The following is a 57,374-nucleotide window of genomic DNA, read 5'->3' on the forward strand; positions in this document are numbered from 1 at the left end:
CCTCGATGAACGAGGCGAACAGCGGGTGCGGCTCGAAGGGCCGCGACTTCAGTTCGGGATGGAACTGGACGCCGATGAACCAGGGGTGATCCTCGTATTCGACGATCTCGGGCAGCACGCCGTCGGGCGAAAGGCCGGAGAATTTCAGGCCGTGCTGCTCGAGGCGGTCCTTGTAGGCGGTGTTGACCTCGTAGCGATGGCGGTGGCGCTCGGAAATCTCGGTTGCGCCGCCATAGACCTGCGAGACGCGGCTGCCGCGGCTGAGCGCGGCGGGATAGGCGCCAAGGCGCATCGTGCCGCCGAGATCGCCGGCCTGCGAGCGCTTCTCGAGTTCGTTGCCGCGCAGCCATTCCGTCATCAGGCCGACCAGGGGCTCCTTGGTCGGGCCGAATTCAGTGGAGTTGGCCTCCTCGATGCCGACGAGATTTCGCGCGGCCTCGATGACGGCCATCTGCATGCCGAAGCAGATGCCGAAATACGGCACGTCGCGCTCACGCGCGAACTGCGCCGCCTTGATCTTGCCTTCGGCGCCGCGCTGGCCGAAGCCGCCCGGCACCAGGATGCCGTTGACGTGCTCGAGGAACGGCGCCGGATCTTCCTTCTCGAAGATCTCGCTCTCGATCCAGTCGAGATTGACCTTCACCTTGTTGGCGATGCCACCATGCGAGAGCGCCTCGATCAGCGACTTGTACGCATCCTTCATGCCGGTGTACTTGCCGACGATGGCGATGGTGACGTTGCCCTCAGGGTTGCGGACGCGCTCGTTGATCTTCTGCCAGCTCTGCAGCGCCGGCGGAATCCGCGAGCCGATGCCGAAGGCGGCGAGCACTTCATCGTCGAGGCCGGCGTTGTGATAGGCCTCGGGGACGGCGTAGATGTTGTCGACGTCGCGCGCCTCGATCACAGCGCTTTCGCGCACGTTGCAGAACAGGCCGAGCTTGCGCCGCTCTTCCTTCGGGATCTCACGGTCGGTTCGGCACAGCAGGATATCCGGCTGGATGCCGATCGAGCGCAGCTCCTTCACCGAATGCTGCGTCGGCTTGGTCTTGAGTTCGCCGGCGCTCGGGATGTAAGGCAGCAGCGTCAGGTGGATGTAGACGGCGTGGTCGCGCGGCAGCTCGTTCTTGAGCTGGCGGATCGCCTCGAAGAACGGCAGGCCTTCGATGTCGCCGACGGTGCCGCCGATCTCGACCAGCACGAAATCGTACTCGTCATTGCCTGACAGCACGAATTCCTTGATGGCGTTCGTGACGTGCGGGACCACCTGGATGGTCGCGCCGAGATAATCGCCGCGGCGCTCCTTCGAGATGATGTCCTGGTAGATGCGCCCGGTCGTGATGTTGTCCTGCTTGGTCGCAGGACGTCCGGTGAAGCGCTCGTAGTGACCGAGATCGAGATCGGTCTCCGCGCCGTCATCGGTCACGAACACTTCGCCGTGCTGATACGGCGACATCGTTCCGGGATCGAGGTTGAGATAGGGGTCGAGCTTGCGGAGGCGGACCTTGTAGCCCCGGGCCTGCAGCAGGGCACCGAGTGCCGCTGAAGCGAGACCCTTGCCGAGCGAAGAAACCACGCCGCCGGTGATGAATATGTACCGCGCCATGGGACTTAACCTCTAATCCCTCAAACCCGATTCGCCAAAGCGATTCGTATTCAGCCCCAAAGAATCTGCGGGCCTGTGGGTGAGCCAAAACGAAGAATGGTGACAGTGCCTTGATGGGGATTGTTGATGCAGGACGCTAGCCACCGTCCTGCATGGCCCCTCTGCTTTATTGCGAGCGCGGCACCTGCGGGCCGCTCGGCGCCGCCGGAGCCTGCTGCTGCTCGTCCGCCTTCTTCAGCGTGTCCAGAATACCGCCCGACGTCGGCGCGGTGATCGGGTTGGCGCCGCCCGGCTGGGTCTGTGACGCGGGCTGGCCGATGATCGAGGACGGCGCGCGGTTGTAACCGGCGTACCAGGACAGGAACAGGCTGGTCAGGAAAAAGCCAGCCGCGAGGATTGCGGTGGTTCGCGACAAGAGATTCGCAGTTCCACGGCTCGACATGAAGCCCGCACCGCCGCCCATGCCGAGGCCGCCGCCTTCCGACTTCTGGAGCAGCACGGCGCCGATCATGACGGCGACGATCATGAGGTGGATGACGATGACAACGGTCTGCATGCTATCCTTCCGTCACAAGCGGGCGGCGCCTGACGGCGGCCGATCGCGCTTCGCGGGTTTTCCTGAAGTTGCGCGGTGTTACACGATCGGAGGGGGTATTGCCACCCCCGATCGCCCCCGGATCAAAGCTTTGACTTAGCTAGGGGCAACCCTTCGCGATCGCAAGGAAATCGGCCGCCTTCAGGCTGGCGCCGCCAACCAGCGCGCCGTTGACGTTTTTGACCGCCATCAGCTCGGCTGCATTCGACGGCTTGACCGAGCCGCCATAGAGGATCCGCATTTTCGCCCCGTCAGCCTTGAACCTGGAGCTCAGGAACTCCCGGATAAACCCATGAATCTGCTCGACATCCTTGGCCGTGGGGGTGAGGCCCGTGCCGATCGCCCAGACCGGCTCATAGGCCACGACCAGATTGGCGGCCGTGGAGCCGTCCGGCAGCGAGCCGTCGAGCTGGCCGCGGACGATGTCCAGGGTCTGGCCGGCATCGCGCTGGGCCTGCGTCTCGCCAACGCAAACGATCGCGACCAGCCCGGCTCGCCAGGCGGCTTCCGCCTTCTGCCTGACAAGCGCATCGCCCTCGCCGTGGTCGGCGCGACGCTCGGAATGGCCGACGATGATGGCGCTCGCGCCAGCGTCGGCGAGCATTTCGGCCGCGATATCGCCGGTATGGGCGCCGGAGGCCTTGGGATGGCAGTCCTGGGCTCCCACCGCGACCTTGTTGCCCCGCGCCTTCTCGGCAAAGGCCGCGATCAGGGTCGCCGGCGGGCAGACCAGCAGATCGGCCTTGCCTGATACCTCTGCCGCACCATTGAGCATGGCGTCGAATTCGGCGGCCTGGGCTTTCAGGCCGTTCATTTTCCAATTGCCGGCGATCAAGGGGCGGATGGCTTCGGTCATGTCAATGTCCAGCAGAATGAGGTTTGTGCATGCGCTAGCAGAGGCGCCGTGGCAGTTCCAGAGACCAGACGCATCTGACCGCAACTTCGAGGGCCGGCCTGGGGCGAGGTTGCGGGGCGAAAGCCGCCACTTTATGATGGCATATCAATTTGGTGACGCGCTTTTGCGGAATCTGCATTAAGACGCGCTCCCGTTCCCCTCCTTATCAAGACAAGTTGGACCAAATGCTTCGAGGAATGCGCAAGGCCTCATCAAACTGGGTCGGCAAGACCATCATGGCCGTCGTGATGGGCGTGTTGATCATCAGCTTCGGCATTTGGGGCATCGCCGACATTTTCCGGGGCTTCGGGCAGTCCACGTTGGCCAAGGTCGGCCACACAGAGATTTCGCTGAACGAGTTCCGCCAGATCTACACCGACCGCCTGCAGCAGATCGGCCGCCAGTTCGGCCGTCCCCTCACGCCGGACCAGGCGCGCGCGTTCGGCCTTGACCGCCAGGTGCTGCAGCAGACGATTGCCGAAGCCGCCCTCGACGAGAACGCGCGACAGATGGGGCTGGGCCAATCCGATGAGCAGGTCCGCCAGCTCATCATGAACGACCCGAACTTCAAGGGCGTCGACGGCAAGTTCGATGCGAACCGCTTCCAGGGGCTGATCCGTAATTTCGGCTACACCGAGCAGCGCTACGTGGCCGAGCAGCGCAAGGTAGCGCTGCGCCGGCAGATCACGGGCACGATCGGTGCCGGCATCGAGCCGCCGAAAACCATGCTCGAGGTGGCGACGCGCTTCCAGAACGAGCAGCGCTCGATCGAGTTCGTCAGGCTCGATACGGCGCAGGCCGGCACCATCGATCCCCCCTCGCCCGAGGCACTCGCCGCCTATTTCGAGGATCACAAGGTCCAGTTCCGCGCGCCCGAATACCGCAAGATCGTCTTCGCCATGATCTCGCCTGAGGAGATCGCCAAGTGGAGCGACGTCTCCGACGATGACGCGAAGAAACTGTTCGATCAGCGCAAGAACCAACTCTCCACACCGGAGAAGCGCCAGATCAAGCAGATCGTGTTTCCTGATGCCGCCCAGGCACAGGCCGCGCGCGAGCGTCTGGTCGGCGGGATGTCTTTTGAAGATCTCGGCAAAGAGCGCGGTTTGACGGCCTCCGACGTCGATCTCGGCCTGGTGACGAAATCCTCGCTCGAACCCACCGTCGGCAATGCCGCCTTCGCGCTTCCGGTTGGCGAGATCAGCCAGCCGATCCAGGGCCCGATTGGCGTCTCGATCGTCAAGGTCGAGAAGATCGAGCCCGGCGCCGAGGCCGACTACGCCAAGTTTGCCGCCGACGTGAAGCGATCCATCGCGACCGAGCGCGCGCGCACCAAGGTCGGCGAGCTCCGTGACAAGATGGAGGACGAACGCGGTGCCGGCACCAGCGTCGCCGATGCCGCGCAGAAGCTCGGGCTCACGGCCGTGACCATCGACGCCGTCGACCGCTCCGGCCGCGCGCCGAACGGCCAGCCGGTCGCCAACATTCCCCCGGGCCTCGACGTGGTGTCGCAGGCCTTCAACAGCGATGTCGGCGTCGACAACGACCCGATCTCGTTCAAGGGCGGCTACGTCTGGTACGACGTGCTCGCCATCACGCCGTCGCGCGACCGCAATCTCGACGAGGTCCGCGACCAGGTCGAGGCGCGCTGGCGCCAGGACCAGATCGCCACCAAGCTGAAGGCGAAGGCGACCGAAATGGTGCAGAAGCTCGAACAGGGCGGCAAGCTCGCCGACGAGGCCGCAGCGGTCAACGCCAAGGTCGAGAGCGCCAGCGGCTTCAAGCGCGACGACACTCCGGCCGGCGTGCCCGCCAACATCGTTGCGGCCGCCTTCCGCACCGCCAAGGACGGCGTCGGGCAGGCGCCCGTGACCGGCGGCACCGAAGTCATCGTCTTCCGCGTCACCGACATCGTCGATCCCGCGGTCGACACCGCCTCCGATGCCGTCAAGAAGCTGAAGGAGAGCGTCGGCAAGTCGCTGACCGATGAACTGGTCGCCTCCTACGTCAACAAGCTTGAAACCGACATCGGAACCACCATTAATCAGGCCGCCTTCGCGCAAGTGACCGGCGCGAACCAGTGAGTTGAAAGCACGCGATGGACGACCTGAAATCGATCATTGGAAAAGTGGCGACCGGCGCCAGCCTGTCGCGTGAGGAAGCCGCATCCGCCTTTGACGCCCTAATGTCCGGCGAGGCCACACCCTCGCAGATGGGCGGCCTCTTGATGGCGCTGCGCGTGCGCGGCGAGACCGTGGAGGAGATCACCGGCGCGGTGACGGCGATGCGCTCGAAGATGCTCACCGTCGACGCCCCCGCCGACGCGGTCGACATCGTGGGCACCGGCGGCGACGGCTCCGGCTCGGTCAACGTCTCGACCTGCGCCGCCTTCATCGTCTCGGGCACCGGTCTTCCCGTCGCCAAGCACGGCAACCGCGCACTGTCGTCGCGTTCGGGCACCGCCGACGTGCTGGCCTCGCTTGGCGTCAAGCTCGACCTCAAGCCCGAGCAGGTCGGGCGCTGCGTGCGCGAATGCGGCATCGGCTTCATGTTCGCGCCGGCCCATCACCCCGCCATGAAGAACGTCGGCCCGACCCGGGTGGAGCTCGCCACCCGTACGATTTTCAACCTGCTCGGGCCGCTGACCAACCCGGCCGGCGTGAAACGGCAGATGGTCGGCGTGTTCTCCAGGCAATGGGTGCAGCCGCTGGCGCAGGTGCTGAAGAATCTCGGCTCCGAATCCGCCTGGGTGGTGCACGGCTCCGACGGCCTCGACGAGATCACCCTCACCGGCCCGACCTTCGTTTCGGCGCTCCACAATGGCGAGATCAGGAATTTCGAGGTGACGCCCGAGGACGTCGGCCTGCCGCGCTGCGAGCCCGGCGCCCTCAAGGGCGGCGACGCCGACGCCAATGCGATGGCTCTGCAAAACGTGCTCGAGGGCAAACCGAGCCCCTATCGCGACGTCGCGCTGATGAACGCCGCCGCGGCGCTGGTCGTCGCCGGCCGCGCCAGGGACCTGAAGGAAGGCGTCGCGATCGGTGCGAAATCGCTCGACAGCGGCGCTGCGAATGCGCGACTGAAACATCTGATCGCGGTCTCGAACAGCTGAACCCGTCATGTCCGATATCCTGACCAAGATCGAGGCCTACAAGCGCGAGGAGATCGCGGCGGCCAAGCGCGCGCAGCCGCTCTCGGCGCTCGAGGCACAGGCCAGGGCGCAAGGCGCGACGCGCGGCTTCGTGCGCGCAATCAAGGCCAAGCATGCCGATGGCGATTACGCGCTGATCGCCGAGGTGAAGAAGGCCTCGCCCTCCAAGGGGCTGATCCGCGAAGATTTCGATCCGCCCCTGCTGGCCAAGGCCTATGAAGCGGGCGGTGCGGCCTGCCTGTCCGTGCTGACCGATGCGCCCTCGTTCCAGGGCCATCTCGACTTCATGGTGGCGGCACGCGCGGCGACCTCGCTGCCTGTGCTGCGCAAGGATTTTCTGTTCGACACCTATCAGGTCGTCGAGGCGCGGGCGCACGGCGCCGACTGCATCCTCATCATCATGGCCGCGCTGGATGACGCGACGGCGAGGGATCTCGAAGACGCCGCGATCGCCTACGGCATGGACGTGCTGATCGAGATCCACGATCGGGCCGAGCTCGATCGGGCGCTGAAGCTGCGTTCGCCGATGATCGGCGTCAACAACCGGAACCTGCGCACCTTCGAGACGTCGCTGGCGACCAGCGAGATGCTGGCGCCTCTGATCCCCGAGGGGCGGCTGATGGTCGGCGAAAGCGGCATCTTCACGCCCGCAGACCTCGCCCGGCTCGAGCGCGTGGGCATGTCGACCTTTCTGGTCGGCGAGAGCCTGATGCGGCAGGCCGACGTCACTGCCGCCACGCGCACGCTGCTCGCGCGCGAAACCAAGGCCCGCGCCACGGGCGCGCGCTGACATGGTGCGCAAGATTCTGGCGCGCAAGCCTGCGAAGACCAGGCCTTCGAAGAAGGCGGGCCCTGCCCTCACCCATATCGGCGCCACTGGCGAGGCGCGGATGGTCGACGTCTCGGACAAGGCCGCGACCGAGCGGCTCGCCGTTGCCGAAGGCCGTGTCGTCATGGAAAAGGCAACGCTCGACCTGATCGTGTCTGGCAACGCCAAGAAAGGCGATGTGCTCGGCACCGCACGCATCGCCGGAATCATGGCCGCGAAACGGACCTCGGAGCTGATTCCGCTCTGTCATCCGCTGGCGCTGTCGAAGGTCACGGTCGACATCGAGCCCGATGCGAAGCTGCCGGGCTGCGTGGTCCGCGCCAGCGTCAAGGTGACTGGCCCGACCGGCGTCGAGATGGAAGCCCTGACGGCGGTGACGGTCGCCTGCCTCACCATCTACGACATGATCAAGGCGGTCGAGCGCGGCGTGCGCATCGAGGGCATCCATCTGATCGAAAAGCTGGGCGGCAAGTCGGGCCATTACCGCGCCTGATCCGGTGCCATGTCAGCGTTGAGCTTGCTGCCCAGGCCGCCCACGACCGTGATGACAGCAAGTCCGATACCGGCGCCGTGGGTATCGATTGCATTTGTGCGCATCCGTTTATGTCGCGTTAACCGCGATTCCTAACGTCGCCTCCACATCGATCCCGTAAACCGACGGATGTCATGGGGATCAAGTAGCCACCCTGACGTGTGTGGACGGCAGCGATCGACACGATGACAAGATACGGCAGCCGCCTCTTCGACCAGGCCTTCGTGCGCAGCGGACCGATCCGCTGGCTCGTGGTGGGCGGCACATTGCTGATCGCGGCGATCGCCGTCGGCGCGGTACTGATGGCGCAGAATTTCCGCGAGCGTGCGCTGCGCAACTCCAGTCGCGAACTGGAAAACACCGCGCTGCTGCTCGCCCATCATGTCGATCAGCAATTGCAGGATTTCGTGGTCATTCAAAAGGATTTCGTCGACCACGTGCGCCTCAGCGGAATCCTGACCGCGGACGACTTCCGCAAGCGCCTCTCCGGCGAGGACGTGCACCGGATGCTGCGCTCGAAGATCGAGGCGCTGCCGTACATGGGCGGCGTCAACATCATCGACGCCGACGGCAATGTGATCAATTCCTCGACGGCATGGCCGGCTCCGAAGGTCAACGTTGCCGACCGCGCCTATTACCGCACGTTCCGGTACGATCCGCAGGCGCCCGACGTGCTGATCGAACCGGTTCACAGTCGCATCTCCGGCGCCTGGACCATCCTGATCTTGCGCAGGATCATGGGGCCACACGGCGAGTTCATGGGTGCCGTCGGACGCGGCATCGAGCCGGCTAATTTCGAGAAGTTCTTCGAAACCCTCATGCTCGGCGATAGCGCCACGATCTCGATGCTGCATCGGGACGGCACACTGCTCGCCCGCTTTCCCCAATCAAGCGACATGATGGGACGCAATTTCAGGAACGGCTCGTTCGAGCAGCAAAGGATCTTCACGCAAGACCATTTCGCCGGGCGGATGGTGAGCCCGATCGACGGCGAGGACCGGCTGGCCTCGGCGCGCACCCTCCCCCACTTCCCGATCCTGATGATGGCGACGACAACGCGCGCGGCAGCGCTGGCCGACTGGCGGGAACAGATCGGAATCCTGATTTCGGTCGCCGGCGCCTCCGCGCTTGCGATCGCGGACGTGCTCACCGCGATCGTGCGCAAGCTGGTGGCGCAGCACCGCATGTCCCGGGAACGGTTGACCCTGGAGAAACAGCGTCTCGATCACGCCGTCAACAACATGACCCAGGGCCTTTTGCTGTTCGACGCCGAGCGGCGGCTCGTGGTCTGCAATCAGCGCTACATCGAGATGTACGGCTTGTCGCCCGACATCGTCAGACCCGGCTACAGCTTCCGCGACATCATCGCGCACCGCAAGGAGACGGGCTCGTTCACGGGCGATGTCGACCAGTATACCGCGCGCGTGCTGCGCGACATGCACGTGCGCAATTCCATGGTGGTCGACACCAGCGATGGCCGCTCGATCCAGATCGTCAACGAGCCTCTCGCCGACGGCGGCTGGGTCGCGACCCATGAGGACATCACCGAGCGGCGCCGCACCGAGGAGCGCATCACCCACCTCGCCCACTACGACGCACTGACCGACCTGCCCAACCGCGCCAAATTCCACGAACATCTGCGCAAAGCGCTGGCCGCCATCGGCCGCGACGAAGAGCTCGCCGTGCATTGCATCGACATCGACGAGTTCAAGGGCGTCAACGACGCGCTCGGCCATCTCGTCGGCGACGAGCTGTTGAAGTCCGTGGCGGAGAGCCTGCTTCGCTGCGCCGGCCCAAACGATTTCGTTGCCCGGCTCGGTGGCGACGAGTTTGCGATCGTGCAGGGCGCAGTGACCTCGCAGGACCAGGTCAACGAGCTCATTGCCCGGATCTTCGCCGCGATCCGCACACCGTTCGATTGCATGGGCCATCACCTCACCACCGACGCCAGCATCGGCATCGCGCTGGCGCCGCGACACGGCAACGCGCTCGACCAGATCCTGAAGAACGCTGATATGGCGATGTACGCCGCCAAATCTGCCGGGCGTCACACCTATCGCTTCTTCGAGCCGGAGATGGACGCCAGGGTGCGCGAGCGGCGCCAGCTGGAGATCGACCTGCGCCACGCCATCGCCCAAGGCGGGTGCGAAGGCGGCCTCGAGGTCCATCACCAACCCTGCGTCAGCCTGAAGGACGATCGCATCACCGGCTGCGAAGCGCTGGTGCGCTGGCGCCACCCCGAGCGCGGCATGGTTTCGCCGGCCGAGTTCATCCCGATCGCCGAGGATACCGGGCTGATCAACGAGATCGGCGAATGGGTGCTGTCGACCGCCTGCCGTGAGGCGGCCACCTGGCCCGACGACATTCGCCTTGCGGTCAACGTCTCGCCGGTTCAGTTCAAGAGCGGCACGCTGGCGATGAAGATCATGGCAGCGCTGGCCGCCTCCAGCCTGCCGGCGAGCCGGCTCGAACTCGAGATCACCGAGGCCGTGCTGATCCGCGACGACGACACCGCGCTGGCCATCCTGCACCAGCTCCGCGCCATTGGCGTGCGCATTGCGCTCGACGATTTCGGCACCGGCTACTCCTCGCTGAGCTATTTGCACCGCTTCCCGTTCGACAAGATCAAGATCGATCGTTGCTTCGTCAACGACATCGCCGGTCCCGACGGTTCCGCCAGCATCGTGCAGGCGGTGGTCAATCTCGCCAGCGCTCGTCGCATGGCAACCACGGCCGAAGGCGTCGAGACCGAGGAGCAGCAGCGGCTGCTGCGCACGCTCGGCTGTACCGAGATGCAGGGCTATCTGTTCAGCGCCGCAAAGCCGGCCGACAAGGTCGTGGAATTGTTCGCGCTCCATCGCAGCAGCCTCGCCCAGCGCGAGGCCGAACAAGGCCGTCGGCGCGAGGTTGGCTAGTCCCTCCACAGCAGACGCCGCGATCGCACACAAAGCCGCGACAATTCGGCCTTTGCCGCGATGAATCCGAGCTAAAAACGACATCGCCCGGCAGTGGCGATCCACTCCCGGGCGACGTGCTGAGCTCGCAAGGATCGATAGGGCTTAGTTCGGCACCGTCGTTTTCGGCGCCGGTTTCGCGGCAGCCGCATTCACCGTGACGCCGTGCAGGAAGTCATAGGCCGCGTGCAGCGCCTTGTCGTCCTTCTCTTCCGGCGGGACATAGGACTGCGAGCCCGTCTGCTCGGTGCCGTCGGCGGCCTGCAGATGGCCGCGCATCTGCGATTCGGCGATGGTGTCGACGCGGCCCTTCAGCTCGGCCGGGACGTCCTGGAGGATCTCGATATCGGGCGCGATGCCCTGAGCCTGGATCGAGCGGCCCGACGGCGTGTAGTAGCGCGCCGTGGTCAATGCCAGCGCGCCATTGCCGGTGCCGAGCGGAATGATGGTCTGCACCGAGCCCTTGCCGAACGAGCGCGTGCCGATGATCGTAGCACGCTTGTGATCATGCAGCGCGCCCGCCACGATTTCCGACGCCGAAGCCGAGCCGCCATTGACCAGAATCACGAGCGGCTTGCCCTTGGTGAGGTCGCCGCCATGCGCAGTGAAGCGCTGGGTTTCTTCCGGATTGCGTCCGCGGGTCGAGACGACCTCGCCGCGCTGCAGGAACGCGCTCGATACCGACACGGCCTGGTCGAGCAGGCCGCCCGGGTTGTTGCGCAGATCCATCACATAGCCAACGAGCTTGTCTTGCGGGACGTCCTTGGAGATCGAGGCGATCGCCTTCTTCAGGCCGTCGGTGGTCTGCTCGTTGAACGAGGTGACGCGGATGTAGCCGATGTCCCCGTTCTCCACGTGGAAGCGGACCGGGCGGACATGGATGATCTCGCGTGTGATCGCGACATCGAGCGGAGCATCGGCGCCCTTGCGCACGATGGTCAGCTTGGTCTTGGTGTCGACCGGCCCCTTCATCTTGTTGACGGCCTGCTCGAGCGTCATGCCCTGCACGTTTTCGCCGTCGATCTTGCTGATGAGGTCGCCGGACATGATGCCGGCCTTGGACGCCGGCGTGTCGTCGATCGGGGAAACGACCTTGACCAGGCCCTCTTCCATCGTGACCTCGATGCCGAGGCCGCCGAACTCGCCGGAGGTGGTCTCCTGCATCTCGGTCCAGGCCTTGTCGTTCATGTAGCGGGAATGCGGATCGAGCGAGGTCACCATGCCCGTGATGGCGCCTTCGATCAGCTTGGCATTGTCGGGTTTCTCGACGTAGCTCGCCTTCACCCGCTCGAAAACTTCCCCGAACAGGTTGAGCTGGGAATATGCATCATCCGCGCCTGCCGCCGCCCGAGCCGCCCATAGTCCGCCCTGCGGACCTGATACGAGGAGGGTCAGGCACGCTCCGGTGAGCGCGCCCAGGGGGAAGAGCAGGGTTTTCCGCATGGAATGGGTGGCCTTTTCGCTGAGCGGTTCTATTGAGGCTGGGCAGCCGCCATGCAAGTGGCGATCCAGCCCGGTTCTCACAATATCATTCTGGTTTCTTCAAGGCCGGCCTGCCACGCCGGCGGGTACGCGGCAAAAATCCCTTCGCCTAAGCCTAAACATTTGGCAACGTTCGCAAGCCGGCCCCGTTTCCAGCGGGAATCAGTCGACCGGACGGCGCCTCGCAGCTATGCGATTTTAGGATGGTTTTGGAGCGCCGGACGGGATAGGCGATGGCACAATTGCTTCAAATTCTCGGGAGGATAACAATGAACGAAGCACTCCGGCCGGAACGGAACGTCGAACTCGGCGCCAGCAACGAGCCGTTCCAGAACCTGCACGAATTCATCCGGAAGGCGCGTTCCAATCTCAACCAGAACGCCTGGGACTACATCGTCGGCGCGGCCGAGACAGAGACCACGATGCGCCGCAACCGCATGGCGCTGGACGAGATCGCGTTCCGCCCCCGCGTGCTGCGCGACGTGCGCAAGGTCAGCGGCTCGGTCGAGCAGTTCGGCCGCAAGATGCGACTGCCTGTGGTGCTCGCCCCCGTCGGCGCGCTGGAGATCTTCGATCCCCTTGGCGCAGCCAGCGTCGCGCGCGCCGCCGGTACTTTCGGCGCATCCCACATGCTCAGCTCCGTGTCCGAGCCCGGTCTGGAAAAGACCGCCGAGGCCGCGCCCGATGCGCTGCGCCTGTACCAGCTCTACGTCCGCGGCGATGACGCGTTCGTCGCGGACGTCGTCAGCCGGGCGCAGAAGGCCAATTATGCCGCCTTCTGCCTGACCGTCGACACCGCCCATTACAGCCGTCGCGAACGCGACATCGCCAAGCGCTATGTTCGCGAGAGCCGTCTGCGCGCCACCGGCGGCGACTACCAGAAGGGGCTGGAGTGGCGGACCGTGAAGATGATCAAGGACAAATTCAAGATCCCCCTGATCCTCAAGGGCATCGCCACCGCCGAGGATGCCCTGATCGCGCTCGATCACGGCGTCGAATGGATCTACGTCTCCAACCATGGCGGCCGCCAGCTCGATCACGGCCGCGGCGCCATGCATGTGCTGCCCGAGATCGTCGACGCCGTGAAAGGCCGCGCCAAGATCATGGTCGATGGCGGCTTCTGCCGCGGCACTGACATCGTCAAGGCGATCGCGGCGGGCGCCGACCTCGTCGGCATCGGCCGGCTGCAATGCTGGGCGCTGGCCGCAGCCGGCGAGACCGGCGTAACGCGGATGCTGGAACTGCTGGAGGACGAGGTGCTGCGCTGCCTCGGCCTGCTCGGTGCCACCTCCTTCGCCGAGGTGGACAAGTCCTGCCTGCACCCGGCCACCGCAACCAATGCGCCGAGCGTGTTCAGCGCGTTCCCGCTATTCGACCACGAGCCCTACCGATACTGACCCGAAAGGATGCAATGACCTCGCTCTCTCCCGGCAGCGCAGATGCGCTTCTGTTCGATCTCGGGCGCGTCGTGCTCGACATCGATTTCTCCAAGGCGATCGCCTGCTGGGCGGGACATGCCGGCTGCGAGCCCGAAGCCATCGTCGCCCGCTATGTGCGCGACGAGGCCTACCGCCTGCACGAGGTCGGCAAGATCAGCGATGAAGACTATTTTTCCTCGCTGCGCTCCTCGCTCGGAATCTCCATTTCGGATGTCCAGTTCCTCGAGGGATGGAACGCGATTTTCGCGGGCGAGATGCCTGGCATTGCCGAGCTGCTGCCGCGCGCGGCAAGGCAGATGCCGGTCTACGCCTTCTCCAACACCAACCGCCCGCATGTGGACTATTTTTCCAGGGAATATGCCGACGTGCTCGGCCATTTCCGCGAGTTGTACCTGTCCTCCAGCATCGGCCTGCGTAAACCGGATGCGGAAGCGTTCGACCACGTCGTGGCCGCGATGGGCGTGCCGGCGAGCCGGATCGTGTTCTTCGATGACCTCGCCGAGAACATCGAAGGCGCGCGCGCCCGCGGCCTCACCACGGTCCATGTGACCTCGCACCACGACGTCGGCGTCGCGCTGAAGGCGCTGGGGATCTGATCGGGGGGCAATTCCGGAACAATTTCGCCCGAAAACGAGGAACCAAAGCTCTCTGTGCATTTTTGTACGGAGTTCCGGGAACGGAATGCCCCCTTCCGGACTCTTGAGTCCGCTGGGATTTCCATGGACGGACATATCGCGTGTTGGGCAAAGCATACCTCACCAGGCAGGCCTCCCTGCTGGTCAAATTCGCCAAGACCACTTCGGACGCCGAGCTTTCTGCCAAGCTGATGAGCAAGGCGGCCGATCTGAAATCTCAGGCAGATCCGATGCCCGACCGGGATCAGGGCCCCAAGGCGCCCGACGTCGCTGAAGTGGAAAACGCGGCAAGCGGAAATCCCATAACGCGGTCGTGATGCTGGCCACAGTTCTGCCCCGTCGGGCCGGCCTGCGGGATCATGCTGGACATGAGCCCTAGTGCCCGAAGCGTAAGCTTCGCAGCAGTATAGCCGTTTTTGCGTCGGCCCTCCCGCTCGGCTAGAACCTTGCCCGACTGAGTCCTTGATCTCGTTGCGGGAGTTCGCCGTGGCCCTGATGCCGGTTTCCGATGCGCTTGCCGCCGTGCTCGCCGGTGCGGAGCCTTTGGCTGAGGAAATGATCGCTCTGGATCAGGCCTTCCATCGCGTGCTCGCGCGGGACGTCGCGGCGCGGCGGACGCAGCCGCCCGAGGCGATGTCAGCGATGGATGGTTATGCCGTTCGCGCGGCTGATGCTGCGAAGGTTGATGCGCAGCTCACGGTGGTCGGCGAGGTTGCAGCCGGCCGCCCATTCGCAGGAACCGTCGGTGCCGGCGAAGCTGTCCGGATCTTCACCGGCGGCGTCGTTCCGGCGGGCGCCGATGCGGTCGTGATCCAGGAGGACACCATCTCGGACGGCAAGCGCATCACGATCAAGGAAGCCGCCGTCACCGGGCGGCACATTCGCCCCGCCGGGATCGACTTCCGCGAGGGCGACGTGCTCCTGCGCAAGGGCGTACGGCTCACCGATCGGGACCTTGCGCTCGCCGCGGGCATGAACCATCCGCAGCTGAGCGTTCATCGCCGTCCCAAGGTCGCGATTCTCGCAACCGGCGACGAGCTGGTGATGCCGGGCTCGACACCCGGCCCCGGCCAGATCGTCTATTCCAATGGCTACGCCCTGCACGCCCTCGCCCGCAGCGAGGGTGCCGACACCATCGATCTCGGCGTCGCCGCCGACACGCTTGCCGCCACCACCTCAGGGATCCGCCGCGCCCGCGAATCCGGCGCCGACATCCTGATCACGACCGGCGGAGCGTCTGTCGGTGACCACGATCTGGTGCAGCAGGCGCTTCGGCACGAAGGTATCTCGATGGCGTTCTGGAAGATCGCGATGCGGCCGGGCAAGCCGATGATGAACGGGCAGCTCGGGCCGATGCGCGTCATCGGCCTGCCCGGCAATCCCGTGTCATCCTACGTCTGCGGCTTCCTGTTTCTGGTGCCGCTGATTCGCGCGCTGTCGGGCCGTTCAATGATTCATCATCGCCGCGAACGCGCCGTGCTCGGTCGCGACCTCGGGGCCAATGACCAGCGCGAGGATTATCTGCGTGCGCGTCTGGAGACGCGGGACGACGGCACGCTCGTCGCTCTTCCCGTCAACCACCAGGATTCCTCACTGTTGGCGAATCTCGCTGCCGCACAGGCACTTCTCGTGCGCGCGCCGTTCGCACCGAAGGCCGCTTCCGGGACGCCTTGCGAGGTCTTGCGACTGCCGGAGTGAGCGCGCCGACGCAACCGTTCCGCGAACTTTGTCGCGTTCACGGTAAATTAAGCAGTTGCGGAACATGTATCGAACATATAGTGTCCGTTCATGATTTGTTTCGAGCATGCAGCGGCTTACTGCTGAATTCAGCGTCTGTGAATCGAGCGACATCGTCAGGGGGATTTTGGTCGAGATGTTAACGCGCAAACAATACGAGCTCCTGCGGTTCATCAGCGAGCGATTGAAGGAAAGCGGCGTGCCGCCCTCCTTCGACGAGATGAAGGATGCGCTCGACCTGCGCTCCAAGTCGGGCATCCATCGCCTGATCACCGCGCTTGAGGAGCGCGGCTTCATCCGCCGCCTGCCCAACCGGGCCCGTGCCATCGAAGTGATCAAGCTGCCTGAACTCCAGGCGGCTGCCGGCAGCCGTCGCGGCTTCACGCCGAGCGTCATCGAGGGCAATCTCGGCAAGGTGCGCACGATGTCGAGCCCGCCCGTCGATGAGGGCGAACGCCCTGTCGCAGTTCCCGTGATGGGCCGGATCGCGGCCGGTACGCCGATCGAGGCCTTGCAGACGCGCAGCCACACCATCAGCGTCCCGCCCGACATGCTCGGCGCGGGCGAGCACTACGCGCTCGAAGTTCGCGGTGATTCCATGGTCGATGCCGGCATTCTCGATGGCGACATGGCGCTGATCCAGCGCAACGAGAGCTGCGACACCGGCGATATCGTGGTGGCCCTGATCGACGACGAGGAAGCCACGCTCAAGCGTTTCCGCCGCCGCGGCGCCTCGATCGCGCTCGAGCCGGCAAACGCCGCCTACGAGGTCCGGATCCTGCCGCCCAACCGGGTCAAGATCCAGGGCAAGCTGATCGGGCTGTACCGCAAATACTGAACGCGGCGCACGTCGCCACCTGGCAAGCACGCCCTCAAGATTGGAGCGGACGATTGTCCGCTCCGGCTGGATGGTTTTTCTGGCTTTGCACAGATTATCCGGCCACCTCTCCCGCGCTACATCCCCGGCACGCCATGACGAAGCACGCATCGCTTCGCAGGCCTTGCGAGACCGAGGAGACCGCCATGCGCAAGATCATTCTGAGCACCGTCGCGATCGCGCTGATCGCAATATCAGCGTCGCAAACCTTCGCTGCGCAGCCGCAGCATCACGTTCGCAGGGCGCCACAGGCAATGAGCGAACAATTCCGCAATGCCCGCAACGCCGTCGAGCAACGGGCGCAGCCGGCCTGGCCTTATTCGGGTTGGTCGGCACCGGCTGGGCGCTAACGAAGAAGCTCTCGGAATGCACGGAAGCAGTCTTTGTTCCTCGGACATCTGAAAAAGAAATTGTGATGGCAGCCTGCAGACTCAAGCCGCAGATTTGCCCCCAACATGGCATATGATCACAGGCTTCCACTCTGATAGAGGCCTGCGCCTCAGAAGAGGCGCGGGTGCTCTATCGCTGATGAGGAGCACCCGATGTGTGACTATAGCTTGCATGCCGTCGCGACGCGTCCCGCAGAAGTCGGCGAGACGATCGTCACGACAACCTTCCGCGGCACCTCGACGCGCGGCTTCGCCTCCGAAGCCGACATGTCGGTCGCGGTCTGCCTGCTGCCGGGAACGGAGCTCGCCTTCGCCGACAACGTCCGCTACGACAACAGGTGGATCTGGACGCGCACCATCAATTCGCGCGTCGGCAAGTTCGGCAAGGTCGATCCGCACATTCCCGATCGTCATCACGACGCGATCGAATTCCCCGATGGCAAATACGTGCTGGTGACCCAGCTCGTCGAAGGCCAGCGCGCAACCGTGCTGCAACTGCCGGTGACCCAGCCGCTCGGCGAACGCGAGCACAAGCCGCAAGTTGTCGCCGACAGACAGCCGATACCTCCCGGCCTGCCGATCGGTTGAACCGGCCTAATTTGGGCATGATCTCCGCGCAAACGCGTTTTCGCGTTTGTCGCGCCGGAGAACCGCTCCGCGCTTTTCCCGATCATGCCTCAATCCTCGGCCTGAAGATCGGCCTCGGACGGTGTTGCGTCCTTGGCGCGCGGAGCTGCGGGCCGCGGCATGAGGGTCCCTTCGAAATCTCCATCGCCGGCCGCCGCCGGCGACCAGGGGCGGTTTGCGCCTCTCGCCCTCGCCGCCGCAATGGCAAAGCCATCGCCGCGACGTGTCAGCGCCAGCGCGCCCTGGCTCGCCAGACGCGGCCGATCGATCACCATCCCGGTGCAATCCGGCGGCGCAGGCTTTGCCGTCACCACCAGGACCGCGCGACTGCAATCATCAGCCAGCGCGTCGATGCGGAGCGCCAGCGCGACCATGCGGCCGTCGGCAAGCGGCGTCACGCAGCCGGCATCGTCGCACGACACGCCGTCGCCGACCGAGGTGCTCGCCGCATCGCGCGGATCAGCGTCCGCTGCAAGCCACTCCTTCAGCAGGAAATTGTCCTTCTTCGCCCTGATCAGGTGCAGCTGCCCGTCCCTGGCGCGCACCGCGACGTTCTGACCGTCACCGGCAATCAGAATATCGGGTTGCCTGATAGAAAGACCCCAGACGGTCGCCGCCACCAGCACGAATGCTCCCGACCAGCGCAGCGGCGTGCGCAAAAGCCCCATCAGGATCAGGCCGAGGCTGGCAGCGATCAGCGGCGCCGTGCCGAAGGCGCCGACGTGGCCGACCGCGCCGGGCAATGCCGCCACCCAGCGCGTGACCAAGATCATCCAGTCGATGCCGATCCCCATCAGCCACCAGAACACGCCGTCCAGCCCGAACGGAGCCGCGAGCAATCCGAGCAGCCCGGCCGGCATCACCAGCGCCGAGACCACCGGCATCGCGCCGAGATTGGCGAGCACGCCATAAGGCGTCACACGGTGGAAATGGAAGGCGGCGTAAGGCGTGGTCGCAAGTCCCGCGATCATCGAGGCCATGAACAACATCGCGATCTCGCGGCCTCCCCACAGCGCGATGCGCGCGGTCGCCGAATGATCGGGCGAGGCCAGCAGGCTCGGCATGCCGATCTGCACCATCGCGACGAGCCCGAGCGTTGCCGCGAACGACATTTGAAATGTGGAATGTGGAGTCCGGATTCGCTTGTTAGATCAAATGCTTAACCTACCTCTCGTAGCTTGCTCCGGGACTTTTTCCGGGACTCTGCGAGCCGCTCGACTGCTTCGGCAACGTCCTCATCGAGCACGTGCGCGTATCGCAGGGTACTTTTAATGTCACGGTGGTTGAGCGCCTTTTGCACCAGCTTCAGGTTGCCGCTGTCGCGCAAGAGCTTGGTACCGAAGTCATGCCGGAAGTCGTGAAACCGGAAATCGGCCAGCCCAGAACTGGCCCTGAGGCGCTGCCAGGCTGTCTTAGCGCCGGTGTAGGTTAGAGGGTAGCGTTGCCCCCTCACCCTACCCAGGCGCTTGTTACCGTAGATGGCAACGTACGTGAATACGAACTCCGGATGCTGGCCCTGTAGCGGGAAGAGTATCTCGCGAACCGCTGGCGTGATCGGGAATACAACGCGCCTGGCGCCCTTGCCGAAGCGAACAATCTGCCGGGTGCCAAAGTCCACCTCCGACCACCTCAGTGTCACGCACTCCTTCAGCCGCATGCCGCTAGCCCGCACAAAATCGAAGAACGGCCCATAGTCGGCGCGCATCGCCTCGTCGAGCGCGTCAGCCTCCTCGATCTTTAGTTCGCGCACACGCTCCTCGGGCTCTGGCAGGATCAGTTCACCCCACTTCGGCTCATTCTCGAATACAGCGCCCTCGGCCTTGGCGAAGGTAAAGAGCCGTTGCAGCACCTTGGTCGCAGATCGGTTGACGGTGGCGTTGGAGACCAGGGGAAGGGCCCTCTCCTCTTCTTTGGTTCGCTTGCCTCGTCGGGAGACGCGATGCCCTCGCCGCCACGCCACCAGATCCTTGGCGGCCTTGTGGTCGATGTCAGTAACTTGTTTTGACGGCCCGAAATACTCTACCAGGCGCGCAAGATTGGTCTCAGTAGCCTTCGGCTCCGAGTCGTATCGAGCGCTATGGGTCCAGAGCCTGTCGGCGACGTCATCGATGGCCAGCGAAGCCTTTGCGCGCCGCGTCGCCTTCACCAGCGCCTTGGCCTTCTCCCGCTCTAAGGCCTCGAACTTCTCCGCCTCTCTTCGAGTCGTGCATTTCGTGCTGCCATGAAACCGATTGCCGGCGTGCTGAAAATCGAACGAGTAATAGGGCGACCGTGGGTCCTTGTAGACTGACATGGCATATCCCTCCCGCGCCGCCGCTCAATAAAATCGTTCAGGTCCGTCTCGGTGAAGCGCCGCCGTGGCCGCTTCTTGCCGAGTCCCACGTTGATGTATTCGATGGCGCCCTCGCTAACGAGGTCGCGGAGATGGTCTTCGGTGATGCTTAGCCGCAAAGCCGCCTGCTCAGGCGTGAGCAAGCGGATGTTGTCGTTGGCGGGATTGGGCAAGAGCATGCCCCTTGAATAGATTGCTCTGCAAACCTCGCCGGCTAAGGCCGACGCACAAGCCGCCCGGAGGGCGCGCACCCGTAAGTATAAAGCGACAAAGCCCGGATCCAAGTCAAAACCCGTAAATCATGGCGAAAAAGGCCCGCTCCAGCTATGGGGCGGGCCACACTGGCATGGGCTTGATGGTTCTCAGGCCGGTTCAGTAGCCGCCGCCTTCACAGGCATCCGGTGAACCTCGGGCTCGATTTCGTCGTCACAAATGCCGAGCTGGAGCATCACAAGATCGTCGTCCGTTCGGCGGTGCTTATCCAGCAGTCCCACCACGTATGCACCTATTTTGGCCTGATCGGGATCTTGTTCGCGCGCCCAAGCATACCACGGGCTGGCGTTCCTGTTGGCGGCTGGATCGTCGCACCATTGGCCGCTCCAGTCTCTGCCAGCATGTGAGCGAGCGTGAGGTCGCACGCCTGCTTCCCGAAGCCCGTGAAAATACGTCTTTGGGCAGAAGGGTGTGGAGATGTCGATACCCGCGCTGGCGCTAAAATTTATATCGTTCATTTTTAGTCCTCAGTCGTCCGGTGCGTTTTGACCGGCCCCGAAACTGTGGTACCACAGATTCCATGAAGCGCAAAGCCGTGAAAGTACGGAAAAAGCGAGGACCCGCCCCAACCGGCAAGGGCACGCAGATTCAGGTCCGCCTCCAGCCCGATGACCTCACTGCAGTTGATGACTGGATAGTGAAGCAGGAGACAGCCCCCAGCCGGCCTGAGGCCATCCGGACGCTGATGCGTCAGGCGCTGAAGACCAGACCGAAGGGCTGATCCGCCCCAGCAAGCCCACCATGCTCACCAAATGGCCAAGCGATCCACTAAGCATAGCCCGCCATGGAAACGGTGACCCAATCACCGTCGCCACGCTTGAATGGTGCCTCGATCGGTTGGCCTACGCGATGCACCGCGCGCCTCAAGGAGGCGAGGTTTATCTGCCGATATTCGAGCGCTTGGAGTCGGATCTTGCCGCCCTGAGGGCTAAGGAAGCCATGTTGGAGCGAGCGCGTGCTCGAGCTGCACGGTTTATGAGGCAGAACTCGATTAAGCCATGACCACAGATGACGAGACGAAACCCCGCAGAACGCGCCAGCCCGTCCACGAATGGCCCCCTGTACCCCAGCGAAGCACAGATCGCGCGCGCGATGCTTGGTGAACGCGCCAACGGCCAAGCGATCGATGGCGGCCCAGGCGTGAGACTAGCGAAGCGCTGACGCCCCCGCGCTGCATCTAACAACCACGCGCCGCCAGATCTCAGCACCCGCACTGTCAATCACCAGAACGACCGTGCCAGCACACCGGTCGAATTCCGGATCGCTGGCGATATCGCGTGCGACACGGGCGCCGTATTCACGCGCGAGATCGGCAGAGCCGAACATTTCGCCCTCCTCGTCCGGCTGAAATTGTCCATTGTGAATGATCGGAAAATAGTAGCGCTGCACGCGGTGACCCTCGTTTATTTAGGCCATCATGCGTCATTCTGGACACTGGCCGAACCTGTCGAAAAAGACAGGGTCACGCTACCCGCCACCCCGTATTTTTCTCTAAGTCCAAAGTCTTCGATGTGCGCTGCACTCTATCTTGCGCTCTCGCTGCGGTTGCGGTTGGATATAATGTCTTGGGCTTGGGGCCAATATGCGTAATTTTGGAATTGTGGCGCTTTGCGCCGTGCTGGCTGGTTGTGTCACGCAGGACGACCCGCCTCCCTCCGTCGCATATCAGCGAACTATTTCCACCGACGTCGCGACCAAAGCCATCTTGGCGAACAGGTCCACGATGTGGAAAGATCCCTATTCGATCCGAGACGCAAAAGTCGGCGAACCAGCGACGTGTCCCACACGAAACGGCCAATTTCCCCCGTCGACATCGTGCGTCTGCATTGAGGCAAACGCCAAAAACTCATACGGCGGCTATACGGGAATCCGAAGGACCATCGTCGTCTTCTCATCCACCAGCGGCGCCTTCCTCAATACCTCCGATGGCGGGACTGTGGGTTTCGAGGAGATTTGCCAGGGCACTCAGCCATTTCCGCAGCTTAATGGCGACTACGTCGAGCCCAAGCCCTCGTCTAAGCCTGCTAGGAAACCGGTCACTTAGATTTCTCCGCGGGAATCTACATCACCGAGCGCATTGCGGATCGCACCTGTTCGAGCAATATGTCGAAAACACGAAATAATCACTACGTCCCTCAATGGCACCAAGAAGAATTTTTTGAAGAGAACCGAAATGTTCTCGCATATCTCGATTTGACGCCGGAACAAAAGGTACTCGCAGACGGTCGAACAATCACCTTCAACGCGTTCGAGCACCGGCCGACATCGCTCTCATTCATGCAGCGCGATCTTTACTCGACGTTCTTTGGAGCGTCAGTAAATGATGAGATCGAACGCAAGATGTTTGGCGACATTGACCGAGCCGGCTCTCAGGCCGTTCGAGCGTTCCACGGCGATGATGTGAGTGAGTGGCATCGTCACTTCCAAACTCTTTTCCAGTACGTAGACATTCAGAAGATTCGCACCCCTAAGGGGCTGGATTGGCTGCGTCGACATTATCCGAACCCTTCACAAAACGAACTCATGTTCGAAATGCAGGGGATTCGCGCGCTTCATTGCACAATCTGGACTGAAGGCGTTCGAGAGATTGTGTCAGCCGAAGACAGCGATGTGAAATTCATTCTCAGCGACCACCCCGTGACAGTATACAACCATGCTTGTCCGCCAGACACACCGCTCTGCGCGTATCCCGACGACCCAAGTATTGCCTTGAAGGCTTCGCAGACCATTTTCCCACTTTCGCGAAATTACTGCTTGATACTCTCAAATCTCGAATACGCGCAGAACCCTTCAACGAAGCCGCTTGAGAAAAGGACGTTTGCCAGGAATTTCAGGCAGTCGATGGTGCGCACTGACGCATTCATCCGCACTCGCAAGTTTCGCCCCTTCGAAGTGTTGCGAGTAAATCGGATCATCAAAGCCAGAGCGAAGCGATACGTCGCGGCTGGCCGAAGGGAGTGGTTATTCCCGGAAGACCAAAGCTCTGAACCTTGGGAGGAGATCGCGCCAACCCTACTGCCTCCCAAGGAGGAGCTTTGGCATTTCGGAGGAGAGATGTATGCAAAGTTTGCTGACGGCCGCGTCTATTATCAAGATCAATTCGGACGGACCGAAAAGGAACGTGACTTCTTGTTTAAGGAAAGGCCAGGTCCTGCTAGCTCCAAGCATCTTTGTGGTTGCGGCTCTGGTCGGGCGTTCGGCGAATGCTGTGAAAAGAAACCCACATCGTTGCGGCCGAGTTGGAATGAGCTAAGCATACGGGAGCGGAACATCCGCCTCTACATCGGCATCACCAAGATTCTAGGGCTGGAGAATGCCAAGGATTGGACCGAAGTACGACGCGGTATCACCGACGACAAGATCCGCGATGTCTATTTTCTGTATCAAGCGCTCTGGCCGTTAGAGACCGACCTTCCCAACCTCCTGCCCAAGCCGGACGGCGAGCCACGAACTGTCTTCACCGGCCTTATACATCCGACGACAATCGCGCAGATAGCTTTTGCTGGAGCGCTATACTTCGGAACTGTCTTGATGCAGCATCCGTTTCTGCATGCAGGAACGGTACAACCTAAGTTTAGCCCGGTCGCAAATCCGAGCGCCTACCGTCAAGAATTTCTCAAAGACATTCTGGTTTTCCTCAAGCTCTTTCCCTTAATCGATCTTGGCTACATCAGCCTATTCCCCGATCCTTGCATCTTCGACGCTCACCTGCAGCGCCAGATGTTCAGAATGGCCGAGCTTCGAAACACGCAGAACCCCCTTTACGATCGCATGGAACATGAGCGGCTTGAAAAACTAGCGGAGGAAGACACTAAACGGATGATCTTGTCATTTCCTGACCGTGTCTTGCGCAACCAACTACTCAAATTCAAGCCTGATATGGATGATGCGTTGCTCGATCAAACCATCGCATACATCCAACGCTCGAAAGAGAGCGATCCGCTAGCGATCTTGCAGGCCGCCGACTCTGTTCCCGGTCAGGGGCCGGAGGCGGGTCTGCTCAACCTGATGAAAATGACGCCGAACTTCGAGATAGCAATTTACCTCGCCCAACTTACTGGATCGAGTGTCTTGACTGATAGCGCGTATCGTTGGCGCGAGATCCAAAACGCTATCTTGACCAAGAGAGCGCGGCTCCCGAACCTTTCATCCAAATTCAACAGCGCCACATTCAAGGTTCCAACGACGATCGCGGAAGTAGTGGATTTATTGGCTGAAGGGACTACGGCAACCTATCCCATTTTGCTCGCCGACATTTGCAAGTATCTACTTAAGACGAACAGCGGCGGCCATCAGAAGCCGAATGTGGAAGACAACCTCGCCGCAAGATTCTCCAGGTTACATTCCGGTGCGCAAACGGCCCTTGAAAGGAAGGTAAATGGGCCGCTATCGACGCAGATCACCGCCGCATTCCCGTCAGGCGGCGTACAGCATAATAACGTGAACCGCCTCCTGCTTATGTCGGGCTCTGAACATCATCTTTCCAGCGTGCCGATGGCTTTCCGGATCACCCACACGCTTTAACTAACTTTGCGTGCGTCAACGAACCTCAGATCCATCGGGGAGGCCGACCTCGACGTTGAAGTTTTCGCCCTCCTCGCGAAGCCGGATTCCGTGCAAGGGGGTAACGAACATCTGTTGATGAGCGGAATTGCCGAACACTGGAAATCCGCTGCTCCTAAGAAAGGCAAATATCTCGTTGGCGAGCACGTGCGCCTCCTGGCTCCCCATGCTCGACCAAACAACCACTCGCTTATTGCGAGGCACGGCTTTGAGGAGACCCGATTTGAGGTTATCGCCCATCACCCGTTGAACTGGAGTGTTAACGTGGACGTTCTGCGCCGTGATGCCGCCTGACTGGTTGTGGGATGTTACGTAAACGTTTCCGGTCGGCTTTGTTGAATCATCGCTCACGGTTGCATCTCTCTTTGGCGGCATGCCTCTAAGCAGCTTTAGCCCAAACAACCCAAGCACGAACGCGACAAGTGCGAACAGAAGAACCGGTATGTAACCCCACTGCGTGAGATAAGCCCAAGCGGCAACGACAGCAGCCATCACCAAGCCCCCAATGTATGGCCACACCTCCTTGAGGAGGTCGAGGGTCGCCGAAAGCGCCTTTGCAACTGAGGTATAACTGTCGATTCTTGAGGGCATGCCCGAGTGTACATGCGGGCGTCAACTCGAATCAATATGGCCACCCCACCACTACAGCACCCTACCCGACCTAGCCCGCTTCACGGTCTCGACAACACGTCCAGGCAGCTCCGCTTTCAGTTGCGCGAGTTGCGCCTGCACTCGTGCCAGGCCAGCCTCGTCGGCGCCCCGAGCGTCAATGCTGATTGTCACGGGCGCCGAAACGCCCCCACCAATTCCGCCCTTAAGAACATCATTAGGAATGATCTGAGCGCCGCGCGGGACATTCATAAGTTCTGGGCCGTTCTCGCCGACCAGGGACAGGCCGCCTGGCGCGGAATCAGTACCGGACGCGAATTTCCCAACGAGCGGAGCACCACCAACCGACGTTGGCCCAATTGCACCTGCAATCGATCCGTCGGCATTAACGCCGCCTCCGCCGAGGCCAAGCAGGCCGAGGAGCCCGCCTCCACCGGAGCCGCCGAACGCCGACGACCAGAGATTATCCGCAGCCATCTGCGCAAGTTTATCCGCGATCTTGCCCAGCGCGTTAAGCCCGGCAGACTTGAGCGCATCCATTGCGGACGCGCCGTTGCGGATCTTGGTTTCGAAATCTACTAAGAAGCCGCTGTTTACCTGCTGGCCGAAGTTCGCCAACTCCTTGATGGTGGCGTTGAATCGCAGGCCGGCAGCCTCGCTACTGCGCATTGCGGCCGGAATGTCATTCCCATAAATGCCTCTCAGTTGTTGGGCAATCGCCAAATCCTGCGGCGTCAGAAATGCAGACTTGGCGCCGAATTGGATATCAGACGCAACTTTGGCCTTTGCCAATGCATCAGCGGCAAGACCTGCGTCCTGCGCGAGGTCTTGAATTTGGTCCCGCACCTTATCGGTGATAGGTATCCCCGCGAGTCTGGCAGCATTTAAGAGTTGCGTCTGCGCCTTGGCTTCCTCCTGAGCAGCTGCACCTAAACCCTCGGTCTCAGCCAATGCCTCGGTGCGCGACGTATACTTTACGATAGACTCAGTGGCGCGATCGTATGCGTCAGCCGCCTCTTCGCCATCCTTGCGCTTAGGTAGTTTCGCTGCGTTCGGGTCAGCGTTATTAGCAGCTGCAGGGCGCGATCTGGGCGTGGGCACGCCGTCGGGGAATTCTACCTTGGACTGCTGCTCAGCGGCCGCCTTCAGCATGTCCCTAGCGAGCTGTGCCTTAGCGCGGATAAGTTCCAGGCCAGCTGCGATTTGCATATTCTCTGGCTTGCCTGAGGCCTGCAAATTCTCAATCGCCCGCGTAACCTGGTTGACGTCCTGAGGCAGACCGCGCAAGTCTTTCTGCAGGATGTCCGCTGCGTCAGCCCATCGATTAAACGTCTCCTGTCCGCTACCAGCCTTAATATTCTGCGACTCAAGCGCGGTCTTAACCAGTTCGTTGGCTTTTTCGATCAGGCCGTCCAGCCAGCCAGCAATGTCCGCTGCTGTCGATTTAAACTGTGCAGCGAGTTGGGCCGATGACTGCTTCCACGCGCGATCAAACTCGGCGGCCTTGGCAACAGTGGCGCCGTCAATCACGGCGCCCGCAGCGTTCGCGCCCTGTGCGATATCCTCAAAGGACTTGCTGCCATTGCGGAGCGCTTCAACCCAGCTCTCAGACAGGCCAAGCATCTGCGCGGCTTTTGTCTTTTCTGGAATTGAGTCGAACTTATTGATCAGACCGCCAGCTATCGTAAGAAGCTGATTGAGACTGATAACCTGGCCGTTGCGGTCCTTGTACTTGATGTTGTTTGCATCAAGCAGGCGTGTAAGGGAGTTTTCATTCTCCTTAGCATCAGCCAACAGGCTGGCGACCTTGCGTAGGTCTGTTACTGCCTCCTCGGATGAGACACCACCCTGCCCCGCAGCAAACTGAATCTGCTGGAAGCGCTCTGTGGTTAGTCCCGTATATTCCGCATTCTTCTGCAGAGCCGCGAGTTGGCCGTTAACTTCTGTCAGCGCGGCAAGAAGTCCGCCTACCAATCCGGTCACGCCAGCTGCAGCAGTGCCAATCGACGCGAACCCACCCATCGTGGGGTTTAGGTTCGCGAATGATTGCTCAATGCGTGCGATCGCACTATCTGCGATGTCGCCAGCCTGGTTCATGTCGCTTTGGAATTGGTCCAGCTTTGCGCCGAGCTGAACCACAAGGTCGTTAGCCATTGGAATCCTATAGTTGAATGCGGGCTACGTAACGTCGTGAGGGTTTTCGTGTCGCGCCTGGTATGTTAAAGGGGCGCCCCTCAACATCGAAGGAGCGCCGAGTGGCCAAGAAGACTAAGAAATCTATTCGCCGTGAGTGGACTGCTGCCGACATCAAGGATCTGAAAGCGCACTCAAAGGCACGGACGCCAGTCGCTAAAATTGCCAAGATGACCAAGCGCACCGAAGGCGCCCTCCGTCAAAAGGCCATCGTTCTCGGTATTGGTCTGGGGCATCAGCGCTGATTGACGACTGGCTAGATCACCCTTCGTCAGAAGCGCCCCGCCAGATTCGATTGACATCAAACCGACGCGATCGTCCGCAGACTATCGCCTCTCGGTGCCGGGAGGAATTTCACACCTCCCGCCCGGAGGTTGAGGGCTCGTCATAGCCAGCCCCGGCGGGCCCTCCCTCTCTTCCGTCAATAAGACTGACGTACGGAAACACTTTCCAGAGTGTGACATTATCGACATTGCACCCCGGCAGAGTCGCGTTAGGCTAGATCTGCCGGGGCTGGAACCCATATTTCACTTACAAATTTTAACCCGGCAGGCCGCAGTGGTTCGCCGCTGCGGCCATTTCGTTGCGCGCGCATCAGATCGTCGGTCGCGTCCGACCTCTCCTCTGCAACTGCGCCCGAAGCTCCAGCACCGCTTCCACCGGCTCGCGGTCACATCGGATCAGCGAACGCGAAACTTCGATCGACCAAGTGCTTTTGCAAGGGCATTCTTAATATCGCGCGACTCATACGGATCATGCGAGCCGTCCTGCAATTCGAGGCCCCGCCGAAACAGCGCGACTGCTTCATGTGTTACATGCGCGGAACGGCGCCGCTTATTGCGCTTCAGGCGCGCTGGCATCAGCCCGGATCCCCGAATTCAGCAAGCGCCCAAGGCACGAAGTGAGCGCCGTTGGGGTAGCGCGCAGCGAAGTCATCGAGGAACGCCCGTCCGTGGAGTCGCCAAGCTTTGCGCGCCTCCTCGCTGGCGGGTCGGCCGTGCTGGTCCAATTCAACCAGGCCGACGAGATCTCCGAACAGATCGAACTCGGACTCGAAAGCGCAGAACCATTCGTCTGCACCCGCAGCCTGGACGCGTTTATTCCGTCGTTTCCTTACCGGCATCAGCGGCGGTTTCCGTAGTCGGCCGTGCGAGGCGCGCGCGGCGCCTCCGGGCCGTCCACGCCATCAAGCGCCAATTCGCGGAGCAGTCTGGCGAAACCGATGCGGCTATCGCGCTCGATGGCGACTTCGGGGCGCGGTTTCGGGCTACCGAATCGGTCGATGAAGGTCATCCCCTCGACCTCGATGACTTCCCGCGCCTGCTGCCCGCGGTCCCAGGCCTCAGCAGCGAGCGTGAGCAGCCGGATGTGGTGCTCATCCAAATCGAAGTCGGAAAGCACGCTGCGGAACCACTTTGCGGTGGTTTGTCGCAGGTGCTGGGGCGGTTTTCGGTTGGTCATACGTAGGTCATCCAAATTTTTGTTTGAACCGGGGCAGCAATCACGCGTGTTGATGGGGGCCGCCGGTATTTCCCGCTGAAGGTGTGAGAGATTTACCACACCCCTCCCCATAGCCGGCGATGTTGGTGGCGGATGCGACGTTCCCAATCACACCCGCCTGTCGCGCACGTCTAGAGGAACACACGACGCGACGTTACTTATCCATTTCCTTGAACACTAAGCGGCGGTCGCGCGGCTCAGAGGCCTTCACCGATGCCTCAGCCTGACGCAAGCGCGCGCTGCGGCTCATAGGCTTGGCTGGCTTGTTCCTTGCGGCGTGCTTGCGCACATCGGCGCGGCACACCTCGTCAAGCTTCGCGACCAGGCGGCGGATCTCTGCGCGCGTGTCATTCTTGGCTTTCTTGGTCATTATCAATTCATCCAGATCACAATATTAATATTCGAGCGGAAGCGACGGCTTCTTCGCAAGTTCGGCTTTCAAGGACGCCAGTCTCGCAAATATCCTGTCAAAGCGGGCGTCAGACTCAGCCCGCAACCGTTCATGCTCTTCATCGATCTCGCGTATTGTCCTAACCTTCATTTTTAGACTCCCGAATAAATCAGAGCCGGACTTGCCGGCATTTTCCAGGTCGGTACTCCGCCGACGACGTGCTTCAGTTCAATTGCGCGGTGAATAATGGACCGAAGCGGCGAATGCGGCTCGCTGATGTCGCCGAGTTCCGTGAACATAAGCGGTTTCAGATAGCGCCGTTCAAGACCATCGAGACGCGCCTGGTCGACGAACTGATGACACCTCAGGATCGCATCGCCAGCGGCCTTGAGCGCGTCGATCGCATCGGTGATCAGCTGGCTGTATTCGGGCAGGCGCTCCTGCGCAGCAGCTTTGCTGAATTCGCCGCGCGCCTTCTCAATCTCAGGCCCGATCAATTTCAGCGCTTCGCTGATATCTTCACTTTCCTTCGAAAGCTGCCGATGCAGTTCTTGGCGCGGCCACTCAGGCGGCAAGGGCGGCGGATTGGTTTCGTGCTCTGGCTGCGGCGGGAGAAGATCGCCAAGCAGCGACATCGCGCCTTCATGCCGCTTGACTGGCGCCGGCTTCGGTCGAGGCGCCTCGCTGGTCCATGTGCGATGTCGCCCAGCCTCGGCTGCAAGGTCCTCCTCGCGCCGCATCGAGACAATGTTGCCGCCCGCGTCAATGGTGGTGACATTGCTGACGCGACCGTGACCAACCTCGGCCTTGATTTCGTCTTGCCGCTTCAGCAGCGCAGCCTGCTTTTCGATCAACGCGTCGTAGCGCGACCGATCGATCTGTGGTTTGGTAGATTTAGCCAAGCAATAACTCCATAGTAAATGTGCGCACGTTGCGCGGTAGTGGTGTGGTTAGTGGTTAGTCAGTCGTCGGTGTCAGCTAGGTCGCGCCAGGTCTTAAGCCGCCTCACGCTCTTCACGCGCGGTTGCCCCTTGTGCATCTCAGTCTCGAATTCGAGATGAGTTCCGACAGTCGGCTCGATGCCGGCCCGACGAAGAATGACACTGTGCACGAAGACATCTTCCTGCACGGGGAAGTCCGACTTCACGAATCCAAATCCGCGATCGGCGTTCCAGCGAACAAGCTCACCCCAAGCCATTCTGAAAATCCTCGGTGATTGAACGAAGCACGTCACCAGTAATCGAGACGGCACGAGCCGCGCTCGCACTAGCTGGTCCGAAGTGTAGCCGCGAACTTTCGGTGATAACTGTCGCGCCCGGCTCCGGCTCGACCTGAAGAACGATGCCACGGATTGCGTCGGTGTCGATGCGGCCGGCAACCAGCGATTCCAGCCAATCACAAAACTGCAATCCGCCTTCCGTCTCCAAACGATCGAACGCGCGCACCGTGGTTGGCACATTGCCAAGTCCATTGTCACACACTGCGGCGAGTAATAGCCGCGCCAGTTCAAGGTTGGTGAGGTCTGGCCTAGCACTGCCCGTAGCCACGGGAAGCAAGCCCGCCTCGGTCGCACGTTGTACGAGAGCGGCGACGCGATTCACATTCAGGCCCAGCCGACGCGCGACGACATGGCAGGCGCGACGCTTGCGCATGGTTTGTAGATCCTAGTTATTGGATGGGAAATTGAGAACGGCGACAAGGGCCGGAAAGAGTTGCGCCGGGATCGAACCGGCGCCAGTTTCTTGCACGTCACGTTGGCCAACTAACTGGCCCTATAGTTCTGGCGGCGGGACCTTTGATTAGCGCAGGTCAGGCGGCCATGAGTTCAGACAATTTCCGCGCGGCGCGAACTACCGCCTGCTTGCCGATTCCTTCGTATGTGCGCTTGCTGCTACCCGGACCGGCAATCAGTTGGCCAATCTCGGCGGCTGTACTGTCATCGAGGACCGCATCCAGCACATCTGCGTGCTTCCCCATTTTGGTCCTAAGCCTGCTTTCGTCGATACTTCGGACCATGACGTCCTCGACAGTCTGGGTCCTCTCTTGGGCTGGCGAGGCTTTGGCTTTGCGAGGACGTCGGAACCGCTCTACGTGCTGGGCCGCAGAATATGGAGGCAACTTCTTTTCAAACGTCGGGTCCCTCTTGGCTTCCTGATCCTCCTCATACATCGCAACCAGTTCTTCGGCGCTTGCCGTCTCCATCAAGGTTTCGACGATGGTGCCGTCAGGTAGTGAAGGCTTATGGACAGGCCGCGCTGGCTCCGCGTGGTTATCGTTGTCGGCAATGAGCTCTTTGCCGGTGAGTTCCGACCATGCGTTAATGCTTTGCAGCGTGACTGTATCGCCGGCCTTGTGCAGAGCCGGAATAAGTTGGGAGCGGTTCACAGTGAAATAAACCTCATGACGTGCTGTGTCAGGCCATTTGCTGGCTCTTGGTGTGGCCGTTCCGGCTGCACACTTTTTGAAAACCTGCGGGATTTAGCGTGCGACTGTGGCGGCGGTAGTTGATGGCCAAGGTCAGAGGGATCTAGAAAGCCCCTACCCGGTCATGCGGCTTCCGCCTGACTTGCCACGAGCAACCTAAACTCCAGCGAGTCGTCTGGCATCAACCTAAACCGCAGGCGGGCTCCGACAGCGCTGTCCTCGCCGCCGCATGCCTCAGCGAGTGCCGCCGCGTCTCTGGCCCTCAGCACCCAGCGCTGTGGCTCTGGGCGGCCCTCGTCGTGGAACACTGCTTGGAGCGCCGCGCCACCATCATCGAGCGATTCACCGGACACGACCGTAAACTCCCTCCATGGCTCAGGTCGCGGCCGACAGAATGTTTTCCGGCCTTCGCGGTTGGTGCTCATTGCGACCTCCCTACCAACTAGCCGCTCTGGTTCACCATCGATACCCATTGCGGATTCAAGGCTGTCGTACTCGTCACTATCGATGTGGCAGCGAAGCGTGAACTTTCCGCCGCGCTGACTACGCAGGTGTGCCAACAACGTGTCATAGTCATCTTCGGATTGCCCCTTCACGCCGACGTAACCAGCATGCGTAATACGCCAGACCGCGTAACTTGGAGGCGGGCCTGCGCAGGCGCTGGTAATTGTAGCAACTTCCCTCCCGCCCACGCGCGGGCCGTCAGGCCCCGCGCTCCCCGTAGGGGGCGGGATATCTATTTCTTTAGAAATAGGTTTGGGTGCCACCGTGGCACTTTGGGAAATTGGAAAATTTGGCACTTTGGGAAGTGCAGTTTTGGCACTTTGGGACTTGCGTCGGAGCGGTCTATCGAATGGCAGCGTCACCGGCGTTGCGAGCCAGTCCAAGGTGTGCCTGCCGCCGTTGAGCAAGCGGAATTCATCAGAGCCGCGATAGCCGAAGGGCAGGTCATAGCGGGTAGACCATGTCTCGGTGCCGCGCCTGCCGCCCTTGCGGACAATCGAGACGCGCGCGGTTTCCAACAATAGTTTGCGCCCGCGCTTCACTGAACGGAGCGAGGTGTCCATCTTGTGAGTAACGAAGTTATCCGAGCACTCGGCGTAACCGTTCTCCCAATTATAACTCGCAATGATTTTCCGGTAGAGCTTGCGCGCTGCATCGGTGAGACGACCGTCCCCGTCTGCGTCATCGCCGAGGCGCCGAAGCGCCAGTTCCGCAGGCTTACGCCGCCCTATGTTCAAGCTTCTGCTCCCGCTTCGGATACGCGGGAGGAACGAACTCAGTATTCGCCCGCAACGCCTTGGCTTGCGCCTCGCACCTGGCCTTGTGCCACGTGCGATACGCCTCAGCGTGTTCCTGGATTTTTGCGATGTAAATCGGCGCGCCGTCTACGGTGTGCCCTGCGCAAGAGATAAAATCGTTTTCAAGCAATTCACGAATTGCTTTTGCAACCGTGCGCGGGCTGCAACCGATTGCTTTGGCGAGACTGTTATGCCCGACTCTGGAGCCGCCAAATTGCAGTGTCGCGTTTGCCAACTTCGACGCGAGCCGAATAGACGTGCCCATTTTGACTGTATGAAGAACTGCGCCATCGAATGCGTTGGCAAGCGCCGCCTGGCGCTCAGTCTCGCAATGTGAATCCCTGAACTGCTCAAGAGTCATGAATTGCCTCTGTAGAGGTTCGGTTGCGGTGTCATCATCAAACAAATACGTAGTTCCACGAAAAATGGGGCGTCCGGTAAACACACCGCCATTGTGAATTAGTGCGACTTCTTAGACCGGCCACTAAATGGCGGCTCGCAAAATCTATGGGAGATCGGACACTAGCGCGGGTCCGGTAAAGGACTGGCTCGAAAAAAAGGCCCCAGCTACTGGCGGTGGCTGGGGCCGTTGGACTACTCCGGGCCACGGGGGGCATGGAGCCGGAGCGCAGCACCAAGCTTGAGGCTTGCCGGTAGTTCCTAGGGAAAAGGCTGCGGCAAGCTTGCGAGAACCGGTCCATCGTCAAACGCGCGTTCGAACGATGGACCGTCCCGGGTGGATGTCGCGAGGCTAGAGGGATCTAGGGCATCGCGCCACAGACCGAGATATCAATCCTCTTTGCCCGAGAGGCGTTCCTTGGGTCGCCGTCAGGGGCCTTCCTTCAGAAGCGCCAGAGCTTTACGGATGCCTGCGCCCTAGCTCGCGCCAATAACCGACCAGCGCGCGCCACTCAAATGCAACTATCGTGAGGGCAATCAGCGCCGTCCCGACGCCGGACATTATCAAAAGCATTTCAAGCATCGAATCACCCCGCAATGGGCGAGGTTCCTAAGTACCAAAGTAATCTGGCGTTCCTATAATTATTTCGGCGCCTGCAGCCCGGGCGACCTAAGCCACTCGCTCATGTGCGAACCAGTCTCGGCTTGACGAGCTCTGCGAAGGGCGGCTTCGCGCACAGGGCCATGAGGGAGCGATTCGGGCCTCCTCGCGGAGGCGCCTCGCCTCTTCGGCAAGGCGATCTTCAAGCGAAAGGGTCTGCTTTACTCTGCGGCGTTCTGCCATGGCGCGCTCCCTGAGCAATTCAAAACCAACAAATCCCTTAACGGCCATTACGTACCGTCAGTTCCAGAATTGAAACCCGTGGGCTGGTAGCCGCGCGCCGAACACCACGTGAACGCCCGCTAGTCACTCCGGGACTTTTTCCGGGACTCTGCGTCGCCAATACGGGGTTTTTGCCCAGTTGTGAGCGGTTTTCGTTCTGCTGCTAGCACCTTGGCCCAACCAGCAGACTCTTGAAATCACAACAGATTTAGGCGGCGCGCGTTGCGATTGCGCCAAGCGCATTCATTCTTTGAAAGCTTGGATGCACCAGCGCCTCCGGCGCGACCGCGAGCACGATCAGCGCCGCCACGGCCAGGGTGCGAAACGTGATCGCGCGGCGGTCGACGATGACAGCGATCAGCACCACCGCGGTCATGAAGAACGATCTCTGCGTCGCGACTTCGGCGCCCGAGAGCAGCAGATAGAACGCTGACGCAACCAAGGCGGCGGCGGCCGACCATTTCTTGATGGGAACGCCCGCTGCCAGTCCCGGGACGAGCGCGAGCAGCGCGCGGACCGCGAAGAAGACGACCCCCGCGACGACGGCCATGTGATAGCCCGAAATCGAGAGGACGTGACCGAGCCCCGAGATGAACATGGCGTCGTTGACCGGCGTCGTAATCGCATCGCGGCGGCCGGTGAGGAGCGCGGTGGCGATGGCGCGGTTATCGCCGTCGAGCGTGGCGCGGATGCGCGCGTCGATCGCATCGCGCAAGCCCTGCATGATCGCGGCATAGCGTAGCTGCAATCCGCCCGACACGGCCGGCGTCACAGTCGTGATCGCCCCCATCGCAAAACCGGAGGCGCCGATGCCCTGGAAGAACATGTCGCGCGAGAAATCGTAAGCGCCCGGACGCAATGGCGACAGCGGCGGCATCAGCCGCGCCTTCAGCTGCACGAAGCTGCCGACATCGGGCGCGGTCCACTTGCGGACGGAGAGGCGGACGCGCTCGAGCGTCACGTCGCTGCGCTGTGCCTCCATCGCCGTGACGCGCAGCACGAAACGGTCGGTGCGTTCGCGGATGTCACGGGTCTCGACGAAGCCTGACAGCGACACGGAATACAGCGGCTTTGCCAGCACGGTATGGGCGATGCGTGCCGTCTTCCACGTCGCCGCGGCAAAGCCGGCCGCAACCGCCGCGATCATGATTGCGGGCGCAAACAGGCGGCTTCGCCGCAACAGGACGGCGCCAGCCATGAGCGCGGTCGCCATCGCCATCGTGACCCACAGCATCGGCTCATGGTCGGCGGCAAAATAGAGCGCGATGCCGCAGCCGAAGGCGACGGGCACCCAGGGAAACAGCCGACCCGCACCAGCCTCGGCCTTGGCCCATTCGCGCAGCTGCCCGACGACCGCCGGCCAGACGCCCGACCCGGCCGGCACGAACCCGCCGGCCGACGCGGTCCGGCCCGTCGGCCAAGTTCCTGCGATCGGCGTCCCGGCAATGCCTTGCGACAGACGCTGCGGCCGGCCCGGTTCCGCCATTCCCTTGGCAACCCCTGCGATATCAGACAGGCGCAGAGGCTACCGGAACGTGCAGGCCGCCGAATAGCGGTACGGATCGAGAACGCAAGGGCCGCGCCCCTACTTTTCCTCTTCCATCGTCACGGCGACGTCCGCCTTTGCCGACAGCCGGACCTTGTTGCCCTCGACACCGGCGACGAGGCCCTTGTCGATGAAATGGTGGTGACCCCGGTGGCTGCCCTCACCGCTGTCCTTCTTGGTCAGCTTGATGCGGTTGCCCTCGACCTTGTCGACCGTGCCGACATGGACGCCGTCGGCGCCGATGACTTCCATATGCTCTGCGATGTTTTGCATGGCGGGATCCTCCGATGGATCCGCCTCAACGCGGCGACAGCACGTTCGTTTCCATCGCCGGAATGACGATGCCGTGCGTCAGATCAACGGCGCCTTTGCCGAGGCGTGGTGATTGACGATCTTCCAGTCGCCGTCCTCGCGGATGATGACCCAGCTCATCTTGACGACGAGATCAGAGCGTTCGCCGGCGAAGTTGAACGTGATGGTTGCGCCCATGTTGATGAGGTCAGGACCGGCCTGCGCCGCCTGCACGTCGGAAAATGCCGCGCTCGGCTCGCGCCAGCGCGGCAGGCCGTTGAAGTATTCGGCAACGCCATCCCTGCCCCGATAGAGTTTCGGATTGGAGCCGAAGAAAAAGGCATTCTTCGAATACAGCGACGACAGCGCGACCGCATCGAGCATTGCGAAGCCGGCGCACCATTTCGCGATGGTGGCGGAAACGATGGCATCGACCTCACCGCTCATTCGTTTGTCAGCCCTTGGCCACTTCCTTCGCGAACGTATCGCGCAGGCCGATGGTGCGTGAAAACACCGGCTTGCCGGGCGTGGAGTCCTTGTCGCGCACGAAATAGCCCTGGCGCTCGAACTGCATCGGTTCGCTCGAATTGCTCGCGGCAACCGAGGCCTCGACCCGGGCATCGCTGAGGATCTCCAGCGAGTTCGGATTGAGATCGGCCGCGAAATTTTGGGCGTCCGGGCTCGGATTGGCGAACAGCTGGTTGTAGATGCGGATTTCCGCCGGCACCGAATTGGCCGCCGGCAGCCAGTGCATGGTCGCCTTGACCTTGCGGCCGTCAGGCGCGTTGCCGCCCTTGGTCGCGGGATCGTAGGTGCAGCGCAGTTCCACCACCTCGCCCTTGTCGTTCTTGATCACGCCGGTGCACTTGACGAAATAGGCGTAGCGCAGCCGCACCTCGTTGCCGGGCGAGAGGCGGAAGAACTTCTTCGGCGGGTTCTCCATGAAGTCGTCCTGCTCGATATAGAGCTCGCGGCCGAACGTGATCTTCCGCGTCCCTGCCGAGGAATCATCCGGATGGTTGATCGCCTCGAGCTCCTCGGTCTGCCCTTCCGGATAGTTCTCGATCACGATCTTGAGCGGCTTCAAGACCGCCATGCGGCGCTGCGCCGTACGGTTCAGCTCCTCGCGGATGCAGAACTCGAGCATGCCGACATCGACCACGCTGTTGGCCTTGGCGACGCCGATCCGCTTGACGAATTCGCGCAAGGCCGCCGGCGGCACGCCGCGGCGGCGCATCCCCGCCATGGTCGGCATGCGTGGATCGTCCCAGCCGGCGACATGGCCGTCGCGGACGAGCTGGGTCAGCACGCGCTTGGACAGCAGCGTGTAGGTCAGATTGAGCCGCGCCATTTCGTACTGGTGCGGCTTGGACGGCACCGGCAGCTTTTCGATGAACCAGTCGTAGAGCGGCCGGTGATCCTCGAACTCCAGCGTGCAGATCGAGTGCGTAATGCCTTCAATCGCATCCGACTGGCCATGGGCATAGTCGTAGCTCGGATAGATACACCATTTGGTCCCGGTGCGCGGATGATGCGCATGCAGGATGCGGTAGAGCACCGGATCGCGCAGATTGATGTTGCCCGAGGACATGTCGATCTTGGCCCGCAGCACGCGCGCGCCGTTGGGGAATTCGCCTGACTTCATGCGGCGGAACAGGTCGAGGTTCTCCTCCACGCTGCGGTCGCGGAACGGCGAGTTCTTGCCGGGGTCGGTCAACGTGCCGCGCGAGAGGCGGATCTCCTCCTGGGACTGGTCGTCGACATAAGCGAGCCCGTCGCGGATCAGCTTCTCCGCCCATTCATACAGGCGGTCGAAATAGTCCGAGGCGTAGAACAGGTTCTTGCCCCAGTCGTAGCCGAGCCAGTGCACGTCGGCCTGGATGGAATCGATATATTCCTGCTCTTCCTTGACCGGGTTGGTGTCGTCGAAGCGCAGATGGCAGCGGCCCGGAAACTCCTGGGCGATGCCGAAATTGAGCGCGATCGACTTGGCGTGGCCGATATGCAGGTAACCGTTCGGCTCCGGCGGGAACCGGGTCACGATCTCCTTGTACTTGGCCTGATCGAGGTCGGCCTGGATGATGTCACGAATGAAATCGCGCCCAACCTCAGTCGCCACCGGTTCTGTCATTACGAAAAATCCTGTAGGGAAATCAGCGGTCCTTCTGCCAAATTCGCTTGGCTGAGCCAAGGCCTTATGACGTCCGCTGGCGGGCTTTAGTTATGCTCCGGTCCTGTTATATACCACCGCCTCCCATGCATAGGCCCTGCCACGAATGACTGATCCCATCGTCACCCGCTTTGCTCCCTCCCCGACCGGCTTCCTCCATATCGGGGGCGCCCGCACGGCGCTGTTCAACTGGCTCTATGCAAAGAAGCACGGCGGCAAGATGCTGCTGCGGATCGAGGACACCGACCGGGAGCGTTCCACCGAGGCCGCGATCGGCGCCATTCTGGACGGGCTGAAATGGCTGGAGCTCGGCTGGGATGGCGACGTCATCTATCAGTTCAGCCGCGCCGCCCGCCATCGCGAAGTCGCCGAGCAGCTGCTCGCCGACGGCAAGGCTTATCGCTGCTACGCCACCGCCGAGGAGCTCGCCGCCATGCGCGAGAAGGCGCGCGCGGAAGGGCGCACCCGCCTCTATGATGGCATGTGGCGCGATCGCGATCCGGCCACCGCGCCTGCTGACGTCAAGCCGACCATCCGTCTGCGCGCGCCGCAGACCGGCGAGACCGTGATCGAGGACCAGGTGCAAGGGCGCGTGGTCTGGCAGAATGAGAACCTTGACGACCTCGTCCTGCTGCGCGGTGATGGCAACCCGACCTACATGCTGGCGGTGGTCGTGGACGACCACGACATGGGCGTCACCCACGTCATCCGCGGTGACGACCACCTCATCAACGCCGCCCGCCAGAAGCAGATCTACGATGCGATGGGCTGGGCGTTGCCGAACATGTCCCACATCCCGCTGATCCACGGTCCGGACGGGTCAAAACTCTCCAAGCGCCACGGCGCGCTCGGCGTCGATGCCTACCGCGCCATGGGATACCTCCCGGCCGCGCTGCGCAATTACCTCGTCCGTCTCGGCTGGAGCCATGGCGACCAGGAGATTTTCTCGACCGAGGAGATGATCGCGGCGTTCGACCTCGCCAATGTCGGCCGCGCCGCCGCCCGCTTCGACTTCGCCAAGCTGGAGAACCTCAACGGCCACTACATCCGCCACGCCGACGATCAATCACTCGTGAAGATGTTCGAGGACGTGCTCGACCACGTCGTGCCCGCGCGCGACGAGATCAAAGCCAAGTTAAACGACACCACGCGCGCCCAGCTGCTCAAGGCCATGCCGTCCCTGAAGGAGCGCGCCAAGACGCTGCTCGAGCTGATCGACGGCGCCTATTTCATCTTCGCCGACCGGCCGCTGCAGCTCGACCCGAAGGCGGCGGCCCTGCTGACGGCCGACAACCGCAAGCTGATCGGCCAGCTTCATTCCGCGCTGGAGAAAGTCGAGACCTGGAGCGGCGCTACCACCGAGGCCGCGCTGCGCGCCTTTGCCGAGGAAAATAGTCTCAAGCTCGGCGCGGTCGCCCAGCCTTTGCGGGCGGCGCTGACCGGCCGCACCACCTCGCCGGGTATTTTTGAGGTTTTGGACGTGCTGGGACGCCAGGAAAGCCTCGCCCGGCTTGCAGACCAGGCCAAGGAATAGGCTACGACGTAAGTCCACCTTGCGTAGCGCCATCTTGCAGCGCACACAGCAATAATATACCCATCTTGGCCGTACCTTCTGGAATATCCGGCCTGCCCCACCACGTCTTCGGGGCCTTCCGGGTCCGGCCCGTTTCACCTTACATCGGGGACCTCTGATGGACGCAAAATCGAGCAATAAGACCGCCACGCTGACGGTCGGAAACAAGAACTACGATCTCCCGATTCACAGCGGCAGCGTCGGACCTGATGTCATCGATATCGGCAAGCTGTACGGCCAGTCCGGCCTGTTCACCTACGACCCCGGCTTCACCTCGACCGCGAGCTGCCAGTCCAAGATCACCTATATCGACGGTGACGCGGGCGTGCTGGAATACCGCGGCTATCCGATCGAGCAGCTCGCCGAGCACGGCGACTTCCTCGAGACCTGCTATTTGCTGCTCTACGGAGAGCTGCCGACCGCCGCGCAGAAGAAGGATTTCGACGACCGCGTGATCCATCACACGATGGTGCACGAGCAGATGGCCCGCTTCTTCCAGGGCTTCCGCCGCGACGCCCATCCGATGGCGGTCATGGTGGCCTCGGTCGGCGCACTGGCCGCGTTCTATCACGACTCGACCGACATCAACGATCCCAAGCAGCGCATGATCGCCTCCATGCGCATGATCGCGAAGATCCCGACGCTGGCGGCGATGGCCTACAAGTACACGATCGGCCAGCCCTTCATGTACCCGAAGAACTCGCTGAAGTTCGCCGAAAACTTCCTGCACATGTGCTTCGCCGTGCCTTGCGAGGAGTACAAGATCAACCCGGTGCTGGCTGACGCGCTGGACAAGATCTTCATCCTGCACGCCGACCACGAGCAGAACGCTTCGACCTCGACGGTGCGCATCGCCGGCTCCTCCGGCGCCAACCCGTTCGCCTGCATCGCCGCCGGCATCGCCTGCCTCTGGGGCCCGGCACATGGCGGCGCCAACGAAGCCGCGCTGGCGATGCTCGCCGAGATCGGCACCGTGGACAAGATCCCCGAGTTCATCGCCAAGGTGAAGGACAAGAACTCCGAAGTCCGCCTGATGGGCTTCGGTCACCGCGTCTACAAGAATTACGATCCGCGCGCCAAGATCATGCAGAAGATGTGTCACGCCGTGCTCAAGGAGACCGGGCATGGCGACGATCCGATGCTGAAGGTGGCGATGGAGCTCGAGAAGATCGCGCTCAGCGACCAGTACTTCATCGACCGCAAGCTCTACCCGAACGTCGACTTCTATTCGGGCATCACGCTGAAGGCGATGGGCTTCCCGGTCTCGATGTTCACCGTGCTGTTCGCGGTCGCCCGCACCGTCGGCTGGATCAGCCAGTGGAGCGAGATGATCGAGGATCCGCAGCAGAAGATCGGCCGCCCGCGCCAGCTCTACACCGGCGTCACCCGCCGCGACTACGTCGCGATCAAGGATCGCAAGTAAGTCTTCGCCGATACGGCTTTCGAAACGGCGCCATCGCAAGATGGCGCCGTTTTCGTTTTGCGCAGGTGCCGTAGTGCCGTAGGGTGGGCAAAGCGAAGCGTGCCCACGGCTTATGTCCGCATCGCGAGAGGCGGTGGGCACGCTTCGCTTTGCTCACCCTACGAAACTACGAACCTTTCCCGGTCCGTGCTGCCCCGCACAACAACAAGTCGGCGCATCACACCGACGAGCGCTTGACAGTCGAAACGCTCCGCGCGCAAATTCTTACACTAAGTAAGAATGACGACAGGGATGAAATGCCGGAGCAGCCGAGAAGTCGGCGGCAGACGCGCGCTGCCATTTTGACTCACTTGCTTCAGTCCGGCGGTTCGTTCCGGCCGCCGCTGGCGAAAGCCGTGCGCTTGTCCGAAGCAAGCCTGTCGCGCATCCTGTTCGACCTGAAGGCCGAAGGCCTGATCGAGGAAGTCAGGCGCCCTGCCCCCTATGTCGGCGGCCCGACGGGTCTCGTCTCGCTCGATCCCACGGTGGCGCTTGGCGCCCTCGAGCTCACCGGAGAATGGCTCAGCGTCGGTGTTGGTGGTTTGTCCGGCGAGCTGCATGACATCGAACGTGTGCCGCTGCCGCGGAAGCCGACCGTCGAAACAGTCAGCCGGGTATTCGGCGACGCTCTGAACTTGCTGCGCGACCGGACGCGCCGCCGCCGGATCAGGCTCGCACAAATCGGCGTGACCGTTCCAGGCCTCGGCCGTCTGAGTGAATTTGGCAATCCGATCATTCCCTGCGATGTCGCAGGTATCGGCGACATGCTCGTCGAGATGTTCGCGGGCGTGCCTGTTGCCTTCACCAATTCGGTGGTGGCGCACGCCACCTTTCACCGCTGCCGCAACGAGAACTATCCGTTCACCGACGCGCATTTGTTCGTCTTTGTCGGCCAGGGTGTCGCGGGCGCCTGGATCGATGATCCGATCGAGGACGACGCACTCGAGCCGGTCGAGCTCGGCCACATGGTGTTCGGAACCGACGGGCCCCGTTGTCGCTGCGGACATCAAGGCTGCGTCGAAGCCTACACGTCGTTGCCAGCGCTGGCCAAGCTGCTGCGCATGACCGAAGCAGAATTGCTGCAGCTCGGCACTGACTGGGCGACAACGTTTCCGCTCACGGCGCGGCTGCGCCAGGAATTGCGCCAGCGGTTGTTTCGTCTTGGCCTCGCCATCGGCAACACGTTGAACGTCAAACCATGTCGCGGCGTTGTCGTCAGCGGCTGGCCATCGCTTCTTGCGGAAGAGGATCGAAAAGCCGTGAGCGACGGCATCGATTCCTGCCTGCTCGGCGGCCGGAAGCTGGCGCAGGTGTCGCTCGCCTTCGTGCCACCCTCGACCGGCAAGGACCCGCAGGCCGCCCTCGCCTTCGCCGCCTTCTGCCTGGCGAGATCCGGCGGCATGCCCNCCGCCGCATCGACGGAGGCCGCCTGACATGACTTAAAGCCGCGTGCGGCTCGCGCACGCCAACATCAGCGCCAGAACGGCGCAACACTTCACACCCGGGAGGAACTAGCCATGCCGATCACAACAACAAGGCGCCGTCTGCTCGCTGGATCTGCTGCTGCGCTGGCGCTGCCGGCCTTTGCCCGCGCGCAAGGCGCGGTCAAGCCGCGCCTCACCGCCATCTCGCAATGGTCCGCAGGCAGCGATGGTGCCGCCATCACCGCGCTCGGCAAGAAATTCGAGGAGAAAGGCGGCGTCTGGCAGCATTCGCCTGTCCCCGGCTTCACCACGGACATGATGAACAAGCTGCGTGCGCAGATCATCGCTGGCGACCCGCCGGCCTGCTCGCAGCTCAAGGGCCCCGAGATTGCCGCCTGGTCGAAGATTGCGCCGACCGTCGATCTCGACGCCGTGGTCGCTTCTGCCGGCTACGAGAAGGTCGTCGCGCCGGATCTTGCAAAGCTGCACAAGCCGGCCGGAAAGTGGATTGCGCTGCCGCTACAGATTTACAGCACGAACATGCTGTTTCTCTCCAAGCGCGGAATGGACAAGGCCAAGGCTGACAAGGTCCCCGTCACCTGGGCTGACTTCAACGACCTTGCCGAGAAAATGAAGTCGGCCGGAATGGCCTACCCCCTCGCCAACGGCGGCACCCGCGCCGACGACGGGCAGAAATTCGAGGCGTCGCTCGCCGGCATCAGCCCGACGGCCTACCGCGCCGCCTGCATGAATCTCGACAAGAAGGCGCTGGAGGGCCCCGAGATGAAGGCAGCCTTCGCGCAGACGCGCAAGATCTCCGAATGGTGTGATCCCAACGTCGGCGTCCAACCCTATGCCACCAATCTGAAGCGCTTCGTCGACGGCGACATGGGCATGCTGATCATGGGCGGCTGGGCGCAGGGCGTATTGAAGAACGCCGGCTTCAAGTTCGACGACTACGTCATCACTCCCGGCCCCAGTGACAACGGCAAGCCTGTCTTCCTGTTGAATGCCGATGCCTTCATCTTCTGGCAGCGCAAGGAGGCTGATCTGCAGGCCGGCCAGATGTTGATGGCACAGCTCGTGATGGACCCGGCGATCCAGACCATGTATTCGCAAATCACGGGATCGATACCGGTGCGCACCGATGTCGACCTGTCCGGCGAGGGCTGGTCGGAGGGTCAACGGACAACCGCGGCCGCACTGAAGAATGCCATGGGCAACAATCAGGCCGTCCTCAGCCTCGCCCATAACATGGCCCAGGAAAACGGCCTGACCGCCGCGATGATCGACGTCATCACCGAATATGTGAAGAACAAGACGATCAAGCCGGAGGAGGCGGTCAGCCGCCTCGCCGACGCCGTCGAGGGCGCACGTTGACCGAACTCGTCTCGACAGCAACACGGCCGGGCCGGTCGGCAACCTCCGAGATGGTGCGCCGGCTGCCCGAATTTCTGATGATCTGGGTGCCGCTGCTGTTATCAGCAGCGCACCTCATCTCGTTTTCGATCTGGACCATCTGGATTTCGTTCACGCCCTCCACCCTCGTTCCCGTGACGGGCTGGGTCGGTTTGCGCAACTACAATTCGGTCCTGGCGTCGCGAAACTGGCAGATTGCCTTCGACAATCTGCTGCTGTTCGGCATCGCTTTCGTGCTGCTCAGTTTGACGACCGGCCTGCTGCTCGCGATCCTGCTCGATCAGCGCATTCGCGGCGAGAACGTGCTGCGGACCATCTTCCTGTATCCCCTGGCCGTGTCCTTCGTGGTGACAGGCACGGTGTGGAGCTGGCTGCTCAATCCGGGCATCGGCATCGAGAAGCTCGCCCATGATCTCGGCTGGACCTCCTTCCACTTCGACTGGCTGGTCAACCGCGACATGGCGATCTGGACCATTGTCATCGCCGCGATCTGGCAATCATCGGGCTTTGCCATGGCCCTCTTCCTGGCCGGCCTTCGCTCCGTCGATTCCGATATCATCAAGGCGGCACAGATCGACGGTGCCGGGCCTGTCAGAACCTATTGGCGCGTCATTCTGCCGACGCTTTGGCCGATCACCGTCACGGTCGTGGTTGTCCAGTTGCAGTTTGCGATCTCGGCCTTCGACCTCGTCCGCGCACTCACCAATGGCGGGCCGGGAATCGCGACCCAGCTGCCGGCGCTCGTTGTCTATGATTTGATGTTCCAGCGCAGCCAGCTCGGTCGGGGCGCGGCGGCGGCGGTGCTGATGTTGCTCATCCTTCTTGCGGTGCTGCTGCCCTATGCGGCCTGGCGCTATGTCCGGCAACGGCGGGCAGCCCATGCGTGACCGAAGCTTCACCCCAAGCCGGGCTCTGATCTATCTGATCGTGACCTTGTTCGCGGCCGCCTACCTTGCGCCGCTGGTCGTCGTCATCCTGAACTCGCTTCGGACCAATGAGGAGATCGCGCAGAGCTCGATGATCGGCTGGCCGCAACACTGGGCCTTTGGCAATTATGCCCTGGCCTGGAGCGGCTTTTGCGTCGCCGAGACCTGCGCCGGCATCCGGCCATACATGCTGAACTCGGCGCTCGTCACGATCCCGGCAACGATCTTCTCGACCCTGCTCGGTGCTGTCGCCGGTTACGCCGTGTCGCTCTGGCGCTTTCGCGGCGACGTTTGGATCTACGGCATCGTCACCCTTGGCCTGTTCCTGCCCCAGCAGATGCGCCTGTTGCCCTGGACCATCGTGCTGCGGGACATCGGGCTCATCAACACGCTGTCGGGTCTCGTGCTGATCCACACCATCCAGGGTCTCTCCTTCACAGTGCTGTTCTGCCGCAACTACTACATCGCCATTCCGCACGAGCTGATCCGGGCCGCACGCATCGATGGCGCCGGCTTCTTCCGCATCTTCTGGCGTATCATCCTGCCGCTCTCGGCCCCCATCCTGATCGTCACCGTGATCTGGCAGTTCACCCATATCTGGAATGAATTCCTCTATGGCGTGACCTTCACGACCGGCCAGCAGCAGCCGGTGACGGCCGCGCTCATCGCACTGTCTACACCAATTGCAGATATCCCCAAGCAAGGTGTGCAGAGCGCCGCGGTGATCATCGCAGCGCTGCCGACTTTGCTGATCTATCTGTTCGGCGGCAGATATTTTGTACGCGGCCTCACTGCCGGGGCCGTGAAATGATGGATGTGTCATGGCAGCACTGAGCATTCGCGCCCTGTCCAAGCGCTACGCCAATCTCGAGGTGCTGAAGGGCATCGACCTCGACATCGAGAGCGGCGAGTTCACCGTGCTGGTGGGGCCGTCCGGCTGCGGCAAGTCCACGCTGCTCAACATCGTCGCCGGGCTCGATCGCGCCAGCGACGGCACGATCGAGATCGGCGGGCGTGTGGTCAATGACGTCCCGCCCAAGGACCGCGACATCGCCATGGTGTTCCAGTCCTATGCGCTCTATCCCTCGATGACGGTGCGCCAGAACATCACCTTCGGCATGGAATGCCGCGGCGTTGCCAAGGCCGAGCAGGAGAAGGCGCTGGCGAACGTCGCAAGGCTGCTCCAGATCGAGCCGCTGCTCGGCCGCAAACCGTCGCAACTGTCAGGCGGACAGCGCCAGCGCGTAGCGATGGGACGTGCCCTGGTGCGCGACCCCCTGCTCTTCCTGTTCGACGAGCCGCTCTCCAATCTCGACGCCAAGCTGCGCGTCGAGATGCGCATGGAAATCAAGCGGCTGCACCAGCGGATCGGCGCCACCATCGTCTATGTCACCCACGACCAGATCGAGGCGATGACGATGGCGACCCGCATTGCCGTGATGCATCGCGGCGTGGTGCAGCAATTCGCCGACCCCGACACCGTCTACCGCTATCCCGCCAACCTCTTCGTCGCCCGCTTCATGGGCTCGCCGCCGATGAACACGATGCCGGCCCGGCTCGAGGCCGACGGCGGCGGCGCGGTGGCCGTGATCGGCGCCGGGCGGCCGGACGAGGTCCGTCTCCACCTGCAGGGCTATGAGGCCGCCGCCTCCTATATCGGCCGCGAGGTGGTGCTCGGGATCAGGCCCGAATGCGTCGCCGAAGGCGATCGCGTGTTCTCAGGTGCCGCGGGCCCGCCCGTCATCGTCACCGCACCGGTCGAGCTGGTCGAGCCAACCGGCGCGGAGACCATCGTCCTGCTGCGGCTTGGCGGCGAGCCTGCGCAGGCGCGCATCTCGCCGGACATCCGCCCGGCGCCGGGCGCGACCTTTTCCTTTGCCCTCGATATCAGGCGCATTTGCCTGTTCGACCCTGAGACGGAGCGACTGATCGCATGACCCAGACGACCTATGCCGACCTCGCCAATCGCGTGGTGGTGATTACCGGAGGCGCCAGCGGCATTGGTGCCGCCTTTACGCGCGCATTCGCCGCCCAGGGGTCCCGAGTCGCCTTCCTCGACATCGACACGCAGGCGGGCGAAGCGTTGGTGCAGGAAGTGGCCAAGACCTCCGGCACGGCACCGCTGTTCGTGCCCTGCGATCTCCTCGATATCGACGCGCTGCGCACCGCGCTGGCGAAGATCCACGCGTCGCGTGGCGATGCCGCGGTCCTTGTCAACAACGCCGCCAACGACCAGCGCCAGGTGCTAGCAGATGTGACGCCGTCGGAGTTCGATTGGATGATGGGCGTCAATTTCAAGCATGTCTTCTTTGCCGCGCAAGCCGTGGTGCCGCAGATGCAGGCGCGCGGCGGCGGCTCGATCATCAACATGTCCTCGATCGCCTGGATGCGCGGCGCACCGGGGCTGCCGGTCTACGCCGCGGCCAAGGCGGCGATTGTCGGTTTCACCAATTCGCTCGGCCGCAAGTTCGGTCCGGACCGCATCCGCGTCAACGCCATCGCGCCGGGGATGGTGATCACCGAACGGCAGCGCAAGCTGTGGTATCCGGATGAGCGGCAGATCGCCGAGATGCGCGCGCGCCAGGCCGTCCCCGATGCTGTGACGCCCGACGATATCGCCAATATGGCGCTGTATCTCGCGTCGGACGCGAGCCAGCGCATCAGCTGCCAGTGCTTCCGGGTCGATGGCGGCTTGGCCTAACGGCACGGGAAGTGTCGTAGTGTCGTAGGGTGGGTTAACTGTGCAGCTGCGCGAAGCGCATCTGCGCGGCGTAACCCACCACTTCTGCCACCGCGGAAACTAAAGAGGTGGGTTACGCTGACGCTAACCCACCCTACGAGACCTGCGAGACCGTCGTCTACCGTCCCTTCCGCATCGTCGCGAGCACGATGTCGGCGGCGAGCACGCTTGGCGGTTTGTTGCCGGTCGACATGATGGTGTCGAGCTGTGCGAAGGCTTCGAGCTGCCGGCGGCGCAGCGGGGTGTCGGTCAGCACCTCGGAGAGAGCTGTGGCGAGCTTCTCCGGTGTGCAATCTTCCTGCAGGAATTCGGGGACCACATCCTTGCCGATCACGAGATTGGCGAGGATCACCGAAGACACCTGGATCGCGCGGCGCAGGATGAAGGCCTCCATCGCACCGACGCGATAAGCCGTCACCATTGGGATGCCTGACAGGGCCAGCTCCAGCGTCACCGTGCCGGACTTTGCCAGGGCCGCGCGCGCGATCCGGAACGCGGCGCGCTTTTCGGTTTCACCGACCGCGATTCTAGGTTTGACTGGCCAGTTTGCGACGCCTGCGCGAATGGTGGCTTCGAGATGCGGCATGGTCGGCAGCATCAATTCGAATTTGGTGCCACTGGATTGCAACCGGCCGATGGCCGCGCCGAACACGTCGAGATGATGCCGGATCTCGCTGCGGCGGCTGCCCGGCAAAACCAGCAGCACCGGCGGCTCGCCATCGCGGCGCCGTTGCTCGTCGGCATCCGGCCGCAGCGACGACAGCTGCTCGGTCAGGGGATGGCCGACATAGCTGCAGGGCGGCCCGCCCAGCTTGCGATATTCCTCCGGCTCGAACGGCAAGAGGCCGAGCACATGATCGACATAGCCGAGCATGGCGCGCGCGCGGCCCGGCCGCCAGGCCCACACCGAGGGCGAGACATAGTCGATGATAGGGATTGCCGGATTCTTCGCGCGCACACGGCGGGCGACCCGATGGGTGAAATCAGGACTGTCGATGATGACGAGCGCATCGGGCGCGGCATCGGTCACGGCATCTGCTGTTTCGCGGATCAGCCGCAGGATGTTCGGCAGCTGCTGCACCACCGCGGCAAGGCCGACGATGGAGAGCTCCTCGATCGGAAATAGTGTCTCGAGCCCCTCGCGCGCCATGGTCAGGCCGCCGACGCCTTCGAACTGCACGCCATCGCCCAGCCGCTGGCGCAGCACCTTCATCAGCGCCGAGCCCAGCCGGTCGCCGGACTCCTCCGTCGCGATCAGAAATATCTTCCTGATGGGATCGCGGACCTGCATCACGCCGGCACACCAACAACGAAAAGATATTTGGCGTCGGCAAGCGCGATCATCGCCTGCGGCTCGGCAGCGATGGTGTTGCCGGCGATCACGGCGACACCGGCAAGGCCGGCCCTGGCGACGCCCTCGATCGTACGCGGGCCGATCGTCGGCAGGTCGAAGCGCAGGTCCTGGCCGCTCTTCGGCGCCTTCACCAGCACGCCGCGCCGCGTGGCCGCGCGGATGCGGCCCTCCTCGCGCAGGCGCGCAACGCGCGCCAGCAGCGCATCGGTGCCCTCGATGTCCTCGACCGCCACCACATGGCCGTCGATCACGACCGCAGCCTGCCCGATATCGAACGGCCCGAGCGCGGTGAGCACCGCGCGCCCGCGCTCGATGTCGCCCTTGGCGTTGTCCGCCGGCCAGGCACGGGTGATGCAGCCCTCGGGCATCAGGAGGTCGGGCGCGACGTCCTTGATGCCGACCATGCGAAAGCCGTCCTGCTCGAGGATCCGCCCGACGCCTGACAACAGATGATCGTCGCCGCCGCGGAACGCACGGATGACGTTGCCGAGCAATCGCAGCGTCTTGATGTCGAAGCGAATCTCGGTGAGCGAGGGCCGCACCAAGGTGCCGATGAAGATCAGGTCGCGGCACCCCTCCTCGCGGAACAGCCGCATGGCGCGGCCAAGCTGGCCGACCGAGATCCAGCGATGGCGGAATTTCTCGACCTGCACCGGATCGCAGGCGCCGCGCAATGGAAACAGCACCGGCGTGATGCCGCGCGCGGCGAGCGAGTCGGCGACCGCGAACGGCATGGCGCCGCCGCCGGCGACAACGCCGACCGGCGATGAAATCCGTGATGCCGCCGATGTCATGTCCGCGGCCATGCCAGGATCACTTCTCGATGGTCGGAAGGCAGAGTGGACGCTTGCCCTTGCCGATGAAGCCGAGGATCTCCGCAATCGCGGGATCTTCGCTTGCAAGCGGCTGCACCGCCTCCAGACGCTCGGCGAACGTGCCGGGGCCGTGGAAGAGTTTTTGGTAGAACGCACGCACGGTGGCAAGCCGCTGCTTGGTGAACTTGCGCCGCTTCATGCCGATCAAATTGAGGCTCTCCAGCACCGCATACTGGCCGTTGGCGAGCCCATACGGGATGATGTCGTCGCGCACCCCCGAGAGGCCGCCGACCATCACATAGGAGCCGATGCGGGTGAACTGATGCACCGCGGACAACCCGCCGATATAGACGGCATCGCCGATCTCGCAATGGCCGCCGAGCGTCGCCGAGGTCGCGAAGATCGCGTTGTCGCCGACCACGCAATCGTGACCGACATGGCTGTTGTTCATGAAGTAGCCGTCGTTGCCGACGCGCGTCTTGCCACCGCCCTTGACGGTGCCGACATTCATCGTCGAACCCTCGCGGATGACGTTGCCGGAACCGATCTCGAGCGTGGTCGGCTCGCCCTTGTAGCTGAGATCCTGCGGCGCGCCGCCGAGCACCGCGAAGGGCGAGATCACGCAGCCGTCGCCGAGCGTGGTGTGGCCGATAACGGTGACCTGTCCGAGCAGCTTGCAATTGGCCCCGATCCGGGCGTTGCGACCGATGATGCAAAAGGGCCCGATCTCGGTGCCTTCGCCGATCACGGCGCCGTCTTCCACCCGCGCGGTGGGGTCGATCTTACTCATCAAGCGATCTTACTTATCAACAAGGTCTGACTATGTGTTGAACTTGCTCGGCTTTCCGCCTGTTAGCGTGACTGCGCCCGATCTGTCCAGTGACGTATGATCTCGGCGTGTTTCGGGTCGACCGTCATTCCGGGATGCGTGCAAAGCGCGCAGGCCCGGAATCCATCTCACCACCAGCACCGCAGTCCAATGGATTTTCGGGCTGGCGACTTCGTCGCGCCCTGGAATGACAAGCGGAAGGCCTGGCTCCCCTCAGTCCGTCAGCATGGCTCCGACATCGGCCTCGGCGACGACCTGACCGTTGACCTTGGCGTCACCGTGAAACCACCACATCGCCTTGCGGCGGCCGAGCGAGCGCATGTGATACTCGATGGTATCGCCTGGCAGCACCGGCTTGCGGAACTTGCACTTGTCGATGGTGAGAAAATACACCGCCCGCGGCTTCTCGGTGCCCTCGACCGACTTGATGCCGATCACGCCTGCGGTCTGCGCCATCGCCTCGATCATCATGACGCCGGGATAGACCGGACGCTCGGGGAAATGCCCCTGGAAAGCCGGTTCGTTGAAGGTGACGTTCTTGATGCCGATGCCGCTGTAATCAGCGCGGATGTTGATCACCCGGTCGATCAGCAGCATCGGAAAACGGTGCGGCAGGGTCTGGAGGATCGCATTGATGTCCACCAGCGCAAACTTGATCGGTGATTCCTCCGTCATTCCCGTCCCTCATCCTTCGGATCGGTCTTGCTGTCGCGTACCAGACGCTCCACCGCGATGATCTCCTTGAACCATTGTTTGGTCGGCTTGGCGAAATGCCCGCCCCAACGCCCCCCCGGCGGGACGTCGTCCTTGACCGCGCTCATGGCGGTCACCTGGGCCCCATCGCCGATCTTGAGGTGATTGTTGATACCAACCTTCGCTCCCAGCGCCACGTTGTCGCCGATGGTCAGGCTACCCGCGAGCCCGATCTGGGCCGCCAGCAGGCAATTACGGCCGATCGTCACATTGTGGCCGATCTGGACCTGATTGTCGATTTTGGTGCCCTCCCCGATCACGGTGTCGCGCAGGGAGCCGCGATCGATGGTGGTGCCGGCACCGACTTCCACATTGTTCTGGATCAGCACACGACCGGTCTGGGGCACCTTCAAATGGCCCTCAGGGCCGAAGAAGATGAAGCCGTAGCCGTCCTGGCCGATCGAGCAGCCGGGGTGGATCAGCACATTGTTGCCGATCAGCGCGCATTGGATGGCCGTGCGTGCGCCGACATTGCAGTCGCGGCCGATCTTGACGCCCGGCCCGAGGACGACGCCTGCCCCGATCACGGTGCCGCTGCCGATCTCCACATCAGGACCGATGACGGTCAGCGGCTCGACGATGACGTCGTCCTCCAGCCTTGCCGACGGGTCGATGATGGCCGATGCCGCAATGCCGTCATTGCCGAACCAGGACTGCGGGCGCAATGCGTCCGCGTGCCATTCCCGGGCGATCCTGACGAACGCCCGGAACGGCTGCGCCACCCGCAGCACGGCCGTATGCGCGGGCACCTGCGCCTCGAATCGCGGGCTCACCAGGCAGGCACCAGCCTTGGTCGCCTTCAGCTCATCGGCGTATTTGAGGTTGTCGAAGAACGCCAGATGCATCGGGCCGGCTTCGTCCAGCGAAGCGAGACCCGTGATGACATGACCGCCCCTGCTGGGATCGACCAGTTGCGCCTTGGTCAGCGTGGCGATATCGGCCAGCGCCGTAGCAGGCGGTTTCTTGAAGAAGGTCGGCTGTGCCATTCCACCCCGTCGCGGTCCGGCTTCGGCATGAAGCGGTCAGGCCGTATCATGCCTAATCTCACGGATTGAGCACGATCTTTTTGGCGGCCGGCCCCCAGCAATTCCCGGAGGAATTCCCAAGCGGCCGGTCACGCCCTGCCGATCGAATTAGAACGAGGTGCCGCCGCCGAACCGGAATTCCTGCGTACGGTCATACTTGCCCTTCGTGAGCGGCACTGCGTAGTCGAAGCGCAGCGGCCCGAACGGCGAAGCCCAGATCAAGCCGACACCGACCGACGACCGGATAACCTTGCTGTCATCGTAGACCAGGCCGGTACAGGTTCCTGGAGTGTTTGGATTGATCGTCGACGCGGTGCAGTTCGAGTTCTGGGTCGTCGTGGTTTCGCCTGTCAGCGCCCAGGTCGTCGGGCCCTTATAGTCGTACAGACCGCCGGCGTCGGCGTAGACCGCGCCCTTCAGACCAACTTCCTTCGGCAGGAACCAGAACGGCATCTGCAATTCGAGCGAAGCGCCCCAGTACTTGGTGCCGCCGAGCGCGTCCTGCGTGTCATACGGGTTGATGTCGCGCGGGCCGATGCCGTTCGGCGCGAAGCCGCGGACGAGGTTCGGGCCCATCTGGAAGTGATCCAGCATACGCAGGTCCTTGCTGCCGACCTTGTTCAGGACACCGCCCTGGAGGTGGACGAGGCCGACGAGATCAGACACCAGCGACTGGTAGTACTTCGCGTCCAGGGCGGTCTTCAGGTAGGAGACGTCGCCGCCGACACCGGCGAAGTCCTGCCTGAAGTCGACGAGCAGACCGTCGGTCGGGTTCTTGTTGTTGTCGAGCGTGTTGTAGGTCAGCGTGTAGCCGAGCGCCGAGGTCAGCGTCTTGCCGTTCGCAAGCTCCTTGCGCACCGGCAGCGAAGCCTCGCCGTCGCTGTAGCAGCCGAGGCCGTTGGTCGAGGTCAGATCAATACCGTTGACGGCAGCGTAGGCCGGGCTCGGATTGAACGCGCCCGATGTCGGGATGTTGTTACAGTTCGCCAGATAGGACGGCAGCGTGATTTCCTGCCGGTAGATCGAGTAGCGCAGCTGCAGCGACAGATCTTCACGCAAGGAGAAGCCGAGACGCGGCGAGAAGCCGAGCGTCTTGGTGCCGTAGGAGATGTAGCTGTTCGACAGCTGCTGGCGCTGATAGAGGTCGAGGCCCAGCGCGATACGATAGTCGAACAGGTACGGCTCGACGAACGAGAGCGAATAGCCGCGCGCATACTGGCCGTAGGTGACCGACGCCTTGGCGAACAGGCCGCGGCCGAGCAGGTTACGCTCGGAGACCGAGACTTCGGCCAGCGCACCGTCCGTGGTGGAGTAACCGCCCGAGACCGAGAAGTCGCCGGTCGACTTCTCTTCGAGATCGACGATCAGGACCACGCGGTCGCTGGATGAACCCGGCTCCGTCGTGATCTTCACGGTCTTGAAGTAGTCGAGGTTCTTCAGGCGGCGCTCGGCGCGGTCGACCAGCGCACGGTTGTAGGCATCGCCCTCCGAGATGTCGAACTCGCGGCGGATCACGTAGTCGCGGGTGCGGGTGTTGCCGCGGATGTTGATGCGCTCGATGTAGGTGCGCGGCCCCTCGTCGATGTTGAACACAACGGCGACGGTATGCGCATCGAAATTGCGATCGCCGGCCGGACGTACCACCGCGAAGGCAAAGCCGCGGCGCGAGGCTTCGATCTGCATGTCCTCGACCGACTTCTCGACCGATTCGACGTTGTAGAGCGAACCGACATTGACGCGCGAGAAGGAGCGCAAGGTGGTTGGGTCGAAGTTCGGGATGGTGGTGCGGAAATCGACGGTGCCGACGCGATATTGCTGGCCTTCCTCGATCTTGAAGGTGACGTTGAAGCCCTTCTTCTCCGGATCGTATTCGGTGAGCGCGGCCACGACCTGGACGTCGGCGAAGCCGTTCTTCAGGTAGAAGCGGCGAATCAGATCGCGGTCGGCCTCGACGCGATCGGGGTCGTACACGTCGCCGCTGCCGAGGAAGCTCAGCAGATTGGTCTCGCGTGTCTTGATGACGTCGCGCAGGCGGTAGGAGGAGAACGCGTTGTTGCCGACGAACTCGATCGACTTGACGCCGGTCTTGGCACCTTCGTTGATCGTGAAGACGAGATCGACGCGGTTGTTCGGCTGCTCGATGATCTCCGGCGTGACGGTCACGTCATAGCGGCCGGAACGGCGATAGATTTCGGCGATCCGCAGCGTGTCCGACTGCACCATGGCGCGGGAGAAGGTGCCGCGCGCCTTGGACTGCACTTCGGCGGTGAGCTGCTCGTCCTTGATCTTCTTGTTGCCCTCGAACGCGATGCGCCCGATCACCGGGTTTTCCACAACCGAGACGATCAGCTGGCCGCCCGGGCCGCGGTTGATCTTCACGTCCTGGAACAGGCCGGTCTCGATCAGGGCCTTGAGGCCGTCATCGATCGCGCCCTGATCGAGGCGCCCGCCCGGGCCAGGCTTGAAATAGGACCGAATCGTCTCCACCTCGACGCGGCGATTTCCTTCGACGGAAATCGACTGCACGGTCTGAGCGAGCGCAGACGAAGACACCAAAACAGCCCCAACCGGGGCAACCACCGGCGCGCCGAACATGATCAGGGTTGCGAGCAAGCCCCCCCGGAGTCGCAGTCCAAACTTCATGCGCAACGCGCCCTTATCAACTTACCAGACCCAACCCCAAAGCCGGTCTGGGAGATTCCCCAAGTTCTAGCCGCTTGTAGCTAATTTCCCCGACATCGCAAACGGCAGCTGACAGGGTAATTTCAATTTCATTCCAAGACGTTGCCTAACAGCAACGCCACAAAAAAGCCCCGATCAGGAAGCGGCCATCCGCAGGATGTCGTTGTAAGTCGCAAAGACCATCAGCATCAGCACCAGACCGAGCCCGATTCGGAACCCCATCTCCTGGGTCCGCTCGGACAGCGGACGGCCACGGACGATCTCGGCCGTGTAGAACAGAAGGTGACCGCCATCGAGCAGCGGAATCGGGAACAGGTTCAGAAGGCCGATCGAGACCGACAGCACCGCGCACAGATTGATCACGAACTGGAACCCGGCACTGGCCGCCTGCCCCGACATCTTGGCGATGCCGAGAACGCCGCTGACCTCGTTCGGATTGCCCTGCCCGACGAACAGCGAGCCCAGGAACTTGAAGGTGCTGGTGATGATGAACCAGACCTGCTCGACCCCGATCTTGAGCGCCTCGCCGACCCCGACCGGCGAGGTCGAAACTTCACCGGCCTGCGACTTGTGCTCGACACCGAGCACGCCGACCTTGTGACTATTGCCGAACGGATCCTTGCGCTCGAGCAGCGCCGGCGTCGCCGTCAGCGACACCACCGAACCATCCCGCTTCACCTGGAAAACCAGGGCCGAACCTGCGCTCGTCGCAACGATGCGCTGCATGTCGGCAAAGCTCTCGATCGGCTTGCCATCGATCTGCACGACGACGTCGCCGACCTTGAAGCCCGCGGCAGCCGCGGCACCGTCGGCGACGACGCCGTCCACGCGCGCGATCGTGCTTGGCTTGCCGTAATACAGCGCCATGCCTGCGAAGATCAGGGCGCCGAGGATGAAGTTGGCGATCGGTCCGGCGGCGACGATGGCGGCGCGCGGGCCGACCTTCTTGTGATGGAAGCTGCCGGCGCGCTCTTCCGCCGTCATGGCTTCCAGGGTCGCGGCCGACGGCGTCGAGGCCTCGCTCTCGTCACCGAAGAACTTCACGTAGCCACCAAGCGGGATCGCCGAGATCTTCCAGCGCGTGCCGTGGCGGTCGTTGAATCCGACCAGCTCGGGTCCGAAGCCGAGCGAGAAGGTCAGCACCCGAACGCCTGCCCATCGCGCGACCAGAAAATGGCCGAGCTCATGGAAGAACACGACGATGGTCAGGACGAACAGGAAGGGAACGACGTAGCCGAGGAGCCCATGGCTCAACGTATTGAAACTATGGGTAAAAAAGTCGATCATCGAATTCCCTCATCCAGCGCCGCAAGGCCCTGGCCCCGAACCATCTAGGATGCCTTTAAGGCAATTTGAGGCAACAGGGCGGCAGCTTTATTTCGCGCAACATGGTCAACGTTTATTGCATCATCCGCTGACGTCATGGGTCCCTGGTTCCCGCCCCGGACCCAGTCCTCCAGCGTCGCCTCGACCAGGCGGGCGATGGCACCGAAGCGGATCTTGCCGGCGATGAAGGCTGCGACCGCAACCTCGTTGGCGGCGTTGAAGACAGTGGTTGCCCCCTTCCCGGTCCGGAGCGACTCGAACGCCAGGCGAAGTCCGGGGAACCGCTCGAAGTCGGGCGCCTCGAAGGTGAGCTGGCCGATCTTGGCCAGATCGAGCTTGGCCGCCGGCCCCTTGATCCGGTCGGGCCAGCCAAGGCAATGGGCGATCGGGGTGCGCATGTCGGGCGAGCCGAGCTGGGCCATCACC

At 62.6% G+C, this 57,374-nt stretch carries 52 protein-coding genes and 4 pseudogenes (1 of these 56 running past the window's edge); 23 read left to right on the forward strand and 33 right to left on the reverse strand.

Annotated elements, in window-relative coordinates; all coding sequences use genetic code 11:
* The 3 genes from pyrG to tpiA form a co-directional block, all read right to left on the reverse strand.
* Nucleotides 1-1,603, reverse strand: a 1,603-nt coding sequence (pyrG, locus tag AOQ71_RS32710) for a CTP synthase (protein ID WP_057755938.1), incomplete at its 3' end; no start/stop codon positions are given.
* A gap of 166 nt (nt 1,604-1,769) precedes the next feature.
* Entirely contained in the window at nt 1,770-2,159 is a 390-nt protein-coding gene (gene secG / locus AOQ71_RS32715) for a preprotein translocase subunit SecG (protein ID WP_057755941.1), read from the reverse strand.
* Between the two features lie 139 nt (nt 2,160-2,298).
* Nucleotides 2,299-3,054, reverse strand: a complete 756-nt coding sequence (gene tpiA / locus AOQ71_RS32720) for a triose-phosphate isomerase (RefSeq protein WP_057755944.1) — start codon at nt 3,052-3,054, stop codon at nt 2,299-2,301.
* Between the two features lie 224 nt (nt 3,055-3,278).
* On the opposite strand from tpiA, the gene AOQ71_RS32730 reads away from it, so the two are divergent.
* From AOQ71_RS32730 to AOQ71_RS32750, 5 genes are all read left to right on the forward strand, one after another.
* Nucleotides 3,279-5,177 (forward strand): SurA N-terminal domain-containing protein, encoded by a 1,899-nt coding sequence (locus tag AOQ71_RS32730; protein ID WP_057755949.1) that lies wholly within the window; start codon nt 3,279-3,281, stop codon nt 5,175-5,177.
* 14 nt (nt 5,178-5,191) lie between these two features.
* Nucleotides 5,192-6,205 carry an anthranilate phosphoribosyltransferase gene (gene trpD / locus AOQ71_RS32735; protein WP_057755960.1) on the forward strand — a complete coding sequence of 338 codons (1,014 nt, stop codon included), beginning with the start codon at nt 5,192-5,194 and terminating at the stop codon, nt 6,203-6,205.
* A gap of 7 nt (nt 6,206-6,212) precedes the next feature.
* Nucleotides 6,213-7,034, forward strand: a complete 822-nt coding sequence (trpC, locus tag AOQ71_RS32740; protein ID WP_057755963.1) for an indole-3-glycerol phosphate synthase TrpC — start codon at nt 6,213-6,215, stop codon at nt 7,032-7,034.
* Between the two features lie 16 nt (nt 7,035-7,050).
* Nucleotides 7,051-7,566 carry a cyclic pyranopterin monophosphate synthase MoaC gene (moaC, locus tag AOQ71_RS32745; RefSeq protein WP_083514696.1) on the forward strand — a complete coding sequence of 172 codons (516 nt, stop codon included), beginning with the start codon at nt 7,051-7,053 and terminating at the stop codon, nt 7,564-7,566.
* 224 nt (nt 7,567-7,790) lie between these two features.
* Nucleotides 7,791-10,520, forward strand: coding sequence for a bifunctional diguanylate cyclase/phosphodiesterase (locus AOQ71_RS32750; protein ID WP_057756724.1), 2,730 nt, complete (start codon nt 7,791-7,793; stop codon nt 10,518-10,520).
* Nucleotides 10,521-10,664: 144 nt separating this feature from the next.
* Here the strand turns inward: AOQ71_RS32750 and AOQ71_RS32755 are convergent, their stop codons facing one another.
* Nucleotides 10,665-12,002: a S41 family peptidase gene (locus AOQ71_RS32755; RefSeq protein ID WP_057755969.1), complete on the reverse strand. Its 1,338-nt coding sequence runs from the start codon at nt 12,000-12,002 to the stop codon at nt 10,665-10,667.
* A gap of 308 nt (nt 12,003-12,310) precedes the next feature.
* Between AOQ71_RS32755 and AOQ71_RS32760 the strand changes: the two genes are divergently transcribed.
* The 7 genes from AOQ71_RS32760 (at nt 12,311) to AOQ71_RS46105 (ending at nt 17,706) form a co-directional block, all read left to right on the forward strand.
* Nucleotides 12,311-13,438, forward strand: coding sequence for an alpha-hydroxy acid oxidase (locus AOQ71_RS32760; protein ID WP_057755972.1), 1,128 nt, complete (start codon nt 12,311-12,313; stop codon nt 13,436-13,438).
* Nucleotides 13,439-13,452: 14 nt separating this feature from the next.
* Nucleotides 13,453-14,076 carry an HAD-IA family hydrolase gene (locus AOQ71_RS32765; RefSeq protein WP_057755974.1) on the forward strand — a complete coding sequence of 208 codons (624 nt, stop codon included), beginning with the start codon at nt 13,453-13,455 and terminating at the stop codon, nt 14,074-14,076.
* Nucleotides 14,077-14,216: 140 nt separating this feature from the next.
* Nucleotides 14,217-14,432 carry a hypothetical protein gene (locus AOQ71_RS32770; protein ID WP_057755977.1) on the forward strand — a complete coding sequence of 72 codons (216 nt, stop codon included), beginning with the start codon at nt 14,217-14,219 and terminating at the stop codon, nt 14,430-14,432.
* A gap of 169 nt (nt 14,433-14,601) precedes the next feature.
* Nucleotides 14,602-15,813: a molybdopterin molybdotransferase MoeA gene (locus AOQ71_RS32775; protein ID WP_057756725.1), complete on the forward strand. Its 1,212-nt coding sequence runs from the start codon at nt 14,602-14,604 to the stop codon at nt 15,811-15,813.
* Nucleotides 15,814-15,988: 175 nt separating this feature from the next.
* On the forward strand, nt 15,989-16,690 hold the full coding sequence (gene lexA, locus AOQ71_RS32780) for a transcriptional repressor LexA (protein ID WP_057756726.1): 702 nt from the start codon (nt 15,989-15,991) through the stop codon (nt 16,688-16,690).
* A 185-nt stretch (nt 16,691-16,875) separates the two neighbouring features.
* Nucleotides 16,876-17,079: a hypothetical protein gene (locus tag AOQ71_RS32785; protein ID WP_057756727.1), complete on the forward strand. Its 204-nt coding sequence runs from the start codon at nt 16,876-16,878 to the stop codon at nt 17,077-17,079.
* Nucleotides 17,080-17,271: 192 nt separating this feature from the next.
* Nucleotides 17,272-17,706, forward strand: coding sequence for a hypothetical protein (locus tag AOQ71_RS46105; RefSeq protein WP_057755980.1), 435 nt, complete (start codon nt 17,272-17,274; stop codon nt 17,704-17,706).
* A gap of 89 nt (nt 17,707-17,795) precedes the next feature.
* Here the strand turns inward: AOQ71_RS46105 and AOQ71_RS32795 are convergent.
* From AOQ71_RS32795 to AOQ71_RS45575, 4 genes and pseudogenes are all read right to left on the reverse strand, one after another.
* Nucleotides 17,796-18,872: pseudogene (locus AOQ71_RS32795) on the reverse strand (ComEC/Rec2 family competence protein); the annotation flags it as partial.
* Between the two features lie 32 nt (nt 18,873-18,904).
* Nucleotides 18,905-20,038: a tyrosine-type recombinase/integrase gene (locus AOQ71_RS32800; RefSeq protein WP_057755983.1), complete on the reverse strand. Its 1,134-nt coding sequence runs from the start codon at nt 20,036-20,038 to the stop codon at nt 18,905-18,907.
* 26 nt (nt 20,039-20,064) lie between these two features.
* Nucleotides 20,065-20,256, reverse strand: a pseudogene (locus AOQ71_RS50455) (helix-turn-helix domain-containing protein); the annotation flags it as partial.
* Between the two features lie 183 nt (nt 20,257-20,439).
* A complete protein-coding gene (locus AOQ71_RS45575) occupies nt 20,440-20,808 on the reverse strand; it encodes a hypothetical protein (RefSeq protein ID WP_157083739.1) in 369 nt (122 codons plus the stop codon).
* A 62-nt stretch (nt 20,809-20,870) separates the two neighbouring features.
* Between AOQ71_RS45575 and AOQ71_RS46720 the strand changes: the two genes are divergently transcribed.
* Nucleotides 20,871-21,071: a ribbon-helix-helix domain-containing protein gene (locus tag AOQ71_RS46720; protein ID WP_057755986.1), complete on the forward strand. Its 201-nt coding sequence runs from the start codon at nt 20,871-20,873 to the stop codon at nt 21,069-21,071.
* A 425-nt stretch (nt 21,072-21,496) separates the two neighbouring features.
* Here AOQ71_RS46720 and AOQ71_RS32815 read toward each other — a convergent pair whose 3' ends face one another.
* Complete coding sequence (locus AOQ71_RS32815) at nt 21,497-21,739, reverse strand: DUF6894 family protein (protein ID WP_057755988.1); 243 nt, start codon at nt 21,737-21,739, stop codon at nt 21,497-21,499.
* Between the two features lie 714 nt (nt 21,740-22,453).
* On the opposite strand from AOQ71_RS32815, the gene AOQ71_RS32820 reads away from it, so the two are divergent.
* Nucleotides 22,454-24,874, forward strand: coding sequence for a DUF4238 domain-containing protein (locus tag AOQ71_RS32820; RefSeq protein WP_057755989.1), 2,421 nt, complete (start codon nt 22,454-22,456; stop codon nt 24,872-24,874).
* A 15-nt stretch (nt 24,875-24,889) separates the two neighbouring features.
* Here AOQ71_RS32820 and AOQ71_RS32825 read toward each other — a convergent pair whose 3' ends face one another.
* Nucleotides 24,890-25,504, reverse strand: a complete 615-nt coding sequence (locus AOQ71_RS32825; RefSeq protein ID WP_057755993.1) for a hypothetical protein — start codon at nt 25,502-25,504, stop codon at nt 24,890-24,892.
* A gap of 51 nt (nt 25,505-25,555) precedes the next feature.
* A complete protein-coding gene (locus AOQ71_RS32830) occupies nt 25,556-27,676 on the reverse strand; it encodes a hypothetical protein (protein ID WP_057755999.1) in 2,121 nt (706 codons plus the stop codon).
* Between the two features lie 62 nt (nt 27,677-27,738).
* Here AOQ71_RS32830 and AOQ71_RS32835 point away from each other — a divergent pair, with 62 nt between their 5' ends.
* Nucleotides 27,739-27,960 carry a hypothetical protein gene (locus AOQ71_RS32835; RefSeq protein WP_057756003.1) on the forward strand — a complete coding sequence of 74 codons (222 nt, stop codon included), beginning with the start codon at nt 27,739-27,741 and terminating at the stop codon, nt 27,958-27,960.
* Nucleotides 27,961-28,574: 614 nt separating this feature from the next.
* Here AOQ71_RS32835 and AOQ71_RS45580 read toward each other — a convergent pair.
* The 14 genes and pseudogenes from AOQ71_RS45580 to AOQ71_RS32900 form a co-directional block, all read right to left on the reverse strand.
* Complete coding sequence (locus tag AOQ71_RS45580; RefSeq protein WP_157083740.1) at nt 28,575-28,838, reverse strand: hypothetical protein; 264 nt, start codon at nt 28,836-28,838, stop codon at nt 28,575-28,577.
* A complete protein-coding gene (locus AOQ71_RS32845; protein WP_057756007.1) occupies nt 28,838-29,176 on the reverse strand; it encodes a hypothetical protein in 339 nt (112 codons plus the stop codon). Before AOQ71_RS32845 ends, AOQ71_RS45580 begins: the two co-directional genes overlap by 1 nt.
* Before the next feature lie 193 nt (nt 29,177-29,369).
* Nucleotides 29,370-29,585 carry a hypothetical protein gene (locus tag AOQ71_RS32850; protein WP_057756010.1) on the reverse strand — a complete coding sequence of 72 codons (216 nt, stop codon included), beginning with the start codon at nt 29,583-29,585 and terminating at the stop codon, nt 29,370-29,372.
* A 173-nt stretch (nt 29,586-29,758) separates the two neighbouring features.
* Nucleotides 29,759-30,508, reverse strand: a complete 750-nt coding sequence (locus AOQ71_RS32855) for a hypothetical protein (protein WP_157083741.1) — start codon at nt 30,506-30,508, stop codon at nt 29,759-29,761.
* A 59-nt stretch (nt 30,509-30,567) separates the two neighbouring features.
* Nucleotides 30,568-30,804: a cold-shock protein gene (locus tag AOQ71_RS32860; RefSeq protein ID WP_057756014.1), complete on the reverse strand. Its 237-nt coding sequence runs from the start codon at nt 30,802-30,804 to the stop codon at nt 30,568-30,570.
* The gene (locus AOQ71_RS32865; protein WP_057756016.1) at nt 30,791-31,258 is read right to left on the reverse strand and encodes a hypothetical protein; all 468 of its coding nucleotides are present in this window, start codon (nt 31,256-31,258) and stop codon (nt 30,791-30,793) included. The genes AOQ71_RS32860 and AOQ71_RS32865 overlap by 14 nt, the downstream gene beginning before the upstream one ends.
* Nucleotides 31,259-31,415: 157 nt before the next feature.
* Nucleotides 31,416-31,991 carry a hypothetical protein gene (locus AOQ71_RS32870; RefSeq protein WP_057756019.1) on the reverse strand — a complete coding sequence of 192 codons (576 nt, stop codon included), beginning with the start codon at nt 31,989-31,991 and terminating at the stop codon, nt 31,416-31,418.
* A 161-nt stretch (nt 31,992-32,152) separates the two neighbouring features.
* Nucleotides 32,153-33,271 (reverse strand): hypothetical protein, encoded by a 1,119-nt coding sequence (locus AOQ71_RS32875; RefSeq protein ID WP_057756021.1) that lies wholly within the window; start codon nt 33,269-33,271, stop codon nt 32,153-32,155.
* The gene (locus AOQ71_RS32880; RefSeq protein ID WP_157083742.1) at nt 33,252-33,692 is read right to left on the reverse strand and encodes a helix-turn-helix domain-containing protein; all 441 of its coding nucleotides are present in this window, start codon (nt 33,690-33,692) and stop codon (nt 33,252-33,254) included. The genes AOQ71_RS32875 and AOQ71_RS32880 overlap by 20 nt, the downstream gene beginning before the upstream one ends.
* Before the next feature lie 680 nt (nt 33,693-34,372).
* Nucleotides 34,373-34,574: pseudogene (locus tag AOQ71_RS48955) on the reverse strand (hypothetical protein).
* Between the two features lie 262 nt (nt 34,575-34,836).
* A pseudogene (locus AOQ71_RS32885) lies at nt 34,837-36,099 on the reverse strand (ComEC/Rec2 family competence protein); the annotation flags it as partial.
* Nucleotides 36,100-36,198: 99 nt separating this feature from the next.
* Complete coding sequence (locus AOQ71_RS32890; protein WP_057756031.1) at nt 36,199-36,432, reverse strand: DUF2171 domain-containing protein; 234 nt, start codon at nt 36,430-36,432, stop codon at nt 36,199-36,201.
* A 78-nt stretch (nt 36,433-36,510) separates the two neighbouring features.
* Nucleotides 36,511-36,897, reverse strand: a complete 387-nt coding sequence (locus tag AOQ71_RS32895; protein ID WP_057756033.1) for a nuclear transport factor 2 family protein — start codon at nt 36,895-36,897, stop codon at nt 36,511-36,513.
* Between the two features lie 7 nt (nt 36,898-36,904).
* The gene (locus tag AOQ71_RS32900; protein ID WP_057756035.1) at nt 36,905-38,581 is read right to left on the reverse strand and encodes a glutamine--tRNA ligase/YqeY domain fusion protein; all 1,677 of its coding nucleotides are present in this window, start codon (nt 38,579-38,581) and stop codon (nt 36,905-36,907) included.
* Between the two features lie 145 nt (nt 38,582-38,726).
* Between AOQ71_RS32900 and gltX the strand changes: the two genes are divergently transcribed.
* From gltX to AOQ71_RS32940, 8 genes are all read left to right on the forward strand, one after another.
* On the forward strand, nt 38,727-40,154 hold the full coding sequence (gene gltX / locus AOQ71_RS32905) for a glutamate--tRNA ligase (RefSeq protein ID WP_057756038.1): 1,428 nt from the start codon (nt 38,727-38,729) through the stop codon (nt 40,152-40,154).
* Nucleotides 40,155-40,311: 157 nt separating this feature from the next.
* Entirely contained in the window at nt 40,312-41,616 is a 1,305-nt protein-coding gene (gltA, locus tag AOQ71_RS32910) for a citrate synthase (protein ID WP_057756039.1), read from the forward strand.
* 296 nt (nt 41,617-41,912) lie between these two features.
* On the forward strand, nt 41,913-43,061 hold a 1,149-nt coding region (locus tag AOQ71_RS32915), incomplete at its 3' end, for an ROK family transcriptional regulator (protein WP_245317293.1).
* A 111-nt stretch (nt 43,062-43,172) separates the two neighbouring features.
* A complete protein-coding gene (locus tag AOQ71_RS32920; RefSeq protein ID WP_057756044.1) occupies nt 43,173-44,459 on the forward strand; it encodes an ABC transporter substrate-binding protein in 1,287 nt (428 codons plus the stop codon).
* A gap of 50 nt (nt 44,460-44,509) precedes the next feature.
* Nucleotides 44,510-45,385, forward strand: coding sequence for a carbohydrate ABC transporter permease (locus tag AOQ71_RS32925; RefSeq protein WP_057756047.1), 876 nt, complete (start codon nt 44,510-44,512; stop codon nt 45,383-45,385).
* Nucleotides 45,378-46,235 carry a carbohydrate ABC transporter permease gene (locus AOQ71_RS32930; RefSeq protein WP_057756728.1) on the forward strand — a complete coding sequence of 286 codons (858 nt, stop codon included), beginning with the start codon at nt 45,378-45,380 and terminating at the stop codon, nt 46,233-46,235. Before AOQ71_RS32925 ends, AOQ71_RS32930 begins: the two co-directional genes overlap by 8 nt.
* Nucleotides 46,236-46,245: 10 nt before the next feature.
* Entirely contained in the window at nt 46,246-47,361 is a 1,116-nt protein-coding gene (locus AOQ71_RS32935) for an ABC transporter ATP-binding protein (protein ID WP_057756050.1), read from the forward strand.
* On the forward strand, nt 47,358-48,125 hold the full coding sequence (locus AOQ71_RS32940) for an SDR family NAD(P)-dependent oxidoreductase (RefSeq protein ID WP_057756052.1): 768 nt from the start codon (nt 47,358-47,360) through the stop codon (nt 48,123-48,125). The genes AOQ71_RS32935 and AOQ71_RS32940 overlap by 4 nt, the downstream gene beginning before the upstream one ends.
* A gap of 157 nt (nt 48,126-48,282) precedes the next feature.
* Here the strand turns inward: AOQ71_RS32940 and lpxB are convergent, their stop codons facing one another.
* The 8 genes from lpxB to dxr all read right to left on the reverse strand — a co-directional run.
* Nucleotides 48,283-49,458, reverse strand: a complete 1,176-nt coding sequence (gene lpxB / locus AOQ71_RS32945) for a lipid-A-disaccharide synthase (protein WP_083514654.1) — start codon at nt 49,456-49,458, stop codon at nt 48,283-48,285.
* On the reverse strand, nt 49,455-50,312 hold the full coding sequence (locus AOQ71_RS32950; protein ID WP_057756730.1) for an LpxI family protein: 858 nt from the start codon (nt 50,310-50,312) through the stop codon (nt 49,455-49,457). Before AOQ71_RS32950 ends, lpxB begins: the two co-directional genes overlap by 4 nt.
* Before the next feature lie 19 nt (nt 50,313-50,331).
* Nucleotides 50,332-51,123 (reverse strand): acyl-ACP--UDP-N-acetylglucosamine O-acyltransferase, encoded by a 792-nt coding sequence (gene lpxA, locus AOQ71_RS32955; protein WP_057756058.1) that lies wholly within the window; start codon nt 51,121-51,123, stop codon nt 50,332-50,334.
* Nucleotides 51,124-51,375: 252 nt separating this feature from the next.
* Nucleotides 51,376-51,837: a 3-hydroxyacyl-ACP dehydratase FabZ gene (gene fabZ, locus AOQ71_RS32960; RefSeq protein WP_057756061.1), complete on the reverse strand. Its 462-nt coding sequence runs from the start codon at nt 51,835-51,837 to the stop codon at nt 51,376-51,378.
* Nucleotides 51,834-52,901, reverse strand: coding sequence for a UDP-3-O-(3-hydroxymyristoyl)glucosamine N-acyltransferase (lpxD, locus tag AOQ71_RS32965; protein ID WP_057756064.1), 1,068 nt, complete (start codon nt 52,899-52,901; stop codon nt 51,834-51,836). The genes fabZ and lpxD overlap by 4 nt, the downstream gene beginning before the upstream one ends.
* Nucleotides 52,902-53,048: 147 nt before the next feature.
* Nucleotides 53,049-55,583, reverse strand: coding sequence for an outer membrane protein assembly factor BamA (gene bamA, locus AOQ71_RS32970; protein ID WP_057756731.1), 2,535 nt, complete (start codon nt 55,581-55,583; stop codon nt 53,049-53,051).
* Between the two features lie 174 nt (nt 55,584-55,757).
* A complete protein-coding gene (rseP, locus tag AOQ71_RS32975) occupies nt 55,758-56,909 on the reverse strand; it encodes an RIP metalloprotease RseP (RefSeq protein WP_057756067.1) in 1,152 nt (383 codons plus the stop codon).
* Nucleotides 56,910-56,953: 44 nt separating this feature from the next.
* Nucleotides 56,954-57,374, reverse strand: partial view of a 1-deoxy-D-xylulose-5-phosphate reductoisomerase gene (gene dxr, locus AOQ71_RS32980; RefSeq protein WP_057756072.1) — the final stretch only. It continues 803 nt past the right edge of the window; only the last 421 of its 1,224 coding nucleotides appear in the window; its start codon lies beyond the right edge, outside the window; the stop codon is at nt 56,954-56,956.

This window comes from Bradyrhizobium manausense, from assembly GCF_001440035.1.
GTDB classification, from domain to species: Bacteria; Pseudomonadota; Alphaproteobacteria; order Rhizobiales; family Xanthobacteraceae; genus Bradyrhizobium; species Bradyrhizobium manausense.

Bases quoted from the DNA above. Each gene is read 5' to 3' on its own strand.
- secG (WP_057755941.1), bottom strand. From the start codon at position 2,159: ATGCAGACCGTTGTCATCGTCATCCACCTCATGATCGTCGCCGTCATG.
- tpiA (WP_057755944.1), bottom strand. From the start codon at position 3,054: ATGACCGAAGCCATCCGCCCCTTGATCGCCGGCAATTGGAAAATGAAC.
- AOQ71_RS32730 (WP_057755949.1), top strand. From the start codon at position 3,279: ATGCTTCGAGGAATGCGCAAGGCCTCATCAAACTGGGTCGGCAAGACC.
- trpD (WP_057755960.1), top strand. From the start codon at position 5,192: ATGGACGACCTGAAATCGATCATTGGAAAAGTGGCGACCGGCGCCAGC.
- trpC (WP_057755963.1), top strand. From the start codon at position 6,213: ATGTCCGATATCCTGACCAAGATCGAGGCCTACAAGCGCGAGGAGATC.
- AOQ71_RS32750 (WP_057756724.1), top strand. From the start codon at position 7,791: ATGACAAGATACGGCAGCCGCCTCTTCGACCAGGCCTTCGTGCGCAGC.
- AOQ71_RS32755 (WP_057755969.1), bottom strand. From the start codon at position 12,002: ATGCGGAAAACCCTGCTCTTCCCCCTGGGCGCGCTCACCGGAGCGTGC.
- AOQ71_RS32760 (WP_057755972.1), top strand. From the start codon at position 12,311: ATGAACGAAGCACTCCGGCCGGAACGGAACGTCGAACTCGGCGCCAGC.
- AOQ71_RS32765 (WP_057755974.1), top strand. From the start codon at position 13,453: ATGACCTCGCTCTCTCCCGGCAGCGCAGATGCGCTTCTGTTCGATCTC.
- lexA (WP_057756726.1), top strand. From the start codon at position 15,989: ATGTTAACGCGCAAACAATACGAGCTCCTGCGGTTCATCAGCGAGCGA.
- AOQ71_RS32785 (WP_057756727.1), top strand. From the start codon at position 16,876: ATGCGCAAGATCATTCTGAGCACCGTCGCGATCGCGCTGATCGCAATA.
- AOQ71_RS46105 (WP_057755980.1), top strand. From the start codon at position 17,272: ATGTGTGACTATAGCTTGCATGCCGTCGCGACGCGTCCCGCAGAAGTC.
- AOQ71_RS32800 (WP_057755983.1), bottom strand. From the start codon at position 20,038: ATGTCAGTCTACAAGGACCCACGGTCGCCCTATTACTCGTTCGATTTT.
- AOQ71_RS45575 (WP_157083739.1), bottom strand. From the start codon at position 20,808: ATGAACGATATAAATTTTAGCGCCAGCGCGGGTATCGACATCTCCACA.
- AOQ71_RS46720 (WP_057755986.1), top strand. From the start codon at position 20,871: ATGAAGCGCAAAGCCGTGAAAGTACGGAAAAAGCGAGGACCCGCCCCA.
- AOQ71_RS32820 (WP_057755989.1), top strand. From the start codon at position 22,454: ATGTCGAAAACACGAAATAATCACTACGTCCCTCAATGGCACCAAGAA.
- AOQ71_RS32825 (WP_057755993.1), bottom strand. From the start codon at position 25,504: ATGCCCTCAAGAATCGACAGTTATACCTCAGTTGCAAAGGCGCTTTCG.
- AOQ71_RS32830 (WP_057755999.1), bottom strand. From the start codon at position 27,676: ATGGCTAACGACCTTGTGGTTCAGCTCGGCGCAAAGCTGGACCAATTC.
- AOQ71_RS32835 (WP_057756003.1), top strand. From the start codon at position 27,739: ATGTTAAAGGGGCGCCCCTCAACATCGAAGGAGCGCCGAGTGGCCAAG.
- AOQ71_RS45580 (WP_157083740.1), bottom strand. From the start codon at position 28,838: ATGCCGGTAAGGAAACGACGGAATAAACGCGTCCAGGCTGCGGGTGCA.
- AOQ71_RS32845 (WP_057756007.1), bottom strand. From the start codon at position 29,176: ATGACCAACCGAAAACCGCCCCAGCACCTGCGACAAACCACCGCAAAG.
- AOQ71_RS32850 (WP_057756010.1), bottom strand. From the start codon at position 29,585: ATGACCAAGAAAGCCAAGAATGACACGCGCGCAGAGATCCGCCGCCTG.
- AOQ71_RS32860 (WP_057756014.1), bottom strand. From the start codon at position 30,804: ATGGCTTGGGGTGAGCTTGTTCGCTGGAACGCCGATCGCGGATTTGGA.
- AOQ71_RS32865 (WP_057756016.1), bottom strand. From the start codon at position 31,258: ATGCGCAAGCGTCGCGCCTGCCATGTCGTCGCGCGTCGGCTGGGCCTG.
- AOQ71_RS32880 (WP_157083742.1), bottom strand. From the start codon at position 33,692: ATGACTCTTGAGCAGTTCAGGGATTCACATTGCGAGACTGAGCGCCAG.
- AOQ71_RS32890 (WP_057756031.1), bottom strand. From the start codon at position 36,432: ATGCAAAACATCGCAGAGCATATGGAAGTCATCGGCGCCGACGGCGTC.
- AOQ71_RS32895 (WP_057756033.1), bottom strand. From the start codon at position 36,897: ATGAGCGGTGAGGTCGATGCCATCGTTTCCGCCACCATCGCGAAATGG.
- AOQ71_RS32900 (WP_057756035.1), bottom strand. From the start codon at position 38,581: ATGACAGAACCGGTGGCGACTGAGGTTGGGCGCGATTTCATTCGTGAC.
- gltX (WP_057756038.1), top strand. From the start codon at position 38,727: ATGACTGATCCCATCGTCACCCGCTTTGCTCCCTCCCCGACCGGCTTC.
- gltA (WP_057756039.1), top strand. From the start codon at position 40,312: ATGGACGCAAAATCGAGCAATAAGACCGCCACGCTGACGGTCGGAAAC.
- AOQ71_RS32920 (WP_057756044.1), top strand. From the start codon at position 43,173: ATGCCGATCACAACAACAAGGCGCCGTCTGCTCGCTGGATCTGCTGCT.
- AOQ71_RS32925 (WP_057756047.1), top strand. From the start codon at position 44,510: ATGGTGCGCCGGCTGCCCGAATTTCTGATGATCTGGGTGCCGCTGCTG.
- AOQ71_RS32930 (WP_057756728.1), top strand. From the start codon at position 45,378: ATGCGTGACCGAAGCTTCACCCCAAGCCGGGCTCTGATCTATCTGATC.
- AOQ71_RS32935 (WP_057756050.1), top strand. From the start codon at position 46,246: ATGGCAGCACTGAGCATTCGCGCCCTGTCCAAGCGCTACGCCAATCTC.
- AOQ71_RS32940 (WP_057756052.1), top strand. From the start codon at position 47,358: ATGACCCAGACGACCTATGCCGACCTCGCCAATCGCGTGGTGGTGATT.
- AOQ71_RS32950 (WP_057756730.1), bottom strand. From the start codon at position 50,312: ATGACATCGGCGGCATCACGGATTTCATCGCCGGTCGGCGTTGTCGCC.
- lpxA (WP_057756058.1), bottom strand. From the start codon at position 51,123: ATGAGTAAGATCGACCCCACCGCGCGGGTGGAAGACGGCGCCGTGATC.
- fabZ (WP_057756061.1), bottom strand. From the start codon at position 51,837: ATGACGGAGGAATCACCGATCAAGTTTGCGCTGGTGGACATCAATGCG.
- lpxD (WP_057756064.1), bottom strand. From the start codon at position 52,901: ATGGCACAGCCGACCTTCTTCAAGAAACCGCCTGCTACGGCGCTGGCC.
- bamA (WP_057756731.1), bottom strand. From the start codon at position 55,583: ATGAAGTTTGGACTGCGACTCCGGGGGGGCTTGCTCGCAACCCTGATC.
- rseP (WP_057756067.1), bottom strand. From the start codon at position 56,909: ATGATCGACTTTTTTACCCATAGTTTCAATACGTTGAGCCATGGGCTC.